Genomic DNA, 56,931 nt, shown 5'->3' on the forward strand with positions numbered 1-56,931 from the left:
CAAAAAACCGGTCTGTCTCTGGCGCACGCAAACTTTGGCACGCGATGAAGCGTGAGAAGTATGATGTTGCCCGCTGCACCGTCGAGCCATTGATGCGCCAACTTGGCATTCAAGGCGTCCGGCGTCTGCCAGCCTCACCAGTCCCCCAAACAAGCGCAGCTTACCTGCTTTGTACCAACGGCTCAGCCCTTCGAGGACCAGACACCAAAACAGCCGCGACAGGACCTTCGCTGGTAGCACAAACCCCAAGCGGCAGACGATCTAAGGCGCCCCGTCCGATGACAATCCACCACCCGGTACAATGACATGTAGTTGCAGGTGCGGGTGACAGGTCATCGCCGAGACCCAAAAGTGCAGCACAAAAGTCACGCCGATCCTTGCACCAAGCTGTTTTTGAGCGGCGCCGATGGTCAGCAGCGTTCGGGCTGACGCTTCGAACAAAAGCCCGTAAACCGCTGACTTACCTGATACCCGATGACCGCGATCTGAGCTGGCAGCGTGAAGACCACATGGAAATACTCAATCGGCAAAAGGTCTTCCATCCGCGCCTGCCTCCAGTCTTGCGCCGCCCCACCCTGACACTTCGGGCTATGCCGATTGCGACATGCGTAATGGGCGATCTGTTGATGGCTGTACTTGGTGCAGGCCACAACAAAGCCACCTTGCGCAGCGGCTCGGCATGGTCCCGACGATAGGCAGGACAATGAACGCGGAAGATATCCGCAACCTCCAGTCTGGGGTAGGGCATCGAAGCCGGGGCCTACCTAAGTCTAGCCTTCCGGCTCACCAACAGATCAAGCGGACTGGAAACAACGTGGATCGTTTTGGTTACTGTCTATGTTTGGATCATCGTGGTCTCCAGCTACACGTGCCCGAGCAATACTTGGATCACGCGGATATCCGTCCCAACTTCCAGCAGACGGCGGGCAAAGCTGTGCCGCAACATGTGGAGCGAGCCTGTCTTCCCTGTTTCTGCAAAGTCGCAAGCCTCGCAGAAGGCGCGGTTGAACTGCCGCGTCGAAATCGGGTCACTGCGACTGCGGCCTGGGAACAACCAGCCCGCAAGACGCGCCTCGCGGCAAAATGCGCGCAGCAGGGGTGGCCAGATCTTATTCTGTGGGTGCAACTTGCCAGTGATAGGTTCCTGATTTAGCGGCACCAATCACATGATACGCATCACGCGGCGCATGCAGTGTCCGCCGCATTGATGGTTGTTATGCTTCATGTGCCGGGCCATTTGGCGCGATCCATACCACTGTGTTTCCAAGACCTGTTTGTCAATGAACCGCAGGTTTTCAGCGCTTTCAACTTTCGCCTCATAGGACAGATTCGACCGCGACAATGTCAGCAGCACAGAATATCGACGAACGCTCAACTTGTGATCTTTGTTCGACAATTTTTACCGCGTGTCCCTAGCAATTGGGGCGCGGCTTCGGCCAAAGAGTCCCGCTCCACCACCAACTAATCCGTCTTCGAATGTAGCTTGTCGACTTCAACCGCACTCACCTGTTCAGGGGAAGTACCCCGCGCGTAATTGCCACCGCCAAGTTCTCTATGGCCGCACGTTTCCAAGTGCCAATCCGGGTTGGGTGAACACCGTATTGCGTGGGCTACTCCGTCAGGCTTATCTCCTCGCGAAACGCTTCAAGTGAAACTTGGGCTTTGAACTCAGGAGAATGGGTCTTTCGTTTCTTATTCGCAGATCACTTCTCTCGTCAGGCAGTCGACCTTAACGTTTGACCCTTACGTCAGCGAGCACTTCGGTATTGAAAGTGTCCAAACTCTGTCGTTGGGAAAAGATTTGGGACTCGATTGCTTCCCCCAGCGCTAAATCGTTGAGCGCTTTCCTGTCCCGGTCCGACAGGTCTTCAATCAGACGTTCTGCAGCAATGACTTTTCCATATGCTTGCCGAACTTGACGAATATGCTGTTCCTTTTCTGCCAAAACCAACGCCAATTTGGTATTCAGGGAAGCCTTTGCTCTGCCCACCCATCGCTTCCAAATGACATCGGCACCAATTGATTGCATGGATGGAACCATGCTGACACAGTATCTGCATTTATCATGATCATGCCACGGGCATGCCGATATAATGCGTACAAGATCGCATCAAACACACCGAACAAATCCCTTTCTTAGGGATCAAGCCGATCGTTCCATCGCAAACGATTGCGGATGATAGGCAAAATAGTATCCGAGTTGACGGGCTCTTGACCCGCCCAGATCTTAGCCAGCGAGCCCCAGAGCGCGATAAGTCACCCGGCCCACGATGCCATCGGCGGCGAGCCCGTTGTCGCTTTGAAATGCGCGCACGGCAGCATCCGTATGCTGGTCAAAATCCCCTTCCGCGGTGATGCCAAGCGCTTCCTGAATTTTTGTCACCCAAGCGCCATTGGCCCCAAGACGCAGCACCGGGAATTCCAGATCGGGGAGCACACCATCGATTTTGCCTTGTCCCACGGATGCACCGGCCATCGTAAGCGCTTCGGTGCGCACGCCATCGACACGGCGCGTCCAGCCGCGGCCGAAAACGCTAAAGGTGCGCAGGCTACGCAAAAACGCCATTCGCGCATCGCACATGTCATTTATGACGTCATCTGGATCTGCCTGAGCCACGACTGCCAGGGTCTGTGGGCCGATGGCACCATCCTTGGTTGCCCCGACTGCCCCTTGCAACCATTTTGCGGACCGTCCCGGACCGGAGTTCACTGCCGCATCAAAAACGCAGTAATCGACGCCACTGGGAAGGTCGTCGCAATGGCATTTGTCCCAATAGCCGGCCTGATAGATGCGCGCCAATTGCTGGTCCGTGATGTTGATCAGATCGCTGACCGTGCTTGCCGCGCCGTAAAAACGGCGGAATGTGGCAAGGGTCACGCCCTTGTTTGTGGCCCCGCCCGGATCGTTCGGATGGTCCACAAAGCCGCCTTCATGTACCAGGACATGCTCCAGCGCATGATCAAAATTCTGTTCCATTATCGTGTCCCCCATGGTTCTGCATTTTCTTACGAAGAGTAGCGCCATACAGAATCGCGCACTACTCCTGTGCTCTTGTACGCCAGACGAACCGCGCATTGATCTGCTCATTCCGATCGGCCAGTCCCAACAGCTGTGCCATGTTTTCACCCGCGGCTTCGGAAGCTGGGTAGCGGGCGCTGGCCTCTGTTGTGCGCTCTGTACGGTCTGGCTCGCTTGCAGCGTGGACAAACTTTCGTATACCAGCGTGTCGGCCCGGAATGCAGAGGCCCCGTTTACATCTGTTTTAACAAGTTGCGCCACCTTGGCGACGCAAGCCGTCCTCTCGGTGGTTGTAACGGCCGAATTAAAAACACTTTAAAGACCCTGCGCTGCGGTCATTCGCGCAAGAAAAATCAATAACAGCAAAGAACCCATGGCCAAAAACCAACAGCCGGAAGCTCAAAGCAGATTTAACAAAAATAATTATCCGGTCGAATCCACTTTGGTGCAAGACAAAATGTGATGCGATGGCAATTTCGTAAATGCGTTTAAGAGTAGTGTCTTGCGTGCTCTCCTCCGCTTTCGCAAGCGTTGAACTGATGATTATTCTTTCAGATAGCGCTCTGGTTTGAAGTTTGCCCAACAAAATGGAAAGGGATTTTTTACAGTTGGATTGGTGGCCGCATTCATAGGTGATGCTGCGCAAGCATAAATCGGACCATCCTGCGACGCAGGATAAGGTTCGCGAGTTGTCTACGCCGAGGGCCGTTTTATCCAGATGAGATTGGAAAATTTCGTTAGGTTTTTCGGGTGGCTGGATGTTGGATAGTCTTCTGATCGACTGTCTATCCACCCTGTTTTGAACTTTGCGAGCGTGCCGAGCTTTTGGGTGGTTAAACGGCATTGGACCGCGTCCTCGGCACTGTCTTGTATGTTGAGGTGAGGTAGTGGCAGCCGATGAGACGTTTGAGGCGTGCAGACATCTTCTCGAATGATGTACGGTAGCGGTTCAATGTGGCTTTAGCGTCAGTCTCGGTAAAATCACGCCTCTTGTGACGGGTCTTTCTTGCCTCTAACGGGAAGTCTTGCGGGTGGCCCTATGCGCTGTCCCGTAGGGTTTCGATACTCAGGCAGTGACCTCTTCATTCCTGACAGGTTAGTCCTTATTCACGCCTTTCCCCAACATTATTTGGGCTTTCCAGATGTGTTGTGCAGAATTACGTTGACCAAGTCGCACAGCCGCCGCTTGGAAATGGCGTCGAAAGCACAGTTAACATTCGACATCCGGGTCACCAGTTCGAGATCAATCGAAGTGTGACCCATCTGGCCTCGGTATGACGCGAGATCACACCGCTTGCGCAGCGGTTGTGCGCCGCCCAAGGGATTGTGCCGAAGTCAGCTTTCGTGCGATTTCACTGAGCAACGGCGCAGGCTGACCAGTTCCGCCAGAATCGACAGCGCGATTTCTTCAGGCGTGACCGCACCGATATTCAGCCCGGCGGGCGCCTTGACGGCGTCAATCTTTGAACGTGGCAGCCCAGCAGTCTCCAGTTTATGCGCCAAAGTCGCAAACTTCCGGGCACTTCCGACAAAGGCGATATGCGTTCGAGGCGCGGCCAGCGCTTGTTTCAACGCATCAAGATCACCTTGGCCTTGCGTCGCAATCACAACGACTTTTTGCCGCGTATCGGGGCCATCCTGAGGGGACAAGACCGACGTGCTTGCCCAATGGAATTGCGGTGCCAGAGTGGTCAGCGCCTGGGCGACGGGCGAGGTGCCGATCACCACCAACTGCGGCATCGGCAGGCAGGGCTCAATGAATATATCCACGGTGCCTTTTGAGGGGCACCCGTTGCGGGCAAAGGTGGTCCCTTCAATGTCATCCCCGGCAGCAACTCCTTTTTCGGCCAAAAGCTCTTCGGGGGCAACTGAGATCAGATGGGGCGCGCCGTCTTGCAGCGCTGCAATCGCTGCGCGTTTTACCGCCCCTCGCGTGCAACCACCGCCAAGCCAGCCGTGCAAAATTGTACCGTCAGCACCTAACAGAGCCTTTGCCCCGGGTTTTGCCGCAGTCGCGCCGACGGTGCGCACGATGGTTGCAAAGGCAAAGGGTTGATCGCTGTCACGCAGCTCCTGAGCTGCTTCGGCGAGATCTGTTGACAGGATTTCAGCAGGGGTCATAGCGTAGCAAGCTCTTGGTCCAGAGCGGCCAGATCGTTCAGCGTATTGGCCGCAGCAAACAGATCAAGATGGGGCAGGGCGGCCGCCATGCCTGCGGCCACCGGCGTGTAATCTCGCCATCCCTTCAGAGGGTTGAGCCAGATGATCTTGCAGCCGCGTTTCTTGAGCTTGGCCAGGGACGCGCTCATGAACTCAGGCGCTTCGGTGTCGTAGCCATCCGAAAGGATCAAAACCACGCTTCGACCATCTACAAACCGTTTGGCGTAAGTATCCGCGAACAAGCCAAGCGAGGGGCCAATTTTGGATCCACCGCCAAATCCGTCCGCCATCAAAGACATACGCCCGATTGCGCGCATCGTGTCTTTGTCACGCAAGGCTTCGGTGATCCGCACAAGACGTGTGTGAAACAAGTAAGCGTCTGCTGCAGGATCGGCGCGCATCAGACCCGCGAGGAACGCCAGAAAAACTTGGCTATAGACAGTCATCGATCCGGATACGTCGCAAAGCGCTACTATTTTGCGGGTCCGGTCGGGGCGGCGTTTGCGCAGCAGCCGGACTGGTTCACCCCCAGTGGACAGGCTGTGACGTATGATTTTGCGAAAATGGAGCCGGTCCCCTTTGCGCGCTGCAATGCGGCGGCGCGACCGTTTATCTCGCAAGGCCATGCCCAAACGACGCGCAATGGCTTCTGCTTGCGCGATCTCATCAGGGCGCACCAGATCGCGCAGATCTTTGCGTGCCAGGTTGCGCACCTCGGTGGCGATTAATTTGCCAGTCCCGTCGCTGTCGGCGTCGCCTTGACCGTCATCTGGCGCGGTTGCCGATCCGGATGTGCCCGCGTCCTGTCCTTTGGCTTCGAGCGATGAGTGCATGTTGTCGTCGATTTTGCTCGATTTGGTCGGAATGATCTTTTGCTTCACGCGCCCCGCGTCCATCCAATAGCTGTCAAACAGGGCGTCAAATCGCTCAGCGTCTTCTTTGCATCCGGTACACACCGCGCGTAAGGCACGGCGGCTTTCATCAGGGAAAATGGCGTTAACTTCGACCAATGCCGACAGCGCCAAATCGGCCTCTGCCACGCCAAGGCGCAGGCCATTGCTGCGCAGATGGGCGATAAAACCACCGACCCGTGCTGCTGGTCCGGGGTCGCGTCCTGCAAAGCGCGTGACCCGCGTCATGCTGCGCGCCCCGCGATACGGCCTGCGACTTCGGTCGTGATATGGGCTTGATCGCTTTGGGTTTTCAAAAGCGTCGTCAGCGTGGATTGCAGGACCGCAGGATCATCCGTCAAATCGGAAATCCCCAAGCCCATCAAAGCGGCTGCAAAATCGAGCATCTCCGCGATGCCGGGGGTCTTTTCCAATTCTTCTTCGCGCAGTTTTTGTACAAAGCCGACGACTTGTGCACCCAACCGCGCTTCGATCTCGGGGCAGCGCGCTTTGAGGATCGCAAGCTCTGTGTCGCGATCCGGATAATCAACATAGGTGTAAAGACAGCGCCTGCGCAGTGCATCAGACAGGTCTCGCGTGCCATTTGACGTCAGGATGACCATTGGCTGTGACGTGGCGGTGATGGTCCCCAGCTCTGGCACAGACACTTGATAATCGGAAAGGATTTCCAACAGATAGGCTTCAAATTCCTCATCTGCGCGGTCGATCTCGTCTATCAACAAAACGGGCGGCGTGGCTTGCGTAATGGCCGCCAGCAAGGGGCGCTCCAGTAGAAAGTCGCGCGAGAAAATCCGATCTTCGACGTCTTTGCCGGTCTGGCCATCTTCAGCGGCAGCGCGGATTGTCAAAAGCTGACGCTGATAGTTCCATTCATAAATCGCCTGTGCGGCATCCAACCCTTCATAACACTGCAGGCGGATCAACTGCGTGTCTTTGGCGGCGGCAAGAGTGCGCGCGACTTCTGTCTTGCCGACACCTGCTGCCCCCTCAAGAAGCAAGGGACGCCCAAGCGACAAAGCCAGATGCAATGCAACAGCCAAATCGTCAGAGGCAACATAGCCTTCGCCAGCGAGGGCGGTTTGTAAATCTGTCCAGATCATGCGTTTGTGCGCAGGGCAAAGTTTGGGCTCGCCCTGCGCCCTTTCTTAGCCGTGCAGGCCAAGCTTGTTGGCGGTCTGCCAAATCCGCCAATGATCATGCGGCATGTTGGTATGCGTGTTGCCAAAGGGGCGGAACGCATCCTGCACAGCATTGGAGAAACACGGGACGCCGCCCACATGCGGGCTTTCACCGACACCCTTCGCACCAATCGGGTGATGCGGGCTTGGCGTCACGGTGAAGTCGGTCTCGTAGTTTGGAACTTCCCATGCTGTGGGCAGGAAAAAGTCCATCAGCGTGCCGGTTTTACAGTTGCCCATGTCATCATAAGCAATTTCCTGACCCAAGGCGACGGCAAGGGCTTCGGTCAGACCACCGTGTACCTGACCTTCAATGATCATCGGGTTGATCCGAGTCCCACAGTCATCCAGCGCATAGAACCGGCGTATTTCCGGCACACCGGTATCCACGTCAATGTCCATCACACAGACATAGGCCCCAAACGGGTAGGTCATGTTGGGCGGATCATAATAACTGACCGCTTCCAGACCCGGTTCAATCCCCGGGATCGCCTGATTATAGGCGGCAAAGGCGATTTCCTTCATCGTCTTGAACTGCTCTGGCGCACCTTTGACGACAAACCGATCCACATCGAATTCCACGTCATTGTCGTGGACTTCAAGCAAATAGGCCGCAATCATCTGTGCCTTGGCGCGGATTTTGCGCCCCGCCATGGCCGTTGCCGCACCGGCGACAGGCGTAGAACGCGACCCATAGGTGCCAAGACCATAGGGGGCTGTATCGGTGTCGCCTTCCTCAATCGTAATGCTGTCGGCAGGCAGACCAATTTCGGAGGCCAGGATTTGCGCAAATGTCGTTGCGTGCCCCTGACCTTGGGAAATCGTGCCCAATCGCGCAATCGCCGAACCCGTCGGATGGATGCGGATTTCACAGCTGTCAAACATTCCAAGACCAAGGATGTCGCAGTTTTTCACCGGGCCGGCCCCCACAATTTCTGTGAAAAAGCTGAGGCCGATGCCCATCAGTTTGCGGGTTTTTCCCGCCTTGAACTCTTCGACCCTTTGGGCTTGTTCTGCGCGCAAGCCCTCATAGCCAACGGTCTTCAGGGCCTTGTCCCATGCCGTGTGATAGTCGCCGCTGTCGTATTCCCAACCCAGTGCGGCGGTATAAGGGAATTGTTCCTTCTTGATGAAGTTGATGCGGCGTAATTCAGCGGCGTCCATGTTCAACTTGATCGCCAGAACCTCGATCATGCGTTCGATAAAATACACCGCCTCCGTCACGCGGAAGGAACAGCGATAACTGACGCCGCCGGGTGCTTTGTTGGTATAGACTCCGTCCACCTCCAGATAGGCGGTGGGGATATCATAAGACCCCGTGCAGATATTCATGAAACCCGCGGGGAATTTGGTGGGATCAGCGCAGGCATCAAAGCCGCCATGATCTGCCGTCACATGACATTGAAGCCCGGTGATTTTTCCCGCTTTCGTCGCAGAAATTTTGCCGGTCATGTGATAGTCCCGCGCAAAGGCGGTGGTCATCAGGTTGTCCATCCGGTCTTCGATCCACTTGACCGGCTTACCGGTCACAATGGAGGCCACGACGGAACACACATAGCCCGGATAGGCACCCACTTTGTTGCCAAAACCGCCGCCAATGTCAGGTGAAATCACGCGGATGTTGTGCTCCTCGATGCCGGAGATCAGCGATACGATCGTGCGGATCGCATGGGGGGCTTGAAACGTGCCCCACAGCGTTAGCTTGCCGTTGACCTTGTCCATGGAGGCCACGCAACCGCATGTCTCAAGCGGGCAGGGGTGAGTGCGGTGGTAATACATGGATTCTTCGGCCACGATCTCGGCGCTGTCGATGACCTCTTGCGTGGGCTCTTTGTCGCCCGCTTCCCACGTAAAGATGTGGTTGGGATGTTTGCGCGGCCCGTGAGCACCATCAGTAGCTTTCCCGGTGTCATCCACAGTGTCTTCACGCAACACAACATCGGATGTCAGCGCCTCAAAAGGGTCCACTATCACGGGCAGCTCTTCGTAATCGACTTCGACCAGTTCGATGCCATCTGCGGCGGCATAACGGTCTTCGGCGACCACACAAGCCACTTCCTGGCCCTGAAACAGCACCTTGCCATCGGCCAGCACCATTTGCTTGTCACCAGCAAGCGTCGGCATCCAGTGCAGACCAAGCGGTTCCAGATCGGCAGCTGTCAGTACCGCTAAAACGCCGGGCACCTCCAGAGCAGCAGCGGTGTCGATACTCTTGATCCGCGCATGTGCGTAGGGAGAACGTACGAAATCGCCAAAAAGCATCCCGTCCAGCTTGATGTCATCGACATAGTTGCCTTTGCCTTGGGTGAACCGCGCATCTTCGACCCGCTTGCGCGAGCAGCCCATGCCCTTGAGGTTGGCAACGCGTTCGTCGCGTGTGACTTCATCTTTCATTCTGCGGCCTCCTTGGCGGCGCTCATCTCAGTCGCGGCAGCTTGGATGGATTTCACAATGTTCTGATACCCCGTGCAGCGGCATATGTTGCCCGCCATACCAAAACGGATTTCCTCCTCCGTCGGGTTCGGGATTTCCTCCAGCAGTTTGGTCGCCCGCGTGATCATGCCCGGCGTGCAATAGCCGCACTGAAGGCCGTGGTGTTCCTTGAACGCCTCTTGCAAAGGGTGCAGGTTGTCTGGCCCGCCAATACCTTCAATGGTGGTGATGTCGGACCCTTCGGCCTGAACCGAGAACATGGTGCAGGATTTGACCGATTTGCCATCAATCGTCACCGTGCAGGCACCGCAATGGGATGTTTCGCAGCCAATATGCGGACCGGTGATGTTCAGTCGCTCACGCAATGTGTAAATCAGCAATTCGCGCGGCTCAGCGAGGAATTCTTCTTGCTTGCCATTCACGTTGAGCGTGATGTGTTTCTTCTTTGACATGGTATCCCTCTCCCTTATGCCCGCGACCAGGCGCGTTCGATGGCGCGGCGCAGGATGACTCCAGCCACGTGATTTTTGAATGCGACCGGACCACGGTTATCTTCGGTCGGATCAATGTCCCCGAGCATGGCAGCCATCGCGGCTTTGAGCGCCGCATCATCGACGGCTGTGCCCATCAATGCGTCCCCTGCAGCTTCTGAGAAAACGGGCGTATCGCTGAGATTTGTCATCGCGATGGATGCTGCGACGCAAACACCGCCCTCTTTGACGATCTGCACAGCTGCCGCAGCGGTGGCGTAATCGCCAATCTTGCGCTTTTGCTTTTCATAGGCATATCCACCTTTGGGCAGGGGGATTGTGACTGAGGTCAGCACCTCGTCGTCTTCGCGCGCCGTCATGTAAGCGGCCTCATAGAAGTCCCGCGCCTTGACGTCACGTTCGCCATCGGCACCGATCAAGGTGAAAGATGCATCAAGGCATTGCATCAAGCCCGGCATGTCATTGCCCGGATCGCCATTGGCGATATTGCCACCAACAGTGCCCATGTAGCGCACCTGAGGGTCGGCGATTTGCAATGCGGCTTCGCGCAGGATCGGCGCCGCAGCCGTCAGCCCGTCATGCGCGATGATGTCGGACTGGGTGACCATCGCCCCGATCCGGATCGTATCACCGTCGATCTCAATGTCTGACAACCCGTCGACGTCCTGCAGGTCAATCAGATGCGGGACGTCTGCCATACGCAGTTTCATCATGGGGATCAGACTGTGCCCGCCTGCCATCACCCGTGCATCATCCCCGTGTTCGTCGAGCAGGGACAGTACACCCGCCATGTCCTGTGGCCGGTAATATTCAAATGCTGCTGGAATCATTGGCTCTCCTCCCTGAAGCGCTGATGAGTTTTCTCGTGGAAACGTGCATGCAGGGGGTTGCAAAGGCTTCAGGAAACTGATGAAAAACTGATGTTTTGCACGAAATGCGCCTTAGCTTGCACCAACTGCGCCGCCCTGCGCCAGCAAAGCGTCCTGTATTTCTTTCAGCTTGGAACGGCTGACCGGCGCCGGCGGCAGATCACCTGCACCAAAAATACAGCGCCCTTTGTCCTTGGTCCGCTCAAACCGGGAAACCTTCTCCGGGTTCACGAGATAACTGCGATGGGTTTGAAGAAATCCAACAGGCACCAGGCGTTTCGTGGCTTCGGTGATGGGCCACACGCAGAACATGCGATCATGCTGCGTGTAGATCTGGGTGTAATGCCCGTCTGCTCGTAACATCAAAACATCGCGAGGTGACACGAAAACCTTGCCACCGTCGCGTTCGCACGGAATCCGCAGCCCGGGACTGTTGATGCCTGCTTCAGGCGCAACCGGTATTGGGGTCTCGTCTGCCGAGGGGGGCACCAGATAGGTAATGCCTACCCAGAGGAAAGCACCGAAAATCACAAAACTGGTTGCTATGACTCCAAGCGCCAGAACCTCGTTGCTCATCCGGGGGCCAAACTCGTCACCCTGCGGATCCGCCACAAAATTTGTGCCAGCCATCGCAAGGAAATGAACAGAACAAACGGCACCTGCAAAACAGAGCGTCCCGAGCAGAATGTTGCGATTGGTCCGTTGACCATAGGCGATCCAAAACGCGACGACACAGAGCACAACAGCCACGATGGAAGATGTCGCAACACCAACTGGCGTGTAAATGGCGCGGCACAATTCAAGCCCCGCCATTCCAATATAGTGCATGACGAGGATGCCGACCCCGACGAGCGCACCCGCAGTTGAAATCACCAAGGGGCTGCGAAGGGTGAAGTGAAGCAGGATCAAAGCCGCCCCGACAATCAGGATGGCCGTCAACGCCGACATCAAGGTAATGGCCGCATCATAGTAGAACAATACGGGCAGTTGCAGACCCAGCATCGCAACGAAGTGCATGGACCAGATGCCACCGCCAAGTGCGACAGATGCAAGCGCGACAGAGAGCGTTTTCTGAGCGACCGTCTTGTCCGAAAGATTACGCGTCAGTGACAGCCCGGTGAAACCAGCGACCAGCGCAATCAGCCCTGACATGGCCACCAGTAATAGGTTGTGATCAAACGCAAGCAGTTCCATGCAAGTAAAACTGGCGAAAAACTGGGCGCTTTGCAAATCAGGAATTGGCGAGTGTTGCCGGTTCTGGGCCTTCGCCAGCAGCAAACAGGGCGGGACCTGTTCACATCACACCAAGTGATCTCAAGAAATTCCTGCCTGTTCGAGATGTGAATCCTGCGTCGCCAGAGCAAAAATGACCGCATCATTTGAAACCAAGCGCTCAAATCCGAGGAGCCTATCGCAGTTTGATGCTGCTCCTTTGATGGCATTTACTGCACCAAAGGAGACGAACTATGGGACTGTAACGGACGGACGAATTCCGCGCTGATGCAGTGCGGATCGCACTGAACATTCGGTTGACGCGTAAACAGGTGGCCGATGACCTTGGCGTCGGTATGCCTAGGCTGAATAAATGGATCACCGCCCATCGAGACACAGATGCGTTGTCGAAAGAGGATTTAAACCTCGCCGAAGAGATTGACCGTCTTGGACGTGAGAAATGCCTCCTCAAGGAGGAGGGGGAAATCCCCAAAAAAAGCCACCTCTTACCTGACAGGCGATTACGCAGTAATCTGCCCAGAGGGCAGTTCCTTGCGAGCCTAAAGCAATGAGATTTAGGTTTGTCGAAGAGCATAGCCAGTTTTCCAGCCAATCGGTTGTGCGAGGTTGTCGGCGTCAGCGCGCGCGGTTTACGTGCCTTCCGCAGTCGCCAAGCCAGTCGCGGGCAGCGGTCCGGTCTGGTCACACTGATTCATATCAAAGAGCAGTCGCGTCTCAGCCTGGTCAGCTATGGCAGGTCACGGATGACCGAAGAACTGAAGGAAATCAGCTTGGATGTCGGACACCGTCGTGTGGTCAGATTGATGCGCCAGAATGGCATATCTGTGGCTAGAACCCGCAAACACAAGGTGACGACCATTGCCCGGCAGACGATTGTGCGGCAATCTACCGAGTGTCCGTTTTGGTCAAGTCGCCTTTTCCGCCCATTTCCGATGATCGCGCAGTAGAGCGTTTGCAAGGACCAACAACTTGCGCATGACCGCTGTGATCGCAACTTTTTTCTCTTTCCCGATGGCGACGAGGTGATCGTATTTGGCTTTCAGATCCGGATTGAACCGGATCGCGACCAGGACAGGCATGAAGATAGCGTGTCGCAGACCTGGGCGGCCACCTTGTATTCTTGCCTTTCGCTGCCATTTCCCGGAACTCTGTGACATCGGCGCGAGTCCGGCGACCCGTTTGCTGTCCAAAGTGCCGATCTCAGGCATATCCACGAGAATAAGGAGCGCTGTTGTCGTCCCAATTCCGGGGGTGCTGGACAGAATTTCCAACCGTTCGCTCATGCGCTGATCCAAGCTTGCCAGGGCCAACATCGACGCATCACCTTTTTCAATGTCGCTTTTGATCTGGCGTAGACGCCTTTCCAATTGCTGCTTTATGAGAGCATTGGTCGCTGTGGCCTTACGTGCTTTGGCGGCTATACGATCCTTTACGAGTACCCGCCGTGCAGATCATAACGCTCTCAGATCCTACAGATTTTCTGCGCAGATGGGCTTTGGAACCAGCTGCAAGGCCGCGCCCGTCTTTGCCAGCATCTCGCACTCCACACGATCTGTCTTCGCCAACTTGCCATTGGCTTGCGCAAACCGGCACGCCTGTTTTGGGTTTACTTTGACAAACGGTATGGCATTGGAACCAAGCGCTGGCTCCAACTGCCGATGATCAGCACCGGTAGCCTCGAAAATTATCACTGACGCTGGCTGCAAACCAATCCATTTTCTCAGTTACAAATGTCCAGTTTTGCTATTGAGAAACTGCGTAGTTTGCCGTCGCTGAAGCAGTGAACATCAAGTGTGTCTTTGGAAATATCTTTTCCAATGGTATCGTTCATTTGTCTTTTCCTCACCTTGTCGTGTCATCCGGGCCCAAAGCCCAAGCACCCACCTCTCGGGACATTGCTGCGCAATACCCTGTCGGTCAGTGGTTCAGGTCATCAGAAAAGACACGGACGAGTATGCTCGGCAAAGGTCCTCAAAAACCAAGAGAGGAGCGGTCTGACCCGCGCCACTGCCTGGCATAAATGACGCGCTGGGCCGTGGCTCCCTTTCGCCTCAGGAGCCACTGAAAGTTATAAGACAAGAGCGGGGACAGCGATCACAAGTTCAACGTCGCGCCGAACCTGTTGGATCGTAACTTTACGGCAGTTGAACCAAACCAGAAGTGGGCGGGGACAGCAGCTAGTTTGGACCCGGGAAGGAGGGCTGTATCTGGCCGTGATCGTTGATCTGCATTCCCGGCGTGTGATCGGTTGGGCGGTCAGTAACCGCATGAAGCGCGATCTCGCGATACGGGCTCTGAAGATGGCTGTTGCGCTCAGATCAGCACCCAAAGGCTGCATTCATCAAACGGATCGCGCGTTGCTATATTGTTCGCACGATTATCAGAAGATCTTGCGCCAACATTGATACAAGGTCTCGATGACTGACAAGGGCAATTGCTACGACAATGTGGCTGTCGAGACGTTCTTCAAATCCATCAAGGCTGAACTGATCTGGCGGCGATTACGGCAAACGCGCAGGCAGGCTGAGATGGCGATCTTCGAATACATCAACGGGTTCTACAATCCGTGTCGTCGACACTCGACAGTGGGTTTGAAAAGCCCGGTCGCGTTCGAACGGAAAGTGGCCTAAACACGCAAGTGAGGCGGCACAAAAGCGCGACAGGTCCATCATGGTTAAAGCTTTCGGGGTGGGCTTGCCTGCTACACAGTCTGGCGACTTTGTGATCCTCCGGCCAAATCAGGCTGGTGTTGTTGTCAAATCGGAACGCTTGACAGGCGCGCATCCCTGTAGGCCGGTTTCCTTTGCGACCACCGCAGACCATCGACGTTGTGGTTTTCTCGACGTTAAGCTTACCACGCGTCGATTGAAAACAGGACATCACATACGAAGCCCAAAGTCCGATGTTGGACGGAGAATTTGGGACGCACCTCTATCGGGCAAACAAATGCAGAGATTTGCCCGGCGCAAAGACACTAAGCTTGGCAACACACGCTTTGCTATAAGCTTGGCACCGTGCGCTTTCATCGAGACAACGGCGGGCTCATCGCTTCAAAGTACCACCTATAATTGCTCACGCGGCGGTTGACGAAGAGGCTGTTACAAACGGCCATGCGCTTGGACGGCTGGGGCTGACAGGTCTTCCGCTTGTAACGCGGATCTAGCTTGGTCTCTGGCGTGCTACAGATTTTTGCCCCACCTGCGCGTTGTTTTCGAGTTCGATCATTTTGCGCCGGCCAGATAAATGGCGGCGACACATGGGAAACAGCGACGCGAAAAGAGCACAGTAAAAGCAAGGTGCTAGCCTCGGACAACTTCTGCTGAGTTCAGGACGAATATCGCGTCGCACCGCGTCGCGTTTCATCCACCGGATTGGCAAGAATGACCGTCTGATGCGCGCGCTGGTCGCAGTCCATGCGAGGGCACACGCGACAATTGATGCCGATCTTGGTCATATAGGCGGCAGCAACACTAAGATCATCCGCATATCCGATGTCCCCCACATGATCGATGCTGCACCCCATGGCAACCGCCAACCTGACGTCCTGAGAATGCCGGGTGAAGGTGGGACGATCGACGGTACGCGAGAATACGAAGAATTGACTGGAATCGGGAAGCTCAACAAATTGCGGCACAATCCGGCCTGGCGTGCGAAAGGAGGTGTGAACTTCAAGCCGTGGACAGGCACCGCCATATTCGGCGAGGTGAAAATCCGTCGCATTGAAGCGCTTGGTGACGTTGCCGGCCTTATCAATGCGTAAGAAGAACAGAGGGACGCCCTTGGCGCCGGGGCGTTGCAACGTAGTGGTGCGGTGACACGCCTGCTCGAAGCTGACACCAAAACGCGCTGCAAGGTGGTCAAAATCGTATTTGCTGGCCTGAGCTTCACGCAGAAAAGCGTGATAGGGCATCAGCACGGCAGCCGCGAAATAATTCGCCAACTCAACACGATACCGCGCACGGCTGCGCGCATCCTCAAGACCGGAGCGCGCAAGGATATCTTCAAGTAGGTCATGCTGCTCAATCAACGCTGCCACATGCACCAACTGAAAAACCCGGTTCGGGTGGTCCATGGCTTCAGACAATCGCACCTCATTTGAGGTCTCATCATATTCTCTGAGCGTATTTGGCATCTCATCGCTTGGAACAACCCGAACCTGAAGACCGAGTTTGTCTCGCAACCGTGATTTAAGCGCTGTGTAAACCTCATCCGCAGGAACGACGTCGCCCGTCCAGAAATTTTCAGACGCGGTTTCGAGTGTTGGAAAATGGTTTTGGTGCTCGCGAAACAGATTATGGACGTTTGATTCAGGAGAGGCCGGCAAAAGCGCCTCTTTTCCATCGGCAGTGCCAGCAAGGCTCATCAATTGATCCGATACGGCAAGATAAGCGCGATGCAGTTGCAGAAAACTATTGGCGAGGTCCGGGCTGTGGGTCAGAGCAGCGCGCAGTTGCGTCAGATCAGGCCGGGTGGGTTCGAAAATAGGGTTCTGCAGCGCTGCGCGCATATCAGCGAGTTGGGAGGCTTCATCGTCATTCGCGATGTCACGCCAATCGACACCATAAGCTTCCATTAGCTTTAAAAGCACGGAAACGGAGACGCTCCGCTCGTTTTTTTCCAATAAATTCACGTAGGATGTGCTGATCCCGAGCGTTTTGCCCATCTGCGCCTGTGTCTGATTGTGATCGACGCGCAGCCGTCTCAAATGTGGCCCAACAAAAGTTTTCATAATTTCACATAGCGAAATTTTTACAAATTTACAATTGTGTATGTTGTAAAAATTTTCATTTACAGCATGACCCGGTTCTGTTTCCTCAATGCCACCCCAACGTGCAATGTGTGCTCGAAACAAGGAGGAATTCATATGCGCACAGGTCAGACACATCTTTTCATTCCCGGTCCCACCAATGTTCCCGAGGCGGTCAGGCAGGCGATGAATGTGCCCATGCAGGATATGCGGGCACCGGACTTTGGCGATCTGACACTGGGCCTTTTTGAGGACCTCAAAACAGTTTTGCGCACGACAACCGGCAACGTCATGTTGTTCCCCGGCTCCGGCACCGGTGCTTGGGAAGCGGCAATTACCAATACGCTGAACCCGGGCGACAAGGTCCTGATGTCGCGCTTTGGACAGTTCTCGACACTTTGGGTTGAGATGGCAGAACGGCTGGGTCTTGACGTGGAGGTGATTGACGTGCCTTGGGGCGCAGGCGTGCCTGTCAAGGAATATGCTCGTCGTCTGGGGGCGGACTCCAAAGACGAGATCAAGGCGGTTTTTGTCACCCATAACGAAACGGCAACCGGAGTCACGTCAGACGTTGCCGCGGTTCGCCGGGCCATGGATGATTGTTTTCATGATGCGCTGCTGTTCGTGGATGGCGTATCGTCGGTGGCCTCGATTGATTTCCGTATGGATGACTGGGGCGTCGACCTTGCCGTTACCGGCAGCCAGAAAGGTCTGATGCTGCCTGCGGGACTTGGTATCCTCGGCGTCAGTGAAAAGGCTCTGGAAGCATCCCGTCACGCTACAATGCGTCGCGCGTATTTCGAGTTCGAGGATATGCTGAAGTTGAACGCGGATGGGTATTTCCCCTACACGCCGCCGACGCAGTTGTTCCACGGGTTGCGCAAGTCATTGGAGCGCATTCATGAAGAGGGGCTGGATAATGTCATCGCCCGTCACAATCGGCTTGCAGAAGGTGTGCGTCGGGGTATCGCGGCGTGGGGCATGGATCTGGTGGCAGAACATCACACGCTTTATTCTGATACGGTGTCTGCGGTTCGGGTGCCTTCGGACGTGGATGCGCGCGACGTACTGCGGATCGCGTATGAGGACTACAACGCCTCATTTGGCTCGGGTTTGGCACGATTGGCCGGCAAAGTGTTCCGGATCGGTCATCTAGGGGACATGAATGACGGCATGTGCCTCACATCGCTGTCTTTGGCTGAAATGGCGCTGACGCGCGCGGGTGCACAGATTGAACTGGGTTCGGGCGTGGGCGCGGCACAAGACTGGTTTGTTTCGCAACAGGTACAGGCGCCCTGCTTGAGCGTCGCCGCTGAGTAAACCCTCCAAAATCAGAAAGCGATCCCATGTCACACACGCTCCATCCCTTGCGCAAGCAACGGCTCCAGCGCTCAGAACTTGCTGTGCCGGCCTCCAACACAACCATGATCGACAAGGCGGCAGACAGTCCGGCAGATTATGTGTTTCTCGACCTTGAAGACGCGGTTGCCCCGCCTGAAAAAGAGCAGGCGCGCAAGAACGCTGTTCAGGCCCTCAACGACATCGACTGGGCTGCCAAAGGCAAAACCATATCGGTGCGTATCAACGGGCTGGATACGCATTACATGTATCGCGACGTGGTCGATATCATGGAGCAGGCAGGTGACAAGGTGCACACCTTGCTGGTGCCCAAGGTAGGGGTGCCTGCTGATCTATATATGGTAGAGGCGATGGTGAACCAGATCGAACAGGGCTGCGGTGTTCAGACGCGCGTTGGTCTTGAGGCTTTGATTGAAACGGCGCTCGGCATGGCCAACGTCGAGGCGATCGCGCAGTTTGGCGGCCGTCTGGAAGCGCTGCACTTTGGCGTGGCGGATTATGCCGCCTCCATGAGGGCCCGTACGGTCAACATTGGCGGTTTGAACCCGGATTACCCCGGTGACCAGTGGCACGCCTCGATCACACGCATGGTGATCGCCTGCCGTGCCTACGGGTTGCGCGCAATTGATGGACCCTTTGGCGATTTTTCAGATCCCGAAGGATACAAGGCGGGAGCGAAACGTGCCGCCGCCTTGGGGTGTGAGGGCAAATGGGCCATTCACCCCAGTCAGGTGACATTCGCAAACGAAGTCTTCAGCCCACCGACGGACGAGGTCTCCAAAGCAGAGCGCATCATTGATGAGTTGCGCAAAGCTGAAAATGAGGGCCGGGGCGCGGCTTCGCTGGATGGCAAGATGATCGACGCGGCGTCCGAGAAGATGGCGCAGAACGTGATCGACGTGGCAAAGGCCATCGCCGCTCGCGTCTGAAGATCAAAAATGGGAGGTGAAGATGGATATTCATGAATATCAAGCCAAGGAAATCCTTGCAGGTTTCGGCGTGCCGGTGCCACGTGGTGGATTGGCCTATTCCCCTGAACAGGCGGGATATCGGGCGCGTGAACTGGGCGGAGAAGCCTGGGTCGTCAAGGCGCAGATCCATTCCGGTGGGCGCGGTGAGGCTGGCGGGGTTCAGCTGTGCCGCTCCGATGAAGAAGTGCGCAACTACGCCGCCACACTCTTTGGTAAAAGCCTTGTGACAAAACAAACCGATGCGGCCGGCAAAGGGGTCTACCGGGTCTGGGTGGAAACCGCCTCCGATATTCAGCAGGAATTGTATCTGGGTTTTGTGCTGGATCGCAAAACCGAGCGCATCATGATCGTGGCTTCCGCCCACGGTGGTATGGAGATCGAAGACCTTGCGGATGAGGACCCCGACAGCCTGCGCCGTATGGTCGTTGATCCGGCCGTCGGTCTGGCGGAATTTCAAGCGCGAGAGCTTGCCTTTTCGCTGGGGCTGACGGGCGGGCAAGTGGCGCAGATGGTCAATGTTTTGCATGCCTGCTATCGCGCGTATCGCGATCTGGACGCGATGATGGTGGAAATCAATCCACTGGTCATTACCGGCTCGGGTGATCTTGTAGCGCTGGACGCCAAGATGAGCTTTGACACCAACGCGCTTTATCGCCGCCCGCAGGTTGCCGCCCTGCGTGACCCGTCACAGGAGGACCCGCGCGAGTCGACCGCTGCGGATAACGGCCTGGCCTATGTGGGACTGGACGGTGACATCGGATGCATCATCAATGGCGCGGGTCTGGCGATGGCCACAATGGACATGATCAAGCTGTCCGGCGGTGAACCGGCGAATTTCCTCGATATTGGCGGTGGCGCAAGCCCCGAGCGGGTATGTCAGGCGTTCCGCACGGTTCTGACCGACCGCAATGTGCAGGTTATCTTGGTCAACATTTTTGCGGGGATTAACCGTTGTGATTGGATCGCAAAGGGTGTGGTGCAAGCTTATCGCGAGGTTGGTTTGACGCTGCCTGTCGTGGTGCGTCTTGCGGGCACCAACGTGAAGGAGGGGCAGGACATTCTGCGCAATTCCGGACTGCCGATCCTGACAACAGACACTCTGGCCGAAGCTGCGCAGGCAGCTGTTGCCAACCGTCAAACCCCTGTAGCCGCGTAAAGGAGGACCGCACATGGCCATTCTGATCGATGAGACAACTAAAGTTCTGGTTCAGGGCATTTCTGGTCGCATTGGCCAGTTTCACACGCAGGAGATGATTGAAGCGGGCACGAATGTCGTGGCTGGCGTCACACCCGGCAAAGGCGGGACCAGCATCCTCAACCGTCCGGTTTATGACACGGTGCGCGCGGCTGTGCAGGCCACGGGGGCCGAGGCGAGCCTGTTGTTTGTACCACCACCCTTCGCTGCTGATGCGATGATGGAGGCGGCAGACGCGGGCATTCGCACAGCGGTTTGCGTCACAGATGGGATCCCGGCGCAGGACATGATCCGCGTCAAACGGTTCCTGCGCAAATACGCAAAGGACCGTAAAATGCGTCTGATCGGGCCGAATTGCGCGGGGATGATTTCGCCGGGCAAAGGGTTCATGGGGATTATGCCGCCGCATATCTACACCCCTGGACGCGTCGGCATTGTCGGACGGTCTGGCACGCTCGGATATGAGGCGGCGAGCCAAATGCAGGCGCTGGGGATTGGAATATCGACTTCCGTTGGCATTGGGGGGGATCCGATCAATGGCTCTTCCTTCAAGGATATTCTCGAATTGTTTGAGGCCGATCCGGACACTGATGCGGTGATGATGATCGGAGAAATTGGCGGCCCGCAGGAAGCCGAAGCCGCCGCCTATGTGCGCGATCATATGAGCAAGCCAGTTGTTGCTTACGTCGCGGGTCTGTCCGCGCCTAAGGGGCGCCAAATGGGTCACGCGGGTGCAATTATTTCTGCCTTTGGCGAGAGCGCACAGGAAAAAGTTGAAATGCTCAGCGCTGTTGGCATCACAGTCGCACCCAACCCATCGTCAATGGGGGCGACGATGGCAGAGGTTCTGGGTCGGAAACAGGCGGCATGAGCCGGATGGATGCTGTTTCCCACGGCGCGCCCGCTTCCGGTGAAAACTGGGTTGGGCGTCAGGAAGAACGCTGGGGCATGTTGAGCGTGGAACTGGCGGGCATGATGAACGCCGCAGTTACGCATAAGGCATCCGTTGTGCGTGACATCAAAGTCGGTGCGTTTATGCCGTGCCTCTGGCATTGGGCCGCGTTCCCGGAATTTGTGCCACTTCCCGAACTGGGCCGTGACGGGCATCCGGCGTTAGGTGGGTTCTTGCCGCAACTGCCGTTCCAACGGCGGATGTGGGCGGGCGGGCGGTTGCGGTTTTCCGGCGCGTTGCGGATCGGTGAACGGTTGCGCCGGCGGTCGGAGATCGTGTCTATCACCGAGAAAGAAGGCGCGACAGGTCACATGGTTTTTGTGTCTGTCAGACACGTCATCGAGGGCGAAAACAGCGCCTATATCGAAGAAACACAGGACATTGTCTATCTGGATATTCCGGAGGCATTCACGCCGCCTAAGAAGGTTCCCGTGCATCAAGACCTGATGTTTGATGAAATCGTGCCGATGAATGAGGCGCGGCTGTTTCGATATTCAGCGGCGACGTTCAATGCCCATCGCATTCATTACGACCTGACGTACACGCGCGACGTCGAGAAATATCCGGCATTGATCGTACACGGCCCGATGCAGGCAAGTATACTCATCGAAGCCGCCAAACGACACACGGGTCAAAACGCGCGCAGTTTTCGTTTTCGTGGGCTGCATCCAATGTTTCATGATCAGGATATGCGCCTCGTTGGCCGTATGGACAAGAATGCCAACGGCATTGATCTGGGGACGGCGACTCCTGAGGGATACTTGGGAATGCAGGCCCGGATGGAGTGGGATTGATGAGCGGTATTTTGTCTGGCATGCGGGTCGTTGAAAGTTCAGCCTTTGTCGCAGTGCCACTTGCGGGCATGACCTTGGCGCAGATGGGTGCTGATGTGATCCGTTTTGATCTGCCTCAGGGCGGTCTTGATTATCGGCGCTGGCCAATCACGCAGCAGGGCCAAAGCCTGTTTTGGGCGGGTCTGAACAAGGGTAAGCGCTCGATCGCGATTGATGTAAAAAGCCCGCGCGGGCGTGAAATCGCGTCTGAAATCATTTGCGCAAAAGGTGAAGATGCGGGATTGTTTATCACCAACCTGGCCGTGATGGGCTGGACGGATCACGCAACCCTTTCCCAGCAGCGCGAGGACATATGCACCGTGACGCTACGCGGTGATCGCAAAGGGCGTCCGGCGGTCGATTATACGGTTAATCCGTCCATCGGTTTCCCTGACGCGACCGGTCCGGCAGACAGTGAGACACCTGTCGCCCATGTACTGCCCGCCTGGGACTGTATTGCCGGAAACATGGTTGTTTCAGGTTTGCTCGCAGCAGAGCGGCACCGATTGCGTCGGGGCGTCGGGCAGGGTGTTGATTTGACCCTGAAGGATGTCGCCGCAGCAATGTTGGGGAATTTGGGCATCATCGGTGATGTCACAATGAACGAGGCAAACCGTGCGAAGGCCGGAAACGCCCTTTACGGAGCATATGGTCAGGATTTTCTGTGCCGCGATGGCCGTCGCGTCATGGTGATCGGGTTAACGACCCGGCAATGGCGTAATCTCTTGAAAGTGACGGGTACTGCGCAGGCGATGGAGGATTTGGCACGCACATTGGATGTCGATCTGAACGACGAGGGTACGCGCTGGGCTGTGCGGGAAGAGATTACGCGGGTGCTTGCCCCTTGGTTTGCAGCCCGGAGTGTCGCCGAGTTCGCATCTGATTTTGAGGCCGCCGGCGTCACATGGTCTGTTTTCCGCGACTTTCAGCAAGCTTTATCCGAGGACCCGGACCTGTCGAGCCAGAACCCGGTATTTGAAAACATTCATCAGCCGGGGATAGGGCGATATTTGACGCCGGGTTCGCCGTTCGACTTCTCTTTGGCGGGGCGTGATGCGCCGGTACCCGCGCCATCTCTCGGCCAGCATACCGAAGAGATTCTTGCTGATGTGGCTGGTCTGCCGGGTAATGAAATTGCCGCTCTGTTTGACGCCGGTATCGTCAGCCAGCCTTCGAACTCTTTGCGGATCGCATCCTGAGTTGACCCGTCATGGCGCAACTTGACGTCGGAATCTCCCACAGCCTTTAAATCCGGAAAGCAACGCAATCGGCGGGCCAACGTGACACGTTGGTGACTTGCCTGTCCTGCTTCGGTCTCAGGAAGTTCGAATGCCGTGAACGGACCCCGCCCCCTGTTTAGCGAAACCCGACTGGGTCGTGGGTTGCGCGTGCCACTTGCGCAACATGGCGAGGCTGTGTTGCCAAGCGTGGGGACACATCGAGGTTTCAAAGAAGCCACAAATCCTTTTGCATGATTGCGAAGGTTTTTGTTGTCTTGAGACCTCCAGTTCCCGCAGTGCAATGCTATCCCATCGTGATGGAATTGTTGGCCAGCGATGCAATGGTGCCAAAACCGCAGTCTATGTCGATCCATGAAGGCTGCGCATTTGCGTTCCGAAAACTGGTGTGGGTGCCACAGTTCGAGTATTGCGCTTGAGGTCTCGGATCGAGGACAGGTTTTTCTTCTCAATCCGCGTGGTCTGGACCAACCGTCGCCGTCGATCCTGAAACATCTGCGCATTGTGAGACATTAAAACGGATGCGCCCATGCGAATTGCGGCTTGCATTTTCTAATGTGATCCCGAAAGAGGCTGGCCCGACGATCACAAGATGTTCGAAGAATTTGCGCAACCCTGAGATCGGTGTGCGCAGCTTGATCTTGTCACGTGACGACAACCACAATCTGCCGCGCGTGACATAGGCCTCTGAGGTGCGATATATTCTGTTTGTCGGGCGAAACAGTTCCATGCCGAACAGATCAGGTGGATTCACCTAGCGACTGTCATGGCGTCTCCTCGGCGTGGAGTAGATCAAAACGCTTTGAACCCATTATACCCCTTCGGTTTTCGGACATGTCGGGTGCAAGTCCATGACAAATTCAACGGGCGACGCATCCACACCTGAGGGGTTTAGCCCGCATACCCAAAGACACGCGGGAGCCAAAGAACGAGGTCTGGCCAAATGACTAGCCCCATCAAAGCCATCAAGAGCGCAATCAGGAAGGGCCAGATCTCCTGGATGATTTCCGAAAGAGGAATTCTTGTTACAGCGTTGAGAACAAATAATAATATCCCATAGGGCGGGGTGATCAGGCCGATCATGCAATTCACCACGGCGACAACGCCAAAATGCACCAGGTCAATGCCCAATTCGCGGCAGGTTGGCAGGAAGAGAGGGATGATGACCAGAATGATCGTGGTGGCGTCCAACACGCATCCCAGCAACAGAAACAACAGGTTGACGCCCAGCAAAAACATCAACGGATCCACATCCAATCCGACCAGCTGCTGTGCCAGAACGCTGGGTATGTTTTCTGAGGCGACGACGTAATTCAGGATGAGCGCGCCGCCAATCACAAGACCCACGGCAGCAGAGGAGCGCGCGCTTTCGACCAGAATGCCATAGAGCGCTTTGAAACTCAGAGCCCGGTAAAACAAGGCCGCAAGGAGCAAGGCATAAAACGCCGCGACGGCTGCGGCCTCGGTTGGAGTCGTTACGCCGCCATATATGCCATAGAGCAGAATGGCGGGCATGAGCAGGGCAGGGAAGGCATTCAAGGTTCGGCCCGGCAGCTCGGACATCGGCACCGGTTCTTCGAGCATAAAACCCCGGCGATGAGACAGGAAAGTGTTCATCGCCATCAACACCAATCCCATCATAAGGCCGGGAATGATACCGCCCAGAAAAAGGTATCCGATAGAGGTGTTGGAGACCAAAGCGTAGAGTACCATGGGAATGGAAGGCGGGATGATAGGGCCGATTGTGGCGGAAGCTGCGGTGATCGCGGCGGCATAGCCTCGCGTGTAGTGGCCGCTTTTCGTCATCATTTCGATAATGATTTTGCCAATGCCTGCCGCGTCTGCCACAGCCGAACCCGACATGCCGGAAAAGATCAGCGAGGCCACCACATTGACATGGCCCAGCCCCCCTCTGAAACGCCCGACAAGTGCCACACAAAACGACAGCAACCGGTCGCTGATCGTGCCAGCATTCATGATATTGGCGGCAACAATAAACAGGGGCACTGCCAGCAGGATAAAGCTCTGATAAAGCCCGTCCATAAGGACCTTGCCCGCGATGCCAATGCCCTGACCGGACACCGTCAGATACCCGAGTGACGCAATCAGAATCGCATAGGCAATCGGTGCGCCGATCCCGGCCAGAAAGAACAACAATCCGATGCAAACGAGAAATTCGAAACTCATTTCCGGGAGGCTCCCGGAGGGTCAAGCATTGGATCCTCAACGCCGTAACGGATGGCGCGGTACACTGCCCAAGCGTACCTGAGAGACACCGCGCCCAGAAAGAAAATGTATATGGAATAGATATCGCGCATCCGGATCCAATCACCGAATACCGTGGAGAGTGTCGCCGTCTTCTTCAGCCTCAGAATATGGAACTTTGACAAGGTCGGCTCGATCGAGGCGATTAGACCGACACAAATCGCAATGCCGGAAATGACAATGAACCAGCGGCGCAGGGCAGGGCGGACATTCAGAAAAATGATATCAAAGGTAACGTGATCGCGATCCCTGACGACAAAGGCGTTGCCCCAAAAGATCAGCCACACCCAGAGCAACAGGCAGAACTCCAGCGTCCAACCGTAAAGCGATGGTTCGAGAAAAGGAAATTGCGCGGGCAACCAATCCAGGCGGGCGGAATACCGCACAGTAATCTGAAGAATAAAGGTCAGAAACATCAGCGCCATCATCAAGGCGGCCACGGCTTGAGCAATGTGGCGGAGGGCAGATATAATTGATTTCATATAAGATTTCCGTCGGGCGGCCCGCTCAAAGGGTCATCCTGCACTGTCGAAAAGGAAGGGCGCGCGATACGCCCTCCCGCGCAAAAAGTGTCGGGATCAGTTGCCAAGCGCGTTGATTTTATCCAGTGCGCCTTCTGGCCAACTCGCGGCCAGTTCGGACCCGGCGTATTGCGCTTGCACATGCGTACGGAACGCTTTGAGATCGGGTTCATAAACCGCAAGCCCCTGTTCTTTCAAAAAGGAAACGAGGTTTGCTTCTTTCTCAAGTTGTTGAACACGACCGCTTTCTGCAGCGGCTTCTGCCGCGGCCTGAACCGTTGCTTGTTGATCAGGTGTGAGCCCGTCCCAAACGGTCTTGGAAAACGCGACATAGTTCAGATCGACCAGATGCGATGTCAGGGCGATCTGATTGGTCACCTCATAGAATTTCGCATCCACAACAGTTGGCAGGGGATTGTCCTGCCCGTCCACGGATCCGGTTTGCAACGCGGTGTAGACTTCCGTAAATGACATCGGTGTTGGGTTTGCGCCCAGAGCCTTGCCGAGGAATTGCCATGCATCCGTGCCCGGCATGCGCAGGTTTACCCCTGCCAGATCGGCTGGCGTTGTGACGGTCAATTCGTCCTTGGTCTGGCGCAGATTCACGTGGCGACGTCCCAGATACATGACGGCCAGCAGTTTTACGCCCAGCTCGTCCTCAGCGGTTTGTTTGAATGAATCCATCAGCGGATCGTTGAAAACAGCAACTTGGTGGGCCGCGTCCTGATGCACATAACCTGTTGCGAATATTGAAAATTCAGGGAAGAATTGTGCCAATTCCTGCGCCGAGGCAATGGACATTTCCAGATCACCGGAGGCGATGGCTTCCAGTTCGGAACTCTGCGCAATCAGGGAGCCGTTGTAGTGTGGTTCATAGGTCGCGAACTCTGCCACAGCCGGGGCAAAGACCTCTGCCAAGGCCACCGAGCGTTGGTCCGTTTCGGACGCTGGTGTCGACATGCGCAACGTGATCGTGTCCGCAGCATAGGCCGGAACCGCGATCGCCGCTGCCGTCAATGCCATCAGGGCGCGTCGTGTAAATTTCATCATGATAAAGTCTCCTCCGTTTAGATCGCGGTGTTCCAACCGCTTGTTTTTCCGCAAGGCCTGCGCCCCGTCGAAAACCGTGTCACATCCCCAGGGCGCGTCGTTTCGCGCTGTCGATGTGGTCGTGGATTGCGGCCACTGCTGCTGCGCTGTCCCGGGCGCGCAGCGCCGCGCAGATTGCCAGATGTTCCTCCAAAACCGGCACGGCCAACTCGGGCAGCATGCGCGTGTCTGAATTGCGAATAAGTCGGATTTTGATCGCATTGACACGGTGTATGTCTGAAATGATCGGATTGCCCATGGCGTCTATAATGCGGTCGTGAAAGGCCCAGTCGACTTGTTGTGCCCGTTGCAGAACCTCGGGCGACATTCTTGCATCTGCGGCGCGACGAATGTCTTCATGCTGTTCTATCAGATGTTCGATGTCTTCGATGGGCGCCGTTTGGCAAAAAAGAGCAATCGCCTCACCTTCGATGATGTGGCGCAATTGGAACGCATTGCGCACCAGATCAAGGTCGATGGACAGGATTTGCAAACCGCGTTTAGGTACGGTTTTGATTAACCCATCCGCTTCAAGGCGTGGGATCATTTCGCGAATGGCCCCAAGAGGCATGCCAGTCAATTCAACCAGTTCGCGTTGCGATACAATTTGTCCGGGGCGGATATCATGCGACAGTAATTTCTGTGTGAAATTCGAATAAGCATGATCACGCATGCGCAGATCACGGGACGGCATCACGCCAACATCTTTCCGGCAAACCTTGCCAGTACCGCTGCGCGTGCATCGCCTTTCAAAGGATACAGGGGCGCGCGCAGGTGCCGCCAATCGTTACTTCCGCTGCGTTCGACCATGACGAGTTTCAAGGCCGGGATGACCGGTACGGATACAATCGCATCGACATCGGCAGACAGCGATGTGTCTTGGGAGCGGCTGTCAAACAGCCGCCTCATGCGCTCGGGGTACAAATTGGCCATGCCGCAAATCGAACCGGCCGCCCCAAAGGCAGCCGCCTTGTGCAACAGGCGTTCATCCCCGACAAGAACCGGAACCCTGCCGGTCTCAATCAGAGCGCGGGTATTTTCCCAGTCTCCCGAACTGTCCTTGATTGCCATGATCCTTTGCGGAAAATGCGCGCAAAGCTGCAGCACCAAATCAATGGACAATGGCACATGGCTTACCTGTGGAATATGATAGAGCACAAATCTGGCGCGATCATCCACAGCTGCAAAAAGCCGCTGATGCCATTCAAAAAGGCCCTCATCCCCTATGCCTTTGAAGTAAAAGGGCGGCAGTACCAGAAACGCGGTCACGCCAAAACCTATGCCCTGTTGGACCTGCGCAATTGCGTCATCAAGCGCGCAACTCGCAATGCCCAGGGTGATTTTTTCCGGGGCGATACCGCTGGCCAGGAGCGATGAAATGGCATCTGATCGTTCCGCCATGCCGATGGATGCGCCTTCACCCGTGGTGCCAAACGGTGTGATGCCATTTACGCCGCGCGCCAGAAGATCCTGTGCATGAGCACAAAACAGTGGCACGTTGATGCGTCCGTCGTCACCAAATGGCGTCAGTAAAGCCGCAGAAATTCCGAAATCTGATATGTCCCCGTCCCCCAATCAGCAAAGCGCGGACCGCCAAGCCTTTGGATTAAGTTACCTGTTACGCATTGACTGTCAATGTAACATGTCAGACGAATTCATCATTGCCTTGTCGCCGAAACTGGAGAGCACAGCGAATGACGAAGATCCTTTGTGCAGGCCTCATTGCGGCTGATCTGGTTTTTGAGATGTCCTCCTTCCCCTTGGAGGGGGATAAGCACCGCGCTGAAGCCTCGCATTTGATTGGCGGGGGTGGTGCCTTTATTGCCGCTTCCGCGATTACTGCTTTAGGCGGTGATGTAAGCCTTGTCGGTGCGATTGGGCAGGATGTGTTTGGAGAGTTGATGCGCTCCAAGATCACCGATCGCGGCATTGACGACGCGCTGGTTTTCTCCTTGCCGCAGGTGCCCACCTCGCGCTCCAGCATTTTTCTGTCCTCAAACGGAGAGCGCACGATCATAAATCACCGGGACGCGGATTTGCAAAGGGTCGATTTTTTGCCCCCCGATCCGTTCCGATTTGACGCGGTGCTCGTGGATACCAGATGGCCGGATGGCGCCGCAAGTCTCGTTCAAGCCGCTCGAAAAGCTGGAAAACCCGCGGTTGTTGACGCCGAGGCACCAGTAAAAATCGCAACCCAAGCGCTGAGGCACGCAAGCCATGTTGTATTCTCTGAACAGGGATTGCAGGACTTCGTTGGATCAAGTGACTTGCATGCACTGCAAACTGCTGTGTCCGAAACAGGCGCGTGGTGTGCCGTTACCCGGGGGCCGTTGCCTGTATTATGCTGGGATGGTCAATTGATGTCAGAAGTTCCGGCACCATCCGTGGAGGTGCGAAACACGCTCGGTGCAGGTGATGCATGGCATGGCGCATTCACTTTGGCTCTGGGGCGGGGACAACAGGAACTTGATGCTGTCCGCTGGGCAAATGCGGCGGCTGCCCACAAGGTACGGTTTTCGATTGAAAGCGAGACGTTTGCAGAGCGCGTGGACGTCGAAGCTCTGATGCGCCAAATCAGTGAGTAGATCCGCAATATTCGGAGGCAGGACTGTGAAAGGCACTATGCCGGGCCGTTACAGGTCTGTTTTATTCAGCAAGGCGGTGGATTTTGCAGCGTTGCGCCGGATGGTCGATCACGCGCATGATGTTCCTTGCGCCGCTATGCTTGGTCTGGCGGCAGGGGAAGAACAGATCGCACTGAAGTTTGCAGAAAATACAACGATAATGCGGATGACTGCAGAAACAATGGCATGGCGGTCCCCGTTTGTTATGACAGTCACAACCCCAAAGATGCTCGCACGGAACAGGGTCACGCTTTCCGCACAGCTCAGCGGTGCATGCAAATAGTCGCCCGCCTTTGCGCGATAAGACCTAGATCGTTGCACGGCGCGATTGACCCAGTTGTGAGGGTTCAGGACCCGGATTGGATCGGGCACCGGTCGAACTTTTAGGACACTGAGTTTCTGCACCATGAGGTTGTTCATGCGTGAGGGCTTAAAATCGAAACCCAACAGACCGCTTCAAGGTTTTTTCGGTGTCGAGCGCCACAGATCACGGGGACGACAATTGCGGCAGTAAGGTCTTGGCTCAATTGATGGACGACATGGCTCGGGTCATGCAGGCATTTGTTTAAAACGAGGGGCGGGCCTGTCAGATCGTAAATTGCCACCTGCCAACGGACGATTACCGGCTTTTCAAGCATGTCTAGCTGATTTTGCCATCCTTCGACCCCTATACAGATCTGGGCATCCCGTTTGGCAAAACGGTGGAAGGGCGACAGGTGTTTTCCGAACCGCGATGTACCGGACTGCCGGCGGCGCGTTTGATCCGGCCCAACAGCTGACATCCAACACTGCCATTGCATCGGATTTGCTGCTGCCCGGGAACGCTCAAAGCGGTTTCCGGGGCCACCGGATCAAGGCAAAATGCGCTCTTGGCGCTGCATCGACAATTCACGGCCATTTTTGCGCAAGGCTCATCCAAAACAAGCCGAGGCTTGAAGGTGAAACGCGCGAAATTGGGCGTCGTCAAATTTATTTGCGGTCACCGGATCATCAAGATGCCCATGGCAACAATTTCTTTCAGTTTGGGGTGTGAAGCAAAAGCGGCATCATCCTGTGCATTTATCAGGCCGCCTTTCAGGTTCATCAAAATCACAGATGCATTCAGGAGCCATTCACACTTCGCCGGATCGATCTCGCAAGGAGAGCGCTGTTCAGCGAGTTGGAAACATATGCTATCCGTGACGAGCCCGGAAATAACCCTTTGAGAGGGCCTAATTTCACTTTTTTAGGGTATTCCTCCTGCGTATCATCTCGATTGAACGTTCCAAAATCACTGGTAAGATGCCTGATGACGCGGTTGAAAGTGGCTACGAAAGTGTCATCGCGGACACGGCGATGGCATACTTCCCGGAGCACGGTTCCCATGTCGAGCACGGTAAGGGTGACGAAAATCGGACCTCTTTTTTACCAGTTTCCGGGTGCCAAGGCCCAAGGGCGGCGTGTTCAAGAAAAGGCGCATCCTTGACGGCGCAAAGCTTCTATCGACTCCGGGCGCTAGTCACATTTTGATTTCTGAGCACCAAGGAACTGTACCAAACCTGAAAGCCACTTCGTATTCAGGATCGTTGATCTCTTCTCGCAACCACCCTGAGGAGACACAGTAAGCTCCGTGTCGTCCGACCGGATTTCGGTAATTCCGCAGCAGAGTGGTTGTTGAAGCTTGTGCCATCAAATACACCAAACTCGGCCAGTTGTATCGTTTTGCGGCCGGAACTCAGGGCTGTGTCGGCTTTGCTGCGAAGTTTTAAACGCGCCCCATGCTGGCTCAAAAGGTTGAGCCTTTTGTTTTTATCCTCCACCGGACTGCACGTCAAATTTGCAAAGCCATCTCGCGAAATTTGCAAATTCTGGAGTTAAGGACATGAGAGATCGAAAAACCTCAAATAGGTCGTCGTCGGAAGCTTGGCCCGCAACGCCCTGTGCAAAATTTGAAGAGAAGGACATGTCCTGCCTGTAAAGTTTGCTGAATTCGTCCGGGGTCCTTGTTCGATCAAACCTAAAAAATCTGGCAACAATCGATTTCTTTCCAAAAAATGACGCTGAGGTCGTTTTCCGCTGGCGTCTGGCGCGCATCACCCTGTCCAGGTCAGTAGAAAATCACACCCACAAAGGCGGCGGCCAACCCTAGGAGGATCAATCCAACCCGCAATATCGCGGTGCCTTGGCCTATGATCCCGTAAGACAGTAAAGACAGGCCAGCGCCGATGTGAAGAAAAGCGATAATCGCGCCGACGGGGTCAGCGGAAAGGCGGATAAGGCTCGGATTGGCAATCATGCTCAGTGGGATGACGTAGAGACCCAAACCCAAAGCCATGGCTGTCAGCGCAACCTTGAGCCAATTCTCCTCGATCATTCCGGCGGCGATGAAAACAGCACCGCAAACGGGCGGCGTGATCGTTGACAGGAGGGCAAACCAGAACACGAACAGATGCGCCTGCAGAGGTTCCAAACCAAGTTCAATGAGAGCCGGACCGGCAACAGAAACACAGATCACATAGGCGGCGGTTGTCGGCACCTCCATGCCCAGCAGCAAGCAAGCAAGGGCGGTGAGCAACAGCGCGGGCCAGAGCGCGCCCCCGGACCCTGATAACATCACGGAGGTGATCTTTACGCCGAGGCCAGTGATTCCCAACACCCCGATGATGATGGAAGCGCAAAGGATGATGGCGGCGATCATGGCGACCTGTTTGCCTGCATTCAGCATCGCATCCCCGAGACGCGAAAAACCCTGGATGATGTTGACCTGCGGCGTGGCGTCAAAAAACAACGCCAAAGCGGCGGCAAAGATGGCCAGAGCTGCCGCGTATTGCGGTGTGAACCCGACGGCGAACATGGCCACAAGCAGGATCGTGAAAGGCACCATGAAGAAAGCAGAGGTGATCAAGACAGCGCGCCGTGCGGGGCGTTGATCTTCGGGCACAGCTTTCAGTTCATAGCGTTGGGCATAGGCGTTGATACCCATCCAAACCGCCAGGAAATACAAAATGGCCGGAAGGAGTGCTGCGAGCATGATCTGCGCATAGGGAACGCCGGTCAGTTCCACCATGACAAACGCACCGGCCCCCATGAGGGGCGGCATGATCTGACCGCCGGAGGATGCAACCGCCTCGACGGCGGCGGCCAGCCGTTTTGGGTAGCCCAGTTTCGTCATGGCGGGGAGGGTGATGGCACCGGTGGACGCCACATTGGCCGAGGCTGATCCTGATATTGATCCAAAGAGCGCGGAGGAGAGGACGGACACCTTTGCTGCACCACCCACCAAGCGCCCGGCGGCAGCGGAAGCGACGTTCATGAAACCCTGACCTGCCTCACCTGCGTTCAGCATTGCGCCAAAGATCACGAATATTGCGACGACCCCAACCGAAACTCCCGTGAGGCTGCCCCATATGCCGCCTTCTGCCACGACCAGTGTTCCCAGAAAGCTGCGCAATGGGGTTCCAGCATGGCCGAACTCGCCAGGAATGTGCTGGCCATATAGCCCGTAAAGGAGTGCTGCCAGAGCCACCATCGGCAGGGGCCAGCCAATCATGCGGCGCGCGCCCTCCATCACGATGAGCAAGAGAGTGATTGCGAGAGCGACTTGAAAGCCGTTTTCCAGAAAACCGTATTGATTGCGCAGGATCTGGTGGTTCAGCGCGATCCAGCAGCAACCGGCGACACCGACGGCCGCAATAGCCACGCCCGACCAAGTGGCTAAACGGGAGGAGGCCCCAAAAACGAAAACCCAAGGCAGGATCAACGCCATGTGCATGGGCCGCGCCACGAGGTTTGGCACCAACCCATAAAAGATCAATCCAATGTGAAAAACACATGTCAGTAGACCCAAGGCAATCCAGCCATGCCGCGCGGAGAGGTTTTGCATTGACGTCAGCCTTGGCATGCCCTGCTCCGTGTCACGAAGCAGGGCGGGAGGTTACATGTGGGCGTCGTTCAAGGCCGCACCAATTTCTTTGTAATAACGGATGGCGCCGGGGTGGATTTGCGTGGTGATATTGCTGAGCATTTCAACAGAAACGCCTGCCCACCATGCAGCCTCTCCCGCCATATCAGCCTTAGTTTCCCAGTAGGTTTTGGTCAGAAGATACGCGGTATCATCGTCCATTTTTGACGTGGTGTAGGCCACTACCGGAAGCGACGTGGTCGTGATGTCCTCGGCTTGCCCTGCATAGGTGCCCGCTGGAATCGTCAGCTCTGTCCGTTTGGTCTGGGCGATTTGATCCGGGTTCAGCGACATGACTGTGACGCCGGTTGAAGCCGCGGCTTCGATCACATTGGGCGCAGGGTAGGAACCTGCTGTCACAAACCCGTCGATTTGCCCGTTCTTGAGCGCATTTACAGCGTTGGACAATTCTGAATCAGCCACGGTTACTTTGCCCTCAAGACCAAAGAGACCCAGGTATTTTGCGCCCTCGCGCGCGCCAAAGGACCCGCTGCCCAACAGGATCGTCTTGCCTTCCATATCCGCGAAGCTTTTGACGCCGCTGGCCTCTGACATCACAAAATGCATGGTCAGGGATGGAATGGGGAACAATGCGCGAATGTCGTTAAACGACGGATCGGATTTACCCTCGAACATGGCTTTGCCGCCCTGTGCCAGGCCGATGAGAGCAGGCGGCGTCGTGAATACGTAATCCCCGCCACGTGCGCGCACTTCCATAACGTTTTGAACAGAGCCCTGGCTTTCTTCGACGGTCACAGACACATCACCGCCGGTGCCGGATTTCATCGCTTCGGCGAATTGAACCGCCATCTGGAAATAGGACGAACCGGCCTTGGCTGATTTATAGGTGACACGCGTTTCCGCGCTTGCCGCCGTTCCAAGCGCGATGGCGGTTGCGGCAATGGCGCCGATAGTTTTGAAAAATGTCATTTAACTTCTCCCTGAATTCTGGGTGAACCCTCTCCTTTTGTGACGCAAAGCGCAAGAATGCTTCTGCGCCTGAATGTTCGAACTTTAACCACGGAAAAGACATCACACATGGCTGCTTCATGGGGCAGGGACGCAACCATTCTGCGGCGGCACATTCGCATCGCATTCATTTTGAAAACTGAGGGCGGCTATGTATTGTCAAAATACTCGGCATGAGACAGGTGAACAGCTTTGATGGTCTGTTCAATACGCGACAGATGCGTTCTGAGCGCCTCTGCGCTACTGTCTGGATCACCGCATGACAAGGCTTTGAATATCTGACGGTGGTCCGTCACCAGCTTTGACATTTCATCACGACGTTTGAGGCTTAAGACGCAAATGCGATCCACTTTTGCTTTGTTTTCCAAAACAAAATCAAAGGCGGAGTGTTTCTGAGCCATTTGGGCTATCAACGCATGGAACTCTTGATCAAGTCGATGAAAGGCCCCTCGGTCATCGTCTTTTGAGGCCAAGGCCTGGTGATCCAGATTTGTCAAAAAACGCGGGCTGAATTCATCGTCCCAACGGCGCGCGGCGACACGGATGATTTCTAACTCAACAGACAGGCGGATGAACCGCGCGGTTTGAATGTCGGATATGGAGAATTTGCGCACCAATGTCGCGCGTTGTGGCTGGATCAGTAACAGGTTCATATTGCCGAGGCGGTTGAAGGCGTCTCTGACCGGTTGGCGGGACAGGCTAAATTGCCCCGCCACATCTGCCTCAGATATCTTTGCACCCGGGAGCAACTTGAGGGTGATGATCTGCTCATAGAGCGCATCAAAAACCATATCCGCGCTGGTTCGCCGCGCGAGTGTTTCCGGGGTTATCCTCATATGATCTCGTTTTGCATTTGCTCGAAATCCTGCGAGGTACCGGCCGCATCCAAGTCCGCAATGGACCTGGTCGCATAAAAGCGCGTACAACGCGCAGCTCTCACATGCCACAAAGGGGTCGTCATCGCGCCAACCATCCGCCATCTACATTCAGCACAGCACCGTTTACATAATCCGACGCAGGTGCAGATAAAAAAACGGCGCTCTGGGCGATGTCTTCGGGATTTCCCCAGCGCCCTGCCGGGATGCGTTCCAAAATCGCGGTATTGCGTTCAGGGTTGTTGCGCAGCGCTTCGGTATTGTTTGTGCTGACATAGCCGGGCGCGATTGCGTTCACGTTGATGCCCTTGGCTGCCCACTCATTGCACAGTGCCTTGGTCAAGCCCGCGACCCCGTGTTTAGACGCGGTATAAGAGGGGACCCTGATCCCGCCCTGAAAGGACAGCAGTGAGGCGATGTTCACGATTTTTCCGTGAACCTCGCGTTGCATAACAGCCTTGGCAAAGGCCTGTGATGTGAGGAAAACCGCCTTGAGATTGATGTCCATCACGTCATCCCAGTCGCTTTCCGACATATCCACACTGTCCGCACGGCGAATGATGCCCGCATTGTTGATCAAAATGTCGACATGGTGCTCTGTGAACACGTCCCGCGCCGCGTGTGGATCCGCGAAGTCAAGTGTGAGTTCCTCCGCGCGATCAATACTGACCACGGTCTGCGCGCAAGAAGATCGCCCGGCGCAGATAACATGTGCGCCCGCCTGTCCCAAAGCCACGGCAATCGCCTGTCCGATGCCGGTGTTGGCGCCGGTCACCAGCGCCTTTTTCCCGTCCAGTGAAAAAGCACTCACCGCAAATCCTCCATCGCAACCATATCCATGTCGCGAAAGTCCACGTTGTCCCCCGCCATCGCCCAACAAAACGAATAGCTTCCCGTGCCGCAGCCGCTGTGTATGGACCAAGGCGGCGAGACCACGGCGTCTTCGTTTTTCATGATGATGTGCCGGGTTTCGTCGGGTTTTCCCATAAAGTGAAAAACGCGGTTTTCCGCCGCCATATCAAAATAGAAATAGGCCTCCATGCGACGATCATGCGTATGCGCAGGCATCGTGTTCCAGACCGAACCGCCCTGAAACATCGTGTAGCCCATGACCAGCTGACAGCTTTCCATGACCTCAGGGTGAATGAACTGATAGATCGTGCGTTGGTTGGCTGTTTCTGCCGCCCCTAGGTTGACCTGTCCGGCTTCGTCAAATTTGATGCGCCGCGCGGGAAACGTTTTATGCGCGGGCGTGCTGACCACGTAATAGCGACCGCCGCGCCCAAATGTGATTGGGCCTGCGCCCCTACCAAGGTAGAGCACGTCACCGCGATCAAGCTGATGTGCGTCCTGAGCGGCTGACACCACCGCGGTCTCGCCAATGTTCAGAATGCCAATTTCACGCCGATCCAGGATCGAGGCGGTGCCGCATTCGGCGACCTCATCAAGGATCAGATCGGTCGTGTCCGGTAAAATGCCGCCGATGATCATTCGGTCATAATGTGTATAGAGGAGCCTCACTTCACCGTCGCAAAACATGCCGTCAAAGTGAAAGTTCTCGCGCAGCATGGCCGTGTCCATCTGGCGTGTCTCGGTTGGGCTTGCAGCATAGAGGGATCGGACGCTCAGCATAAATGGGACCCTTTCAAAGAAAATCGTCGCGGCGCGGAGTGAAACAATCAATGAGCTCACCCGGTTCGAGGCAAACGCAACCATGTCGGGCGTTGGATGGGATGACAAAGCTGTCCCCGGGACCTACCTCGAAGTCCTTGCCGTCCATGGTGAACCGGAATCTGCCCGATTTCACGTATGTGGACTGAACATGCGGGTGATTGTGAAGTTTGCCTTCCGCGCCTTGCGCCGCAAAACGAAACGAAACAACCATGAGGTTTTCATGGTCCGCAATCACCTGCCGGGTGACGCCGGGATCGGTTGCGACAACTGGGAAATGGATCATTGATGGGTCCTGTCTTGTTTCTTTATCCGTGCGGTGAAGCCTCTGCTAGGGCCATTTTTGCGAATTTGGTATGGTAGTATCCCAGATTATTGTGCTTTACAACGGTCACTTCTGTGGGGTGTTGTCTCGAGACATTGATCAGCTATACAAGGTCCCGCCCAACGCCTGATATTGAATTTGCGGATATGGGAACGGATCAGTGTTTCGATTGCAAAATACACTTGGTTGCAGCCCATGCGGTGCGGCATTTAAACCAACATGAAGCACTGCAGACCCGCGCCTGACCGATCTGTGATGCAACGTCTTCTGTAAACATTTGTGCCGTCGTCGTGCTTTGATCAGGCGTTGAGATGAACCCAATTCAGGTTATTCCATTCATTGGCAGGGACACCCGCCCCATCTGGGCAAGGGTCAGTCCGATTTCTTCTGTAACCAACTGCCAGTATTGTGCCAGCCCGGCTTCGCCACCGGCTGCAATGGAAAACTGCAATGCGCGGCCAAAAAATACGTAGCTGGCGCCCATGACGTAAGCTTTGACGACGTCTTCACCGGACCTGATACCGGTATCATAAAATAACGGATATTTATCGCCCAAAACCGCTCGGATGCGTTGTAATGCCAGGATCGGAGGGGGCGCAGAATCCAATTGGCGACCGCCATGGCTGGAAACCTGGATGGCATCGACGCCTTCGGCTTTCAGGCGTTGGGCATCTTCGACATCAGTGACGCCTTTCGCGACCAGATTGCCGTCCCAACTGTCGCGCAGTTCTTTCAGGAAATCCCAGTCGGCGAGGGCGCGGCTTTCTGTTCGGTCAAAGGTAAACCCGTCCTGTTGAAAATTTGCAAGATCCGGCGCACCAGCCAGCAGGCTGGAAATGGACCATCGGGGATGCAGGGCAAAGTCGACGAATTGCATCGGGCCAATCCGAAATGGCATTTTGAAACCACGGCGTAATTCACGGGGTCTGCGTCCGACTTCGGGGACATCAAGTGTCATCACGAGTGTTCGATATCCGGCGGACTTGGCGCGTTGCACCAGCTTTTTGGTGCCGCTCCCATCACCACTGAAGTATAGTTGGAACCAGGCGTGGCCTTCGGCGACCTCGATAATCCGTTCCATGGTGGTTGAGGCAACGGTCGAAACCCCATGAGGTACTTGATATTTCGCGGCCATACGCGCCAGCATCAGATCCGCGCCGGGCCCGGAAAGATTGCACATGCCCATCGGAGAAATCCCAAAGGGAGACAACCCCGCATGATCAAAAACAGGAACGCTAAGGTCCCGGTTTTTAACATTGACCAACACACGTGGTTGCAACTCAATGTCACGCAGGGCGGCAAGATTGCGTGCTTCTGCAACGCCTTCACCTGCCGCCCCATCGATATAGTCAAACACCATCCATGGCAGACGCCGTTGCGCAATGCGCCGGGCGTCCGCGTAAGAGTAGATGGCGCGTGCGCTCAAAGTGATTACGCCTGAACCGACTTCATGAAGCGGTCGCGGATCACAACAGGATCCATTGTGATCACTGGCAATTTGATATTACCGCTGTCACATTTCACCACGATGACGGTCATCTTTTTACTGTCGATCGCCGCTTGCAAAACTTCGCCGGTGTCAACGTCCTTGCAGGTTACGACATTTTCGCATCCGCAGGCTGCAGCGACGGCTTCGAGCTTGGTTTTCTTGCCCGCATAGGTCGGTTGATCGCCCGTGGAGCCATAAGAGCCGTTGTCGATGATCATCAGGATGTAGTTATCCGCCACGTTATTCGCGATCGTCGGCAGGGTGCCAAGGTTGGTCAGAACCGAGCCATCGCCATCAATGGAGATCACCGTTTTGTCTTGGGCCAGCGCCAAGCCAAGGCCGATGGAAGAAGACAAACCCATGGTACCCAACATGTAGAAGTTGGAGGGTTGATCATCAATCATGTGCAGCTCCTGGCTGGGCAGACCGATGTTACAGACGACCAGTTGGTCACGGAGGATGGGCGCGATTTCGCGCAGGATTTCAGAACGGATCATTGGTCGCCGTAGCCTCCCCAGAAGGACGCATCCGTCAGGATCGCCACAGGTTTGTTGCACATGAAGGTGTATTTCAGGATCGCATCCAGCTCTTCCGCATCAGACTCTTTGTGGAAATGATACGTCGGGATCAGCATTTGCTGCAGCAACGCTTTCGTGTGCACGGCCATTTCAACCTGACAGGCCACAGGCTCGCGCAACTCGCCGCGATATGAGATCAGCATCGGCAGAGGCATCCGGTAGTATTGCGTCAAGGTGGCCAAGGTATTGATCGTGACCCCGATGGCCGTGTTCTGCATGATGATGGCAGGGCGTTTGCCACCCATGAAGGCACCGGCACACAGGCCCATCCCTTCGTCTTCCTTGTTGGAGGGGATGTGGAAAATCTCTTCGCGCGCTTCGACCTCGTCAATGACTCCGGCCAGCTGCTTGCAGGGCACTGTGGTAATGAAATTGACGCCATTGGCGACGAAATCATCCACAATCTTAGTGCTGATGGACACGTGTGTACTCCTCGTGTGCGTGAAATTTGTGGTGTTGTATCTGATGTTATCGGATCACATAGACCGAGCAGGGCGCATGACGCACCACGCGGGAGGATGTCGAACCAAGGAAATAATCGCTCAGACCCGGTTTGTGCGATCCGATGATGATGCAATCTGCACCGATTTTTTCGGCATAATCTGTGATCGTCCGCCCGGCGGGCCCATGGAGCATAACCGGTTCGACATCTGATGTCCCGACCAGCCGTTCGGCCAGTTTGGCTTTGGCGGCATCGAATGCCTGTTGGACTGCGGTTTCCGGCATAAACGCATTTACCGAACTGCTGGGTGTTTCATGTACATGCAGCGCAAGGATCTCACCGTCATCGCCCCGTAAATGGCGCGCCATGTCGAGCGCCTCTTTGCTGATGCCGTGATCCAAGGCCAGCGAAACGATGATCTTCTTATGCATGTTGTGTCCTCTGCTATCTGTGTCAATTTGCGGTTTGGCTAGTTTGCCGGTCCCGCGTGTTCGGGGGTCAGAATTATTTTGGGCGCCGCGACCGCACCAGCACGGATATCCTTGAAAGCAGCTTGCCCTTCCGCCAGAGGGCGCTCTTCAATCCAATCCAACGGGCCTAGGCCGCCATTGAATATTGCTGCTGCAGTTGCTGCGAAATCTGCTGCGGTATAGGTGTAAGTCCCGATAAAGGTGATCTCCTGCAAAGTCAGGCGGCGTACGTCAATGCCGCCGGTCCCTTCGCCAAGACCAATATGGGCAATCACGCCTCCCGCGCGGGCCAAGGCGCTACAGGTCGCGCGTGTCGCTGCGTAACCCACACCGTCAATCACGAAATCAACCGACCCGTCCTCCGGCATGGCGTCCTCGTCAGGCCCACAAACCTCAAACCCGGCGACATCAGCCAAGGTGGAACGGCGTAACTCGTTGGGCTCGACTACCGTGATGTCGCGGGCACCCTGCGCGGCCAGTGACAATGCAGCCCCGACACCAATTGCACCGCCACCGATCACGGCACATCGCATTTGTGACATGTCCCCGCCCAGCACCGATCTGCCCAACCGCACGGCGTGCCATCCACAGGCAATGGGCTCTGCGAGGGCGGCACGTGAAAGCGGAACATTGTCAGGGACGGTGATGAGATTGCGCAATGGCATGGCCACGTATTCAGCAAATGCGCCCTCGCGGGGTTGCATCGAAATGATCTGGCGATTGGGGCAAAGGTTTTCGCGTTTCGTGCGGCAATAATCACAGGTTTGACAAGCCACCAGCGGATTTATGGTAACCCGCCGGCCGTCGTCTGGTCCGCCTGAAACAATGCCTGCCGCTTCGTGTCCGAGCGTCAACGGGGAGGGGCGGCGCGCATCGTGTCCGAGATAAGCATGCATGTCAGATCCGCAGATCCCCGACGCGAGGACACGCACCAGTGCTTCGCCTGCGCTGGGTTGTGGCATTGGACGGTCCATGTAGGTCAGAACCTCGACGTCGGTATAGACAAGTGCTTTCATTTGGCCGTAAAGCCTCCATCTACAAAAAGGGTCTGGCCCGTCACATAGTCGGACGCTTTGGAGCAGAAAAACATCAGCGGGCCGTCCAGATCAGCGGGTTCGCCGTTGCGTCCGATGCAGGTTTGATCAGCGTTGCGCTGCGCCATCACCGGATCGGCAAAAACCGGGCCGGTCAGTTCGGTTCTGAAGAAACCTGGAGCAAGTGCATTCGCGGTAATGCCTTGCCCCGACCAAGCCTCCGCCATGGCACGGGTCATTTGCTCCACACCGCCCTTGGAGGCACCATAGCTGATGCCACCGGGAAAGGCGCGCCGCGACTGCAATGAGGCAAAATTGATCACGCGCCCCCAGCCGTTTGTTTTCATCGCGGGCGCCATGGCCTGTGCCAGAAAGAATGGCGCAGCGAGGTTCAGGTTCAGCGTCGCGTCCCACCCTTCGTCGGTCACGTCATCCGCGTTTTGACGGGTGTTGATCCCGGCTGCGTTGATCAGGATATGAATGTCACCAAAGGGGATTGCGGCCTCACGCGCCACATCGCGCAGGCTGCTTCGGTCAGTCAGGTCCGCGGTCAGACACGCGGTTTCACCGGGCGTATCTTTGCTCCATTGTGCCAACTCTTCGCCACGACGCGCCAGCCCGACCACGCGGGCGCCCGATCCGGCCAAAAGACTGGCAGCTTGACGACCCAAGCCACTGCTGGCGCCGGTCACGCAAGCATTTAGTCCTGATATATCGAAGAGTTGCGACATGTTTTTAATCTATCGCTGAAAGATCAAAGTTTTCATGAGGGAAGTATTTATGAAGCCGCGCATCCGCTGATCGGGCATGGCCTTCCATGCCTTCGAGACGCGAAATACGCGCGGTCGCTTCTGCCACTGGCCTGGCACCATCTCGCGTGGCGCGCTGCCATGTCACGATCTTCATGTATTTATGAACGGACAAACCACCGGTGTATTTCGCAGATTGTGAAGTGGGCAGAACATGGTTGGTGCCAGAGGCCTTGTCACCAAAGGCCACGGTGGTTTCTTCGCCCAAAAACAATGACCCATAACACTGCAAGCGGTCGAGCCACCAAGGCAGATCTGCGGCCTGAACAGTGAGGTGCTCAGGCGCGTAATCATCCGAACAGGCCGCCATCTCTTCGCGATCCGCACAGACGATAACTTCGGCATAGTCGCGCCATGCGGCTTCGGCGTTGGTGCGGTTCAACTCTGGCAAATCCGCGATAAGACCGGGCACGATTTCCATCACTTTTTCCGCCAAATCGCGGCTGTCCGTCACCAGCCAGACCGGCGAGTTGTAGCCATGCTCCGCCTGACCCACGAGGTCGGTCGCGGCTATGAAAGGATCCGCGTCTTTGTCTGCCAAAATCAGACTGTCGGTGGGGCCTGCAATCATATCGATGCCCACGCGACCAAACAGAATGCGTTTGGCTTCGGCGACAAACTGATTGCCCGGGCCAACCAGAATATCGGCCTTGGGCAATCCAAAGAGACCAAAAGTCATGGCCGCAACGCCCTGCACCCCACCCATGGAAAGAATGTTGTTCGCGCCGCAAAGATCCGCAGCATAGACAATCGCCGGATTGATGCCAACGTCTGGACGTGGTGGGGAACAGGCAGTGATGTGTTGGCAACCGGCGACTTTCGCGGTCGTCACGGTCATGATCGCGCTGGCAATGTGGCTGTAGCGTCCGCCTGGAACATAACAGCCCGCAGCACGGCAGGGGATTGCTTTTTGACCGGCAATCAAACCCGGTACGATCTCCAATTCGACATCGCGCATCGTGGATTTTTGTGTTTCTGCAAACCGTCGAACGTTGTCATGTGCAAATGCAATGTCATCTTTGAGCTTTTGTGACACCAGACCAGAAGCTGCCGCGATTTCTTCTTCGCTCAGAAGGATACTGCCTTTGTAATTGTCGAACTTTTCGGCGTATTTCAGAGCGGCGGCATCACCGCCAGCTTCGATGTCGTTCAGAATGTTTTGAACTGTCTCACGCACGTCGCCTGCATCAGTCATCGCGGTCTTGGCAGCTTTTTTGAGATACTCACGGGCCATCTATTGGGTTCCTATTTGTGAAAATCGTGCCGAGGGCATTTCAAAAGATCGGACGCCGATATGAAGCGCGTTTCCAAATCAGTTTTGGACTTTGGGTAGTCACGCATTTCTGCATCCCCTCTAGCTTGGCTCCGGTCGCGTTTCCGCGGGGAAACATCACCAGATTTATGGTTGTGTAAGCGCTTACATGGATTCTTGCAAGGGCTTACATTTACCTCGTGTTAATTATCTAATACTTGCGTAACCTGCCATGTAACGTTCCATAAACCGCGCCATGGGGAGACCGATGAGCAAAACGACTGCCCCAACTCTCGAAGATGTCGCGCGCATGGCGGGCGTGTCGACGGCCAGCATTTCGCGTGCCCTCAACGATCCGGACAAGGTTTCCAAACCGACACGAGAGAGGATTGAGCAGGCGATCGAAGCGCTTGGATACACGCCCAATTTCGGGGGGCGTGCCCTGGCGTCAAGCCGCACAAACACGGTCGGGGCAATCATTCCCAGCATGGCAAATGCCATGTTCGCAAGCGGCCTGCAGGCCTTTCAGGAGGTGTTGTCGGAATCTGGAGTGAACCTTTTGGTGGCCAGCACCGGATATGATCCGCAAGAAGAAATGCGTCAGATCAAGTCACTGGTTGCGCATGGTGCCGATGGATTGTTGCTGATTGGCAGCGAAAGACCGCAAGCGACGCGTGATTTTCTCACCAAACGCCATCTGCCACATGTTGTCTCATGGTGTTTCAAGAAGGACCAAGATCAGCTTTTCGTTGGTTTTGACAATAGACGGGCCGCCTATAATGCAACTCTGCAGGTGCTTTCCAAAGGCCACAGGCTTCTCGCGATGATCTGCGGCATGCAGCAGGGTAATGATCGCGCGCAAGACCGTTTTGCCGGGGTTCAAGCGGCGATTTCTGATTTTGGACACGGCGCCGAATTGGTCTGGGTCGGCGAAGCCAAATACCGATTGGAATACGGCGGGGACGCTTTCGCAGAGATCATGTCCGCCAATATCCTCCCAACGGCGGTGATGTGCGGCAATGACGTTTTGGCCGCCGGTGCTCTGAAGCGTGCACGAGACCTTGGCATTGAGGTGCCGGGCTGCGTTTCGCTGGTCGGGTTTGACGATATCGGAGTGGCCAGCGTCGTCACACCTCCTCTTGCCACAGTGCGTGTGCCTCAGATTGAAATGGGGCGCGCTGCGGCGCGTGTCCTCTTGGCACTACTGGCCGGTGAAGCGGGATTGAAAAGTGTTGAATTGCCCACCGCGTTTATCGAACGCAATTCCTTGTCCTCGCCCCCTCGTTGATGCGAACGACAGCGCGTTGTTTTGCGGGCCGCCTGTTATTTGCTTTTACTTGACAACCGGGGCGATCCGCTTTTTTGAGGGGTCAAGAAAACCCCGAGGAGGACACCATAATGAGAACGCGCGCTGCTGTTGCTGTTGCTGCTGGGAAGCCACTTGAGATCATGGAGGTGGAGCTTGACGGTCCGCGCGCGGGCGAGGTTCTGGTTGAGATCAAGGCGACGGGTCTGTGTCACACGGATGAGTTTACGCGCTCGGGCGATGATCCTGAGGGGATCTTTCCGGCCATTCTGGGCCATGAGGGCGCGGGCGTGGTGATTGAGGTGGGCGAGGGCGTCACCAGCCTTGAGGTCGGCGATCATGTGATCCCGCTTTACACGCCGGAATGTCGCGAGTGTGACTATTGTCTGAACCCCAAAACCAACCTCTGCCAGAAGGTGCGCGCCACGCAAGGGCAGGGGCTTTTGCCGGATGGCTCGACGCGGTTTTCGATGCTGGATGGCACGCCGATCCACCACTACATGGGCTGTTCGACCTTCGCCAACCACACGGTTGTGCCGGAAATTGCGCTGGCGAAAGTGCGCAAGGACGCGCCGTTTGACAAGATTTGCTACATCGGCTGCGGCGTGACCACGGGCATCGGGGCGGTGATCAACACGGCCAAGGTCGAGATCGGCTCCACGGCGGCGGTTTTTGGTCTGGGCGGCATCGGTCTGAACGTGATCCAGGGGCTGCGGCTGGCGGGCGCGGATCAGATCATCGGCGTGGATCTGAACGACGACAAGGCGGAGATGGGCCGCCATTTCGGCATGACGGATTTCGTGAACCCCAGCAACGTCGACGGTGATCTGGTGGCGCATCTGGTCGAATTGTCGGGCGGGGGCTGTGATTATACCTTTGATGCGACGGGCAATGTGAATGTCATGCGCACCGCTCTGGAATGCGCGCATAAGGGCTGGGGCGAAAGCATCATCATCGGCGTGGCGCCTGCAGGGGCCGAGATTTCGACGCGCCCTTTCCAACTGGTGACAGGGCGCAGCTGGCGGGGGACGGCGTTTGGCGGCGCCAAGGGGCGCACGGATGTGCCGAAAATCGTGGACTGGTACATGGACGGCAAGATCGAGATCGACCCGATGATCACACACAAACTGACGCTGGATGAGATCAACCACGGCTTTGATCTGATGCACGAAGGCAAATCCATCCGCGCCGTGGTGGAGTTCTGAGAAAACATGGAATTGGTTTCGGGCTGCTGGATACACTGCTGGACTATTCCTCGGCGGCGCGTTCAAACGGCTGTGGCTTCCGTCCGGAGGTTACCAAAATGCGCGCTTTTTCTGCCATTGCGGAAAGCGTAAGAACCCGGAATTACGACCAGTAATAGTGGCCGATAGAAAATGGACCTTCTGGAATTCTAACTCTGAACAAGGGGTTTGCCAATCTGGGCGACTGTAAGTGGCGCAGAGTTCAAGATCGAGGCGACTTAAGGTATCCCGCTGTTGTAAGTGCTGCGCGACATGATCGATTTACCAGCGTGAATGATGGATTGGACATCGCATAACGCAGCGCCTTGTCGCTGAACCACGTTATGCGATTGCAAGGCCCAGCCCGGAAACAGCCCGTAGCGCATCCAGAATGCTGTCAATTCCCGTGTCGTGCCGCAGCGCTGCAAAGACAAACGGTCTGCCCGCGCGCATTTTCGTGGCATCCCTTTCCATGACGTCCAGTGAAGCGCCGACATGCGGGGCGAGGTCGGTTTTGTTTATGATCAGAATGTCGGATCGGGTGATCGCAGGACCGCCTTTGCGCGGAATTTCTTCACCCGCAGCCACGTCAATCACATAGAGCGTGACATCTGCCAGTTCCGGCGAGAAAGTTGCGCTCAGATTATCTCCGCCGCTTTCAATCAAAATCGCTTCGATCTCAGGGTGCCTGGTTTGCATTTCGGCCACTGCCGCGAGATTTATCGATGCATCCTCACGGATGGCGGTGTGGGGGCAGCCGCCCGTTTCAACGCCAATAATACGATCCTTGGGAAGTATTTGAAGGCGCATCAGTGCTTCGGCATCTTCTTGAGTGTAGATGTCATTGGTGATGACGCCGATGGAGTGGTGCACGCTCAAGGCGCGCGCCAAACAGGCCGTCAGTGTCGTTTTGCCAGCACCTACGGGGCCGCCGATGCCAATGCGAAGTGGACCGTTCAAACGTGTCATGTGCGAAATACCTTCGAGTATTGGGTTTCATGCTGCATTGCGACGATATCGCCTGCGAAACACTGGGAGCTGAGGTTGCTGAGAGGTTGTTTTATGGCCTCATCTGCGGTGGCCTGAATGATTGGAGCGAGCTTGGCCAGCAAGGTCTGGCCTTCCGTCTGACCCAATGGCACCAGACGGACAGCGGCGGAAATCAGATTGGCGGTGAATGCATGCAGATACATACGCGCTGTCAGATCACGCGGTATCTTTTGCAGGCATGCCGCATGCCCGACGGCGACCGGGTAGGTCAAGCTGCCCAGTTCGATGCCCCAGACGGCGTTGACGGTTCGGCAAAATGCCTGTCCCTGCTGATCGGTTTCCAGAAGCCTTTCTGCGCTCGTTGCAAAAGCGCGTGATGTTTCGTCGGCATGACCTATTACATTAGGTATGGTGCTATAAGCCGCTGATAATAATATAATATCAGATTTTCCACCTCCCAAGGTGATGAGATCGCTCAGCCACAGATCGAGATCATGGATGTTCGATATCATTCCTCTGTCAATGGCTGTTTCCAAGCCATGCGAATAAGCAAACGCGCCAACCGGGAATCCCGGCGACAGCCATTGCGTCAGCGTCATAACGGCATCAGTGGTCATGTGAATGGGTGTGTGTTGTCTCGGGTCCGTGTTGTGCGCCATGATCATGACCATGCGTACGGCCGTGCCCATAGGCACCCCCTTCCGGCGTAAAGGGTTCGGTAACCTCGTGGACATGCGCGCCAAGCTGCGCCAACATTTTTGCCATCACGTGGTTCTGCTGAATCAGCAGGCGCGTGTCCTCGATCTGGCAGGGCGTGTGACGGTTGCCAATGTGCCATGCAATACGATGCAGATCCCGCCCCGTGATCTCCAGCAATGGCTCAGGCGCCGCCGCAATGCCAATCAATATGCCATCGGTTGTTTCCAACGCGTCGCCATGGGTCAGTGACATTGTCTTGGGCAAATCAATCAACACATCCATGCCGCCTTGCGTTGAGAGCATTTTGCGACGCAGGAAACGGGCGTCGTAATCAAGGGTGACATAGTCTGTGGCCCCCTGCGCGTTTGGGACAATCTTTTGCGCTTTTGGTATCATTGCCGACCTCAAAACAGGAAATAGCGTTGCGCCATGGGCAGAACTTCGGCGGGTTGGCAGGTCAGCAATTCGCCATCCGCGCGGACCTCATATGTTTCGGGATTCACTTCAATCGCAGGCAGGGCATCGTTCAAGATCAGGTCCTTTTTCCCGATGTTGCGCGTGTTTTTGACTGCGATGACGTCTTTGTTCAAACCCAGCGTTTTGCCAACGCCAGCGGCCTCGGCAGCCGCACTGACGAAGGTCACCGCCGAACGCTCAACGGAACGGCCAAAGCTGCCAAACATAGGGCGTGTGTAAACGGGCTGCGGTGTCGGGATGGAGGCATTTGGATCGCCCATCTGCGCGCACACAATGGTGCCGGCCATCAGGACCATTTCAGGTTTCACGCCAAAAAATGCAGGGTTCCAGAGTACTAAATCGGCGCGTTTACCTTCTTCGATCGACCCAATTTCGTGGGAAATCCCATGTGCAATGGCCGGATTGATCGTGTATTTTGCGATGTATCGGCGCACGCGCAGGTTATCGTTCTCGCCAATTTCTTCCGGCAATCGACCGCGTTGCTTGCGCATTTTGTCTGCTGTCTGCCATGTGCGGATCAAAACTTCGCCGACGCGGCCCATCGCCTGACTGTCAGAGGCGATGATGGAAAACGCGCCCATGTCATGCAGGATATCTTCGGCAGCGATGGTTTCGCGCCGGATGCGGCTTTCGGCAAAGGCCACGTCTTCAGGGATGGATTTGTCCAGATGATGGCAAACCATCAACATATCCAGGTGTTCTTCGAGCGTGTTAACCGTGAAGGGGCGTGTTGGATTAGTTGAGGAGGGCAACACATTGGCATCGCCGCATATTTTGATGATGTCGGGCGCATGCCCACCACCCGCACCCTCTGTGTGAAAGGCGTGGATTGTGCGACCCTTCATTGCGGCCACGGTGTTTTCTACGAAGCCGCTTTCATTGAGCGTGTCGGTGTGGATCATCACCTGTACGTCCATGTCGTCGGCTACTGAGAGACAGCAATCAATTGCCGCTGGTGTCGTGCCCCAATCCTCATGCAATTTCAGCGCGCAAGCCCCGCCGGTCACCATTTCGACGAGGGCGTCGGGCTGGCTCGCGTTACCTTTGCCTGACACGCCGATGTTCATGGCAAAGCCGTCTACGGCCTGCAACATGCGACCAATGTGCCAAGGTCCGGGCGTACATGTCGTGGCCAGCGTCCCATGCGCCGGGCCCGTGCCGCCGCCCAGCATCGTGGTCACGCCGGAATGCAAAGCGTCATCGATCTGCTGTGGGCAGATGAAATGAATGTGGCTGTCAAACCCGCCTGCTGTCAGGATTTTTCCCTCACCTGCAATTGCTTCTGTGCCAGGACCTACGATAATATCAACGCCCGGTTGCGTGTCGGGATTGCCCGCCTTGCCGATCTTGTGGATACGTCCGTCTTTCAAGCCAACGTCCGCTTTATAGACGCCGGTGTGATCCACAATAAGCGCATTGGTGATGACCGTATCTACGGCCCCACCCGCGCGCGTCACTTGCGATTGCCCCATACCATCACGGATGACCTTGCCACCGCCGAATTTGACCTCTTCTCCATATGTGGTCAGATCGCGTTCGACTTCGATCACCAGATCCGTGTCGGCGAGCCTGACTTTGTCGCCGGTTGTGGGGCCGAACATGGCGGCATAGCTGCTGCGCGAAATCGTTGCGGGCATTGATGTCAGTCCTTTTTGAATTCGGGGTCAGTCGGCACTTGAAGAGCAGTTACCAGGCCGTTGGTTTGCATGGCCATTCCAATCACACTCAGGAGTTCACCATGCTGATCCGGTGTCATGCCTTTGGCCGTTGCCGCCACCGTGTGAGAATGCACGCAATATTCGCAGCCATTGGCCGTCGATACCGCGATGTATATCATTTCCTTGACCAGCGGATCGAGCGTCCCCGGTCCCATGACGACCTTCAAGCGATCCCAAGTTGCCGCCAGAAGTGCGGGATCATTGGCCAGCGCGCGCCAGAAATTATTGATGAAATCCGTGCCGCGTGTCGCCCGGATGTCGTCGAAAACGGCCAGCACCTCTGTGCTGGCCAATTCATCTGATATGAGCGCAACAGTCGCCATCACACCATCGCAAAGATGCGTGCGGGCCCGCCTGTGCCTCCGGCATGATTGGGCGCCCCCACCACCAGCGTGGCGCCTGCGGCAGGGACCTGATCGAGACCGGCAAGGTTTTCGATGCCATAACGACCCTCAGGCAACCAGGCGTAATGCGTGGCAAAGTCGGGTGAGGGACCATGATCCAGCGACAGCGTGTCTACGGCCATTGCTGCGGCTGTGGTTTCTTCCAGCAACATCTGCGTGGCCTCAATGTGGAAACCGGGGAAATGCTTTACCCCATCCGCGTCGTTCCCGACGTAATCCGGGCTCGCGGTCTTGCCCGCCCAACCGGAATGCATAGCGATACAGGCCTTGTCCGGGATGGCGCCATTGGCCGCGATCCAGGCTTTGAGATCATCCGGTGTAACTTGGGCGTCCGCGTTTTCAGCGGCCTTCGCGGCGATGTCGATCACGCAGAGCGGCACCACCAGGTCACTGACCGGGATTTCATCTACGGAAGTGCCATCTGCCGAGAAGTGCAGCGGCGCATCCACATGGGTCGCGGTATGCTCATTGATGCTGAGGTTCATCAGGTTGAAGCCGTGTTCAGAAAAGTTGAATTGCTGTTCCATCGAAATGCCGGGTACGCCAAAAAATGTCGGAAATTCCGGGCTCAATTTATGCGTCATGTCGAAAACACCGCCGTGTCCTGCAGCCAGAGCCGGAGGAGCCGATGCCATTGTGCCCAGTGTCGCCGCCGCACCGACCGCAGCACTTGCGCGGAAAAAGTCACGCCGCGACAGCATGCGCTCCTTTACCGAATTGATCACACAGATATCACACATGGTCTTTCCTCCTCCAAGGGGCGGGCAATCAGAGATCGCCCATAACGTGTTGGTTGAACCCAAAGACACGGCGTGCACCACCAAGCGGTATCAATTGCACTTCGCGCCGTTGGCCCGGCTCAAAGCGTACAGCCGTACCCGCCGCGATATCAAGCCGGGTGCCCCTTGCGGCGGCGCGATCAAACTCCAATGCGGGGTTGCTCTCGGCAAAGTGATAGTGGCTGCCCACCTGGACCGGGCGATCGCCTGTATTGGCGACCATGAGCGTGATGGCCTCAGAACCCGCGTTTAGGGTGATGTCGCCTGATGCGACCATAATTTCTCCAGGGATCATCTGGTTCTCCTAGCGGATTGGGTTGTGAACGGTGACGAGTTTTGTGCCATCCGGAAAGGTCGCCTCGACCTGCACATCGTGGATCATCTCGGGCACACCCTGCATACATTGATCGCGGGAAATGATTTCAGCGCCCGCCTGCATCATATCGGCGACTGAGCGTCCGTCGCGCGCACCTTCCACAACAGCATCCGTGATCAGGGCAATTGCCTCTGGATAGTTCAGCTTGACGCCGCGCGCCAAACGTTTGCGTGCAACCTCGGCGGCCATGGCAACCAGCAGTTTATCTTTCTCGCGCGGGGTCAGCTGCATCGTCTATAGTCTCCAGCTCTTTGGAAGTTGGTTGTGGGTCAATCGATCAAGTATCGGTACCAGATTTTTGCGCAAGGCAAAGCCGTCCTGAGCCAGAAGCCGCGCCACCAAGACGCCAGGACGCAGCAAACTGACGCCGCCCATAGGGCCGATCATGTCGCGCAAAGGAGCGATTTGGCCGTCTGCCTCGGGAGCGATGAATACGAGGCTCGCCATAGCACGCGCACCCCCGGCCACTGCGGGGCGGTCGAGTTGAGACGCCGCATCGCCGCTCAAGGCAACACCATCCCGATAGATAATGTCGCCTGTTTGTCGGATGCTGATCTGGTCGTGAAATTCAATGTTGTGGACGTCTTCGCCCATGGCGCGTCTGCCAAAGAGTACAGGTTCAACCATCATAAAACGGGCGTCGGGGGCGATGTCGACCTCAAGGCTGCGAGAGAGCGCGCATCCGTCATACAAAATGGTTTCTTGCGGCAACCAGTTCAGCCGCGCGTCATCCCGCACGCTCAGACGCGTGTTCAGCCGTCCGGTCTGGGATTGCTGTGCGCGATATGCGCGTTCTGCCGCCTGCGTAGTCAGCGTCAGTTCAGAGCCGGTCCCCGCACTGGCCGAAACGGCAAAGTCATCCCCCCCGGTGATCCCGCCTGCAGTGTTGATGAGGATTGCCTCCAACGGCCCCGATGTGCGTGGGAACAATACCTTGAGAGCGCCTGACTGATGCAGACCATCGATATACGAGGCACCCGACCGTTTCTTACTGGAAACCATCGCCGACCCTATGGCGCGGGGTTGATCCTGCAATGTCGGGGTCTGCATCAACACGTCGATGGGCCTTTGGGTTTCAGATTCAGTTCTGCACGGTCACATGATGCGTCTGGATTGGCCAGAGGTGCGCGCAGGATAGGGGATGTCGCTCCGAATTTTGCCTATAAAATGGGCAGATCGCCTCTAAAAATGTCGTCGCCTCGGTTGATAGGGTGAAACCCAAGAGCAGCAAGCGCCGACCTAAGGTCCCAAAATCAGTTCCGGTCTCTCTGGGCCGTGGTCAAGACGCCAGATATGGTCGGCCATCGCTTGAGGATAGGCCTTGGTGACCAGCGGGTCATGTCCGGGAACAATCAGTGTGGGCGCCGTCGCCAGTTTTTGCAAAGTGTCAAAGCCGTCCAGCATGTTTTGAAGATCAACAACAATCGGGAAGGGTTTGCGCGCAAACAGGTTTTCATAATAGTGCGCAGCGTCTGATGCCAGTACCAACCAGCCCGCATCCGTGCGTACGCGCACGGCCTGCAACCCCCTGGAATGGCCCCCGATGCAGTGAACTGTCACGCCTTCCGCAACTTCGCTGTCCCCGTCATGAAACACGACTTGACCGGAATACAGTCGCGTGACCGCTTCGCAGATATGCCCGGCGGTAAAGGGCATCCGTAACGTGTCATGACACATGCACGGGCCCGTGGCATAGGCCATTTCCGCCGTTTGCATGTGCAGTTTTGCATTGGGAAACAGATGCAGACCGCCCGCGTGATCATAGTGCAGATGTGTCACGATCACGCAGGTGATGTCCTCAGGCTTCAAGCCCAGCGGCGCGAGTGAGGCTGCCGGGTCCTGCCGGATGGGACGATCACGCAGGTGCGCTTCGGGGGCATCATACCCGGTGTCCACCAGTATGATTTCGCTGTCACGCCGCAATACCCACATGAAGTAATCCATAGGATGCAGCGCGGCATGATCATCATCAAAAATGAAACTGTCGCGGCGCGTACGATTATTGCGATCCGCGTATTTGACGGCAAAGACTTCCCAATCGCTCATTGGATCACCTGTTGATAGGTTCTCACCGATTTCTCTGCGATCATGGGGGCACTTGCCGCATCGAAGGTCTTGAAATGCACGGCCCCTAAATGCGCCTCGAACGCGGCTTGGTCTTCATAAAGTTCGTAGAGAAACACCTCATTGGGACGCGCAGGGTCGGTGGCGATGTCAAATTGATGGCATCCCGGTTCATTGCTGCGTGATGTCGCCGCATTCTGTTCCATCAATGGCATGAACGCTGCCAGGCAGTCTGGTTTGATTGAAAAGGTGACGACGACGGCGAACATGGTTTTCCTGACTTGTAGTTGCAACATGAATTACGTATTAAATAATGCATACATTAATGTGCCAAACCGTGTCATCTTCTAAATGACGCGAACCGGTGAGGCAGTTCAACGAATACTAAGGGATGCCAGGATCAATGAAAGACAATTTCGATATTGCCGTTTTTAACGGCGACGGAATCGGACCCGAAATTATGGCCCCGACGGTAAGTATCTTGCGCAATCTCGCGGTCGCTGGCGGGTATCAACTCTCCTTTGCGGAGTGTGATGCTGGCGCTGCGCATTACGCGCGAACGGGTGACTCCTTGCCCGCAGCTTCCATGGAGACGGCGCGCAAATCAGATGCGATTTTGTTGTCCGCCATGGGTTTGCCGTCTGTGCGCTATGAGGATGGCACGGAGATTTCACCGCAGATTGATCTGCGCAAAGCATTGAATCTTTTCGCCGGTGTGCGCCCGGTGCGCATTTTTCCAGGTCAGAGAACGCCCCTGAAAATGCCCGAAGGGCGCGAGGTGGATTTTGTCCTGATCCGCGAGAGCACCGAAGGGCTTTTTCACACGCAGGGCTGCGGCGAGGTTTCCGAGAACGAAGCGCGTGAGACGCTCTTGATCACTCGCGAAACGTCAGAGTTGCTGTTTGAGTTCGCCTTCAACCTTGCACGCGAACGCAAGGCGACCGGGCGGGGTAAGGGGCTTGTGACCTGCGTTGATAAGGCAAATGTGTTTCGTGCATTTGCTTTTTTTCGCGAGATTTTTGATGCTGAGGCCGCGAAAAACCCGGATCTCAAAAGCGATCACGCCTATGTTGATGCAACCGCTTTGTGGTTTGTGCAAAAGCCGTGGGATTTTGATGTGCTGGTGACGGAAAACATGTTTGGCGATATTCTCTCGGATCTGGGTGCCGGGCTGATGGGCGGCCTTGGGGTTGCTCCTTCAGCGGATATTGGTTTGGAGCACGCGGTGTTCCAGCCCTGCCATGGCTCGGCGCCTGATATCGCCGGGCAAGGCATAGCAAATCCGCTGGCGATGATCCTGTCGGGTGCCATGATGTTGGAATGGCTTGGCCTGCGCAAAGGGCATGCGATAATGGCCGCTGACGGTGTTCGATTGCGAGCCGCCACGGAGGCCGTGATCGCCGAGGGGAAGGTGTTGACCGGTGATCTGGGCGGGTCAGCGACAACAGATGAAGCCGCAAAGGCCGTGACAGCGGCATTGAGCACAAGCTGATGGCGACCTCCCCTTTGCGCGTTGCCTGTGTGGGGGCCGGCTATTTCAGCCAATTCCATTATGACGCCTGGGCGCGCATTCCGGAGGTGAACTGTGTGGGCTCTGCGGATCACAATGTTGCAGCAGCACAAGCCACAGGAGCCCCGGCCTTCGCTGATGTGTTCGAAATGCTGGAAGTGACCGCTCCGGATATTCTCGACATTATCCTTCCCCCAACCGCGCATGGCGAGACGGTGCAGGCGGCTTTGGATACCGGTGTCAAAACTATTATCTGCCAAAAACCGTTTTGTGTGGACTTGCAGGAGGCGTCATCGCTTGCGGCTCTGGCTGAAAACAATGGTGCGCGGCTGGTGATCCATGAGAACTTTCGGTTCATGCCATGGTACCGCGCGATCAAAGCAGAAATTGATGACGGTCGCATTGGCACGCCGTTGCAGGCCAGTTTCCGGTTGCGTCCGGGTGACGGGCAGGGACCAAAGGCCTATCTGGACCGGCAACCCTACTTTCAGCAGATGCCAAAATTCTTGATCCATGAAACCGGGGTGCATTGGGTTGATACGTTTCGTTTCCTGTTTGGCAATCCCACGGCGGTCTATGCCGATCTGCGCCAGATTAATCCTGCGATAAAGGGCGAAGACGCCGGTTTCGTGATTTTTGATCATCCCGGCGGCGTGCGCGCGTTGTTTGATGGAAACCGACATTGTGATCACCTGGCTGACAATCAACGCCGCACCATGGGCGAGGCATTCTTTGAGGGCACGGCGGGCATTTTGACTTTGATGGGCGATGGGAGTGTCAGTTTTCGCGCGCATGCCAGCATGGTGCAGGAACAGATATTACCACCCGATACATCAAAAGGATTTGGCGGAGATTGTGTTTATCATCTGCAAAGCCATGTGGTGCGGGCTTTGCGGGGTGACGGTGTGCTGGAAAACGAGGCGGAAGACTATCTGGAGGTGATCCGGATTAAGGATGCGATTTACCAATCTGCACAATCAGGGCGAAAAGTTACTCTTCTTTGAAAACTGGCAATATGTGCGTCAGATAGCCACCGGATCACGCTTGCGGTTGATCTCGCGGATCACACTGTAAACTGTCGCCAGAGAGGTTTTCGCGTTGCCCGAAGACGCCGCATTTTCGATGGTCATGCTAAAACGCCCGGCCGGGCTTTCTACGGTATAGCGGTGCTGATTTCCGGTTGCGGCGGGATCTGCCACAAGCTCCACGCGGGTTTCATCAAATCCGGCCCCCGCGAGAGCCAGCGTCGCCGCGACATTGGCGTTTTTCGGATAGGACATCGCCGCGTCACGCGCGTTGCCTTCGAAAAACGCATGGGCCTCGCGCAGATTGAGGAGATCGCAAGCTGTTTCCGCGGGCGTGCCGGCCCAGGCTGCGGGAGGTTTAGTGCCGCGATAAGTAACGTTTACGGGGCCTGCGAGAGCGAGAGCGGACAGAAGGTCA

The 56,931-nt window shown here is 56.0% G+C and carries 57 protein-coding genes and 3 pseudogenes (2 of these 60 only partly in view); 14 read left to right on the top strand and 46 right to left on the bottom strand.

Translation table 11 applies throughout. The annotated features are described in order from the left end of the window. Window positions 1-305, top strand: partial view of an IS3 family transposase gene (locus tag R8G34_20555; protein ID MDW3225246.1) — the 3' portion only. 220 nt of this gene lie to the left of the window's left edge; the window shows 305 of its 525 coding nt (coding positions 221-525); its start codon lies off the left edge, out of view; the stop codon is at window positions 303-305. A gap of 105 nt (window positions 306-410) precedes the next feature. Here R8G34_20555 and R8G34_20560 read toward each other — a convergent pair whose 3' ends face one another. From R8G34_20560 to R8G34_20620, 13 genes and pseudogenes are all read right to left on the bottom strand, one after another. Beyond that, a complete protein-coding gene (locus R8G34_20560; protein MDW3225247.1) occupies window positions 411-542 on the bottom strand; it encodes a hypothetical protein in 132 nt (43 codons plus the stop codon). 12 nt (window positions 543-554) lie between these two features. Next, window positions 555-650: pseudogene (locus tag R8G34_20565) on the bottom strand (hypothetical protein). A gap of 212 nt (window positions 651-862) precedes the next feature. After that, on the bottom strand, window positions 863-1,159 hold the full coding sequence (locus tag R8G34_20570) for a tyrosine-type recombinase/integrase (GenBank protein ID MDW3225248.1): 297 nt from the start codon (window positions 1,157-1,159) through the stop codon (window positions 863-865). A gap of 570 nt (window positions 1,160-1,729) precedes the next feature. After that, a complete protein-coding gene (locus tag R8G34_20575) occupies window positions 1,730-2,029 on the bottom strand; it encodes a hypothetical protein (protein ID MDW3225249.1) in 300 nt (99 codons plus the stop codon). A gap of 198 nt (window positions 2,030-2,227) precedes the next feature. Further along, on the bottom strand, window positions 2,228-2,977 hold the full coding sequence (locus tag R8G34_20580; GenBank protein ID MDW3225250.1) for a glycosyl hydrolase 108 family protein: 750 nt from the start codon (window positions 2,975-2,977) through the stop codon (window positions 2,228-2,230). Between the two features lie 346 nt (window positions 2,978-3,323). Then, entirely contained in the window at window positions 3,324-3,863 is a 540-nt protein-coding gene (locus R8G34_20585) for a hypothetical protein (protein MDW3225251.1), read from the bottom strand. 491 nt (window positions 3,864-4,354) lie between these two features. Continuing rightward, a complete protein-coding gene (locus R8G34_20590; GenBank protein ID MDW3225252.1) occupies window positions 4,355-5,140 on the bottom strand; it encodes an XdhC family protein in 786 nt (261 codons plus the stop codon). Beyond that, window positions 5,137-6,318: a VWA domain-containing protein gene (locus R8G34_20595; GenBank protein MDW3225253.1), complete on the bottom strand. Its 1,182-nt coding sequence runs from the start codon at window positions 6,316-6,318 to the stop codon at window positions 5,137-5,139. Before R8G34_20595 ends, R8G34_20590 begins: the two co-directional genes overlap by 4 nt. Further along, window positions 6,315-7,190 carry a MoxR family ATPase gene (locus R8G34_20600; GenBank protein ID MDW3225254.1) on the bottom strand — a complete coding sequence of 292 codons (876 nt, stop codon included), beginning with the start codon at window positions 7,188-7,190 and terminating at the stop codon, window positions 6,315-6,317. The genes R8G34_20595 and R8G34_20600 overlap by 4 nt, the downstream gene beginning before the upstream one ends. A gap of 45 nt (window positions 7,191-7,235) precedes the next feature. Beyond that, a complete protein-coding gene (locus tag R8G34_20605) occupies window positions 7,236-9,662 on the bottom strand; it encodes an aerobic carbon-monoxide dehydrogenase large subunit (protein MDW3225255.1) in 2,427 nt (808 codons plus the stop codon). Beyond that, window positions 9,659-10,153: a (2Fe-2S)-binding protein gene (locus tag R8G34_20610; protein ID MDW3225256.1), complete on the bottom strand. Its 495-nt coding sequence runs from the start codon at window positions 10,151-10,153 to the stop codon at window positions 9,659-9,661. Before R8G34_20610 ends, R8G34_20605 begins: the two co-directional genes overlap by 4 nt. Window positions 10,154-10,167: 14 nt before the next feature. After that, window positions 10,168-11,022, bottom strand: a complete 855-nt coding sequence (locus R8G34_20615) for a xanthine dehydrogenase family protein subunit M (protein ID MDW3225257.1) — start codon at window positions 11,020-11,022, stop codon at window positions 10,168-10,170. A 111-nt stretch (window positions 11,023-11,133) separates the two neighbouring features. Further along, entirely contained in the window at window positions 11,134-12,255 is a 1,122-nt protein-coding gene (locus R8G34_20620; protein ID MDW3225258.1) for an MHYT domain-containing protein, read from the bottom strand. A gap of 311 nt (window positions 12,256-12,566) precedes the next feature. On the opposite strand from R8G34_20620, the pseudogene R8G34_20625 reads away from it, so the two are divergent. Beyond that, a pseudogene (locus tag R8G34_20625) lies at window positions 12,567-13,151 on the top strand (IS3 family transposase). 48 nt (window positions 13,152-13,199) lie between these two features. Here the strand turns inward: R8G34_20625 and R8G34_20630 are convergent. Continuing rightward, window positions 13,200-13,577, bottom strand: coding sequence for a transposase (locus tag R8G34_20630; GenBank protein ID MDW3225259.1), 378 nt, complete (start codon window positions 13,575-13,577; stop codon window positions 13,200-13,202). 797 nt (window positions 13,578-14,374) lie between these two features. On the opposite strand from R8G34_20630, the pseudogene R8G34_20635 reads away from it, so the two are divergent. Further along, a pseudogene (locus R8G34_20635) lies at window positions 14,375-14,924 on the top strand (IS3 family transposase). Window positions 14,925-15,619: 695 nt separating this feature from the next. Here R8G34_20635 and R8G34_20640 read toward each other — a convergent pair. Then, window positions 15,620-17,023, bottom strand: coding sequence for a short-chain fatty acyl-CoA regulator family protein (locus R8G34_20640; protein MDW3225260.1), 1,404 nt, complete (start codon window positions 17,021-17,023; stop codon window positions 15,620-15,622). 135 nt (window positions 17,024-17,158) lie between these two features. On the opposite strand from R8G34_20640, the gene R8G34_20645 reads away from it, so the two are divergent. Genes R8G34_20645 through R8G34_20670 form a run of 6 tightly spaced genes read left to right on the top strand, consistent with a single transcriptional unit; the run spans window position 17,159 to window position 23,550 of the window. After that, window positions 17,159-18,361, top strand: coding sequence for an aminotransferase class V-fold PLP-dependent enzyme (locus tag R8G34_20645; protein ID MDW3225261.1), 1,203 nt, complete (start codon window positions 17,159-17,161; stop codon window positions 18,359-18,361). Window positions 18,362-18,387: 26 nt separating this feature from the next. Continuing rightward, the gene (locus tag R8G34_20650) at window positions 18,388-19,329 is read left to right on the top strand and encodes a CoA ester lyase (GenBank protein MDW3225262.1); all 942 of its coding nucleotides are present in this window, start codon (window positions 18,388-18,390) and stop codon (window positions 19,327-19,329) included. Window positions 19,330-19,351: 22 nt separating this feature from the next. Further along, a complete protein-coding gene (locus R8G34_20655; GenBank protein MDW3225263.1) occupies window positions 19,352-20,527 on the top strand; it encodes a malate--CoA ligase subunit beta in 1,176 nt (391 codons plus the stop codon). A gap of 13 nt (window positions 20,528-20,540) precedes the next feature. Further along, window positions 20,541-21,437, top strand: a complete 897-nt coding sequence (sucD, locus tag R8G34_20660; protein MDW3225264.1) for a succinate--CoA ligase subunit alpha — start codon at window positions 20,541-20,543, stop codon at window positions 21,435-21,437. Further along, window positions 21,434-22,312: a MaoC family dehydratase N-terminal domain-containing protein gene (locus R8G34_20665; GenBank protein ID MDW3225265.1), complete on the top strand. Its 879-nt coding sequence runs from the start codon at window positions 21,434-21,436 to the stop codon at window positions 22,310-22,312. Before sucD ends, R8G34_20665 begins: the two co-directional genes overlap by 4 nt. Next, on the top strand, window positions 22,312-23,550 hold the full coding sequence (locus R8G34_20670; GenBank protein ID MDW3225266.1) for a CoA transferase: 1,239 nt from the start codon (window positions 22,312-22,314) through the stop codon (window positions 23,548-23,550). Before R8G34_20665 ends, R8G34_20670 begins: the two co-directional genes overlap by 1 nt. A gap of 487 nt (window positions 23,551-24,037) precedes the next feature. Here the strand turns inward: R8G34_20670 and R8G34_20675 are convergent, their stop codons facing one another. From R8G34_20675 to R8G34_20700, 6 genes are all read right to left on the bottom strand, one after another. After that, window positions 24,038-24,343, bottom strand: coding sequence for a hypothetical protein (locus tag R8G34_20675; GenBank protein MDW3225267.1), 306 nt, complete (start codon window positions 24,341-24,343; stop codon window positions 24,038-24,040). Window positions 24,344-24,480: 137 nt separating this feature from the next. Then, window positions 24,481-25,776 carry a TRAP transporter large permease gene (locus tag R8G34_20680; GenBank protein ID MDW3225268.1) on the bottom strand — a complete coding sequence of 432 codons (1,296 nt, stop codon included), beginning with the start codon at window positions 25,774-25,776 and terminating at the stop codon, window positions 24,481-24,483. Then, window positions 25,773-26,336, bottom strand: coding sequence for a TRAP transporter small permease subunit (locus R8G34_20685; GenBank protein ID MDW3225269.1), 564 nt, complete (start codon window positions 26,334-26,336; stop codon window positions 25,773-25,775). Before R8G34_20685 ends, R8G34_20680 begins: the two co-directional genes overlap by 4 nt. Before the next feature lie 96 nt (window positions 26,337-26,432). After that, on the bottom strand, window positions 26,433-27,398 hold the full coding sequence (dctP, locus tag R8G34_20690; protein MDW3225270.1) for a TRAP transporter substrate-binding protein DctP: 966 nt from the start codon (window positions 27,396-27,398) through the stop codon (window positions 26,433-26,435). A 106-nt stretch (window positions 27,399-27,504) separates the two neighbouring features. Beyond that, on the bottom strand, window positions 27,505-28,158 hold the full coding sequence (locus tag R8G34_20695) for a GntR family transcriptional regulator (GenBank protein MDW3225271.1): 654 nt from the start codon (window positions 28,156-28,158) through the stop codon (window positions 27,505-27,507). Next, the gene (locus R8G34_20700; protein ID MDW3225272.1) at window positions 28,158-29,039 is read right to left on the bottom strand and encodes a dihydrodipicolinate synthase family protein; all 882 of its coding nucleotides are present in this window, start codon (window positions 29,037-29,039) and stop codon (window positions 28,158-28,160) included. The genes R8G34_20695 and R8G34_20700 overlap by 1 nt, the downstream gene beginning before the upstream one ends. 119 nt (window positions 29,040-29,158) lie before the next feature. On the opposite strand from R8G34_20700, the gene R8G34_20705 reads away from it, so the two are divergent. Continuing rightward, on the top strand, window positions 29,159-30,049 hold the full coding sequence (locus tag R8G34_20705) for a PfkB family carbohydrate kinase (GenBank protein MDW3225273.1): 891 nt from the start codon (window positions 29,159-29,161) through the stop codon (window positions 30,047-30,049). Between the two features lie 2,125 nt (window positions 30,050-32,174). Here the strand turns inward: R8G34_20705 and R8G34_20710 are convergent. From R8G34_20710 to hisD, 13 genes are all read right to left on the bottom strand, one after another. Then, entirely contained in the window at window positions 32,175-33,950 is a 1,776-nt protein-coding gene (locus R8G34_20710) for a TRAP transporter fused permease subunit (GenBank protein MDW3225274.1), read from the bottom strand. Window positions 33,951-34,001: 51 nt separating this feature from the next. Then, window positions 34,002-34,958: a TAXI family TRAP transporter solute-binding subunit gene (locus R8G34_20715; GenBank protein ID MDW3225275.1), complete on the bottom strand. Its 957-nt coding sequence runs from the start codon at window positions 34,956-34,958 to the stop codon at window positions 34,002-34,004. A gap of 188 nt (window positions 34,959-35,146) precedes the next feature. Then, a complete protein-coding gene (locus R8G34_20720; protein MDW3225276.1) occupies window positions 35,147-35,833 on the bottom strand; it encodes a GntR family transcriptional regulator in 687 nt (228 codons plus the stop codon). A gap of 121 nt (window positions 35,834-35,954) precedes the next feature. Next, window positions 35,955-36,683, bottom strand: coding sequence for a 2-dehydro-3-deoxy-D-gluconate 5-dehydrogenase KduD (kduD, locus tag R8G34_20725; GenBank protein MDW3225277.1), 729 nt, complete (start codon window positions 36,681-36,683; stop codon window positions 35,955-35,957). Then, the gene (gene kduI, locus R8G34_20730; protein MDW3225278.1) at window positions 36,680-37,504 is read right to left on the bottom strand and encodes a 5-dehydro-4-deoxy-D-glucuronate isomerase; all 825 of its coding nucleotides are present in this window, start codon (window positions 37,502-37,504) and stop codon (window positions 36,680-36,682) included. The genes kduD and kduI overlap by 4 nt, the downstream gene beginning before the upstream one ends. A 13-nt stretch (window positions 37,505-37,517) precedes the next feature. Continuing rightward, window positions 37,518-37,829, bottom strand: a complete 312-nt coding sequence (locus R8G34_20735; protein MDW3225279.1) for a cupin domain-containing protein — start codon at window positions 37,827-37,829, stop codon at window positions 37,518-37,520. Between the two features lie 361 nt (window positions 37,830-38,190). Further along, window positions 38,191-39,294: an alpha-hydroxy acid oxidase gene (locus R8G34_20740; GenBank protein MDW3225280.1), complete on the bottom strand. Its 1,104-nt coding sequence runs from the start codon at window positions 39,292-39,294 to the stop codon at window positions 38,191-38,193. A gap of 5 nt (window positions 39,295-39,299) precedes the next feature. Then, on the bottom strand, window positions 39,300-39,854 hold the full coding sequence (comE, locus tag R8G34_20745; protein MDW3225281.1) for a sulfopyruvate decarboxylase subunit beta: 555 nt from the start codon (window positions 39,852-39,854) through the stop codon (window positions 39,300-39,302). Next, window positions 39,851-40,357, bottom strand: coding sequence for a sulfopyruvate decarboxylase subunit alpha (gene comD / locus R8G34_20750; protein MDW3225282.1), 507 nt, complete (start codon window positions 40,355-40,357; stop codon window positions 39,851-39,853). Before comD ends, comE begins: the two co-directional genes overlap by 4 nt. A gap of 46 nt (window positions 40,358-40,403) precedes the next feature. Further along, window positions 40,404-40,808, bottom strand: coding sequence for a universal stress protein (locus R8G34_20755; protein ID MDW3225283.1), 405 nt, complete (start codon window positions 40,806-40,808; stop codon window positions 40,404-40,406). Window positions 40,809-40,846: 38 nt separating this feature from the next. Next, the gene (locus tag R8G34_20760) at window positions 40,847-41,863 is read right to left on the bottom strand and encodes an alcohol dehydrogenase catalytic domain-containing protein (GenBank protein MDW3225284.1); all 1,017 of its coding nucleotides are present in this window, start codon (window positions 41,861-41,863) and stop codon (window positions 40,847-40,849) included. Continuing rightward, window positions 41,860-42,612, bottom strand: a complete 753-nt coding sequence (locus R8G34_20765; protein MDW3225285.1) for an SDR family oxidoreductase — start codon at window positions 42,610-42,612, stop codon at window positions 41,860-41,862. Before R8G34_20765 ends, R8G34_20760 begins: the two co-directional genes overlap by 4 nt. A 4-nt stretch (window positions 42,613-42,616) precedes the next feature. After that, entirely contained in the window at window positions 42,617-43,924 is a 1,308-nt protein-coding gene (gene hisD / locus R8G34_20770) for a histidinol dehydrogenase (protein MDW3225286.1), read from the bottom strand. A gap of 286 nt (window positions 43,925-44,210) precedes the next feature. Here hisD and R8G34_20775 point away from each other — a divergent pair, with 286 nt between their 5' ends. Continuing rightward, window positions 44,211-45,230, top strand: a complete 1,020-nt coding sequence (locus tag R8G34_20775; protein MDW3225287.1) for a LacI family DNA-binding transcriptional regulator — start codon at window positions 44,211-44,213, stop codon at window positions 45,228-45,230. A gap of 110 nt (window positions 45,231-45,340) precedes the next feature. Beyond that, window positions 45,341-46,453 (top strand): S-(hydroxymethyl)glutathione dehydrogenase/class III alcohol dehydrogenase, encoded by a 1,113-nt coding sequence (locus tag R8G34_20780; protein MDW3225288.1) that lies wholly within the window; start codon window positions 45,341-45,343, stop codon window positions 46,451-46,453. A gap of 360 nt (window positions 46,454-46,813) precedes the next feature. Here R8G34_20780 and ureG read toward each other — a convergent pair whose 3' ends face one another. The 11 genes from ureG to R8G34_20835 form a co-directional block, all read right to left on the bottom strand. Continuing rightward, on the bottom strand, window positions 46,814-47,440 hold the full coding sequence (gene ureG / locus R8G34_20785; GenBank protein MDW3225289.1) for an urease accessory protein UreG: 627 nt from the start codon (window positions 47,438-47,440) through the stop codon (window positions 46,814-46,816). Continuing rightward, window positions 47,437-48,150, bottom strand: coding sequence for an urease accessory UreF family protein (locus tag R8G34_20790; GenBank protein ID MDW3225290.1), 714 nt, complete (start codon window positions 48,148-48,150; stop codon window positions 47,437-47,439). The genes ureG and R8G34_20790 overlap by 4 nt, the downstream gene beginning before the upstream one ends. Next, window positions 48,068-48,556: an urease accessory protein UreE gene (locus R8G34_20795; protein ID MDW3225291.1), complete on the bottom strand. Its 489-nt coding sequence runs from the start codon at window positions 48,554-48,556 to the stop codon at window positions 48,068-48,070. The genes R8G34_20790 and R8G34_20795 overlap by 83 nt, the downstream gene beginning before the upstream one ends. A gap of 8 nt (window positions 48,557-48,564) precedes the next feature. Continuing rightward, window positions 48,565-50,274 (bottom strand): urease subunit alpha, encoded by a 1,710-nt coding sequence (gene ureC / locus R8G34_20800; protein ID MDW3225292.1) that lies wholly within the window; start codon window positions 50,272-50,274, stop codon window positions 48,565-48,567. 5 nt (window positions 50,275-50,279) lie between these two features. After that, window positions 50,280-50,678 (bottom strand): carboxymuconolactone decarboxylase family protein, encoded by a 399-nt coding sequence (locus tag R8G34_20805; protein ID MDW3225293.1) that lies wholly within the window; start codon window positions 50,676-50,678, stop codon window positions 50,280-50,282. Continuing rightward, window positions 50,678-51,499 (bottom strand): cyclase family protein, encoded by an 822-nt coding sequence (locus R8G34_20810; protein MDW3225294.1) that lies wholly within the window; start codon window positions 51,497-51,499, stop codon window positions 50,678-50,680. Before R8G34_20810 ends, R8G34_20805 begins: the two co-directional genes overlap by 1 nt. 28 nt (window positions 51,500-51,527) lie before the next feature. Beyond that, window positions 51,528-51,833 (bottom strand): urease subunit beta, encoded by a 306-nt coding sequence (locus R8G34_20815; GenBank protein ID MDW3225295.1) that lies wholly within the window; start codon window positions 51,831-51,833, stop codon window positions 51,528-51,530. 9 nt (window positions 51,834-51,842) lie between these two features. Next, a complete protein-coding gene (locus R8G34_20820; protein ID MDW3225296.1) occupies window positions 51,843-52,145 on the bottom strand; it encodes an urease subunit gamma in 303 nt (100 codons plus the stop codon). A 3-nt stretch (window positions 52,146-52,148) separates the two neighbouring features. Next, complete coding sequence (locus tag R8G34_20825) at window positions 52,149-52,964, bottom strand: urease accessory protein UreD (GenBank protein MDW3225297.1); 816 nt, start codon at window positions 52,962-52,964, stop codon at window positions 52,149-52,151. A 189-nt stretch (window positions 52,965-53,153) separates the two neighbouring features. Further along, complete coding sequence (locus tag R8G34_20830) at window positions 53,154-53,960, bottom strand: N-acyl homoserine lactonase family protein (GenBank protein MDW3225298.1); 807 nt, start codon at window positions 53,958-53,960, stop codon at window positions 53,154-53,156. Beyond that, window positions 53,957-54,247, bottom strand: a complete 291-nt coding sequence (locus R8G34_20835) for a putative quinol monooxygenase (protein MDW3225299.1) — start codon at window positions 54,245-54,247, stop codon at window positions 53,957-53,959. Before R8G34_20835 ends, R8G34_20830 begins: the two co-directional genes overlap by 4 nt. 134 nt (window positions 54,248-54,381) lie before the next feature. Between R8G34_20835 and R8G34_20840 the strand changes: the two genes are divergently transcribed. Both R8G34_20840 and R8G34_20845 read left to right on the top strand, forming a co-directional pair. Continuing rightward, window positions 54,382-55,470 (top strand): isocitrate/isopropylmalate family dehydrogenase, encoded by a 1,089-nt coding sequence (locus R8G34_20840; GenBank protein ID MDW3225300.1) that lies wholly within the window; start codon window positions 54,382-54,384, stop codon window positions 55,468-55,470. Further along, window positions 55,470-56,492: a Gfo/Idh/MocA family oxidoreductase gene (locus R8G34_20845; GenBank protein ID MDW3225301.1), complete on the top strand. Its 1,023-nt coding sequence runs from the start codon at window positions 55,470-55,472 to the stop codon at window positions 56,490-56,492. The genes R8G34_20840 and R8G34_20845 overlap by 1 nt, the downstream gene beginning before the upstream one ends. Window positions 56,493-56,510: 18 nt before the next feature. On the opposite strand, the gene R8G34_20850 is transcribed toward R8G34_20845, so the two are convergent. Further along, window positions 56,511-56,931 carry the 3' portion of an aspartate dehydrogenase gene (locus R8G34_20850; GenBank protein ID MDW3225302.1) on the bottom strand. Its footprint extends 389 nt past the window's final position, so the window shows 421 of its 810 coding nt (coding positions 390-810); its start codon lies off the right edge, out of view; the stop codon is at window positions 56,511-56,513.

It is taken from the genome of Paracoccaceae bacterium, from assembly GCA_033344815.1.
Classification (GTDB): Bacteria; Pseudomonadota; Alphaproteobacteria; order Rhodobacterales; family Rhodobacteraceae; genus Roseobacter.

Bases quoted from the DNA above. Each gene is read 5' to 3' on its own strand.
- R8G34_20560 (MDW3225247.1), bottom strand. From the start codon at position 542: ATGGAAGACCTTTTGCCGATTGAGTATTTCCATGTGGTCTTCACGCTG.
- R8G34_20575 (MDW3225249.1), bottom strand. From the start codon at position 2,029: ATGCAATCAATTGGTGCCGATGTCATTTGGAAGCGATGGGTGGGCAGA.
- R8G34_20580 (MDW3225250.1), bottom strand. From the start codon at position 2,977: ATGGAACAGAATTTTGATCATGCGCTGGAGCATGTCCTGGTACATGAA.
- R8G34_20585 (MDW3225251.1), bottom strand. From the start codon at position 3,863: ATGCCGTTTAACCACCCAAAAGCTCGGCACGCTCGCAAAGTTCAAAAC.
- R8G34_20590 (MDW3225252.1), bottom strand. From the start codon at position 5,140: ATGACCCCTGCTGAAATCCTGTCAACAGATCTCGCCGAAGCAGCTCAG.
- R8G34_20595 (MDW3225253.1), bottom strand. From the start codon at position 6,318: ATGACGCGGGTCACGCGCTTTGCAGGACGCGACCCCGGACCAGCAGCA.
- R8G34_20600 (MDW3225254.1), bottom strand. From the start codon at position 7,190: ATGATCTGGACAGATTTACAAACCGCCCTCGCTGGCGAAGGCTATGTT.
- R8G34_20605 (MDW3225255.1), bottom strand. From the start codon at position 9,662: ATGAAAGATGAAGTCACACGCGACGAACGCGTTGCCAACCTCAAGGGC.
- R8G34_20610 (MDW3225256.1), bottom strand. From the start codon at position 10,153: ATGTCAAAGAAGAAACACATCACGCTCAACGTGAATGGCAAGCAAGAA.
- R8G34_20615 (MDW3225257.1), bottom strand. From the start codon at position 11,022: ATGATTCCAGCAGCATTTGAATATTACCGGCCACAGGACATGGCGGGT.
- R8G34_20620 (MDW3225258.1), bottom strand. From the start codon at position 12,255: ATGGAACTGCTTGCGTTTGATCACAACCTATTACTGGTGGCCATGTCA.
- R8G34_20630 (MDW3225259.1), bottom strand. From the start codon at position 13,577: ATGAGCGAACGGTTGGAAATTCTGTCCAGCACCCCCGGAATTGGGACG.
- R8G34_20640 (MDW3225260.1), bottom strand. From the start codon at position 17,023: ATGAAAACTTTTGTTGGGCCACATTTGAGACGGCTGCGCGTCGATCAC.
- R8G34_20645 (MDW3225261.1), top strand. From the start codon at position 17,159: ATGCGCACAGGTCAGACACATCTTTTCATTCCCGGTCCCACCAATGTT.
- R8G34_20650 (MDW3225262.1), top strand. From the start codon at position 18,388: ATGTCACACACGCTCCATCCCTTGCGCAAGCAACGGCTCCAGCGCTCA.
- R8G34_20655 (MDW3225263.1), top strand. From the start codon at position 19,352: ATGGATATTCATGAATATCAAGCCAAGGAAATCCTTGCAGGTTTCGGC.
- sucD (MDW3225264.1), top strand. From the start codon at position 20,541: ATGGCCATTCTGATCGATGAGACAACTAAAGTTCTGGTTCAGGGCATT.
- R8G34_20665 (MDW3225265.1), top strand. From the start codon at position 21,434: ATGAGCCGGATGGATGCTGTTTCCCACGGCGCGCCCGCTTCCGGTGAA.
- R8G34_20670 (MDW3225266.1), top strand. From the start codon at position 22,312: ATGAGCGGTATTTTGTCTGGCATGCGGGTCGTTGAAAGTTCAGCCTTT.
- R8G34_20680 (MDW3225268.1), bottom strand. From the start codon at position 25,776: ATGAGTTTCGAATTTCTCGTTTGCATCGGATTGTTGTTCTTTCTGGCC.
- R8G34_20685 (MDW3225269.1), bottom strand. From the start codon at position 26,336: ATGAAATCAATTATATCTGCCCTCCGCCACATTGCTCAAGCCGTGGCC.
- dctP (MDW3225270.1), bottom strand. From the start codon at position 27,398: ATGGCATTGACGGCAGCGGCGATCGCGGTTCCGGCCTATGCTGCGGAC.
- R8G34_20695 (MDW3225271.1), bottom strand. From the start codon at position 28,158: ATGCCGTCCCGTGATCTGCGCATGCGTGATCATGCTTATTCGAATTTC.
- R8G34_20705 (MDW3225273.1), top strand. From the start codon at position 29,159: ATGACGAAGATCCTTTGTGCAGGCCTCATTGCGGCTGATCTGGTTTTT.
- R8G34_20710 (MDW3225274.1), bottom strand. From the start codon at position 33,950: ATGCAAAACCTCTCCGCGCGGCATGGCTGGATTGCCTTGGGTCTACTG.
- R8G34_20715 (MDW3225275.1), bottom strand. From the start codon at position 34,958: ATGACATTTTTCAAAACTATCGGCGCCATTGCCGCAACCGCCATCGCG.
- R8G34_20720 (MDW3225276.1), bottom strand. From the start codon at position 35,833: ATGAGGATAACCCCGGAAACACTCGCGCGGCGAACCAGCGCGGATATG.
- kduI (MDW3225278.1), bottom strand. From the start codon at position 37,504: ATGCTGAGCGTCCGATCCCTCTATGCTGCAAGCCCAACCGAGACACGC.
- R8G34_20735 (MDW3225279.1), bottom strand. From the start codon at position 37,829: ATGATCCATTTCCCAGTTGTCGCAACCGATCCCGGCGTCACCCGGCAG.
- comE (MDW3225281.1), bottom strand. From the start codon at position 39,854: ATGATCCGTTCTGAAATCCTGCGCGAAATCGCGCCCATCCTCCGTGAC.
- R8G34_20755 (MDW3225283.1), bottom strand. From the start codon at position 40,808: ATGCATAAGAAGATCATCGTTTCGCTGGCCTTGGATCACGGCATCAGC.
- R8G34_20760 (MDW3225284.1), bottom strand. From the start codon at position 41,863: ATGAAAGCACTTGTCTATACCGACGTCGAGGTTCTGACCTACATGGAC.
- R8G34_20765 (MDW3225285.1), bottom strand. From the start codon at position 42,612: ATGTCGCAACTCTTCGATATATCAGGACTAAATGCTTGCGTGACCGGC.
- hisD (MDW3225286.1), bottom strand. From the start codon at position 43,924: ATGGCCCGTGAGTATCTCAAAAAAGCTGCCAAGACCGCGATGACTGAT.
- R8G34_20775 (MDW3225287.1), top strand. From the start codon at position 44,211: ATGAGCAAAACGACTGCCCCAACTCTCGAAGATGTCGCGCGCATGGCG.
- R8G34_20780 (MDW3225288.1), top strand. From the start codon at position 45,341: ATGAGAACGCGCGCTGCTGTTGCTGTTGCTGCTGGGAAGCCACTTGAG.
- ureG (MDW3225289.1), bottom strand. From the start codon at position 47,440: ATGACACGTTTGAACGGTCCACTTCGCATTGGCATCGGCGGCCCCGTA.
- R8G34_20790 (MDW3225290.1), bottom strand. From the start codon at position 48,150: ATGGGCACGGCCGTACGCATGGTCATGATCATGGCGCACAACACGGAC.
- R8G34_20795 (MDW3225291.1), bottom strand. From the start codon at position 48,556: ATGATACCAAAAGCGCAAAAGATTGTCCCAAACGCGCAGGGGGCCACA.
- ureC (MDW3225292.1), bottom strand. From the start codon at position 50,274: ATGCCCGCAACGATTTCGCGCAGCAGCTATGCCGCCATGTTCGGCCCC.
- R8G34_20805 (MDW3225293.1), bottom strand. From the start codon at position 50,678: ATGGCGACTGTTGCGCTCATATCAGATGAATTGGCCAGCACAGAGGTG.
- R8G34_20810 (MDW3225294.1), bottom strand. From the start codon at position 51,499: ATGTGTGATATCTGTGTGATCAATTCGGTAAAGGAGCGCATGCTGTCG.
- R8G34_20815 (MDW3225295.1), bottom strand. From the start codon at position 51,833: ATGATCCCTGGAGAAATTATGGTCGCATCAGGCGACATCACCCTAAAC.
- R8G34_20820 (MDW3225296.1), bottom strand. From the start codon at position 52,145: ATGCAGCTGACCCCGCGCGAGAAAGATAAACTGCTGGTTGCCATGGCC.
- R8G34_20825 (MDW3225297.1), bottom strand. From the start codon at position 52,964: ATGCAGACCCCGACATTGCAGGATCAACCCCGCGCCATAGGGTCGGCG.
- R8G34_20830 (MDW3225298.1), bottom strand. From the start codon at position 53,960: ATGAGCGATTGGGAAGTCTTTGCCGTCAAATACGCGGATCGCAATAAT.
- R8G34_20835 (MDW3225299.1), bottom strand. From the start codon at position 54,247: ATGTTCGCCGTCGTCGTCACCTTTTCAATCAAACCAGACTGCCTGGCA.
- R8G34_20840 (MDW3225300.1), top strand. From the start codon at position 54,382: ATGAAAGACAATTTCGATATTGCCGTTTTTAACGGCGACGGAATCGGA.
- R8G34_20845 (MDW3225301.1), top strand. From the start codon at position 55,470: ATGGCGACCTCCCCTTTGCGCGTTGCCTGTGTGGGGGCCGGCTATTTC.